This window comes from Arthrobacter sp. RT-1 (assembly GCF_003367205.1).
Lineage (GTDB): Bacteria > Actinomycetota > Actinomycetes > Actinomycetales > Micrococcaceae > Arthrobacter.
The window spans coordinates 1-57,671 of record NZ_QRGQ01000036.1 but is presented as its reverse complement, the minus strand read 5'-3'; the positions used below and the strand labels follow the sequence as shown (position 1 = coordinate 57,671).

At 66.6% G+C, this 57,671-nt stretch carries 47 protein-coding genes, 4 tRNA genes, 1 pseudogene and 1 riboswitch (1 of these 53 running past the window's edge); of the genes and pseudogenes, 28 read left to right on the top strand and 24 right to left on the bottom strand.

Going from position 1 to position 57,671, the window contains the following annotated elements; translation table 11 throughout:
• The 7 genes from DXK94_RS17745 to DXK94_RS17715 form a co-directional block, all read left to right on the top strand.
• Positions 1 to 766: the 3' portion of a DNA polymerase III subunit delta' gene (locus DXK94_RS17745; RefSeq protein ID WP_115525936.1), read on the top strand. Its footprint begins 377 nt before the window's first position; 766 of the gene's 1,143 nt are visible here — the last part of the coding sequence; the start codon falls outside the window, past its left edge; its stop codon occupies positions 764 to 766.
• Between the two features lie 20 nt (positions 767 to 786).
• Entirely contained in the window at positions 787 to 2,352 is a 1,566-nt protein-coding gene (locus DXK94_RS17740; protein ID WP_115525935.1) for an alpha/beta hydrolase, read from the top strand.
• Between the two features lie 105 nt (positions 2,353 to 2,457).
• Positions 2,458 to 2,530: transfer RNA gene (locus DXK94_RS17735), tRNA-Thr, on the top strand.
• A 220-nt stretch (positions 2,531 to 2,750) separates the two neighbouring features.
• Positions 2,751 to 4,364, top strand: a complete 1,614-nt coding sequence (locus DXK94_RS17730) for a phospholipase D-like domain-containing protein (protein WP_115525934.1) — start codon at positions 2,751 to 2,753, stop codon at positions 4,362 to 4,364.
• Between the two features lie 58 nt (positions 4,365 to 4,422).
• Positions 4,423 to 4,905: a hypothetical protein gene (locus tag DXK94_RS17725; protein WP_115525933.1), complete on the top strand. Its 483-nt coding sequence runs from the start codon at positions 4,423 to 4,425 to the stop codon at positions 4,903 to 4,905.
• 142 nt (positions 4,906 to 5,047) lie between these two features.
• Positions 5,048 to 6,043 carry a hypothetical protein gene (locus DXK94_RS17720; RefSeq protein ID WP_258868599.1) on the top strand — a complete coding sequence of 332 codons (996 nt, stop codon included), beginning with the start codon at positions 5,048 to 5,050 and terminating at the stop codon, positions 6,041 to 6,043.
• Positions 6,044 to 6,081: 38 nt separating this feature from the next.
• Positions 6,082 to 6,267, top strand: a complete 186-nt coding sequence (locus DXK94_RS17715) for a hypothetical protein (protein ID WP_079598291.1) — start codon at positions 6,082 to 6,084, stop codon at positions 6,265 to 6,267.
• A 106-nt stretch (positions 6,268 to 6,373) separates the two neighbouring features.
• On the opposite strand, the gene DXK94_RS17710 is transcribed toward DXK94_RS17715, so the two are convergent.
• The 9 genes from DXK94_RS17710 to DXK94_RS17670 all read right to left on the bottom strand — a co-directional run bounded on the left by DXK94_RS17710 (position 6,374) and on the right by DXK94_RS17670 (position 16,456).
• Entirely contained in the window at positions 6,374 to 7,219 is an 846-nt protein-coding gene (locus DXK94_RS17710) for an aldo/keto reductase (protein ID WP_079598292.1), read from the bottom strand.
• Positions 7,220 to 7,330: 111 nt separating this feature from the next.
• On the bottom strand, positions 7,331 to 7,780 hold the full coding sequence (locus DXK94_RS17705; protein WP_115525954.1) for a hypothetical protein: 450 nt from the start codon (positions 7,778 to 7,780) through the stop codon (positions 7,331 to 7,333).
• A gap of 7 nt (positions 7,781 to 7,787) precedes the next feature.
• Positions 7,788 to 8,414: a bacterial proteasome activator family protein gene (locus DXK94_RS17700; RefSeq protein WP_079598293.1), complete on the bottom strand. Its 627-nt coding sequence runs from the start codon at positions 8,412 to 8,414 to the stop codon at positions 7,788 to 7,790.
• 77 nt (positions 8,415 to 8,491) lie between these two features.
• A complete protein-coding gene (locus tag DXK94_RS17695) occupies positions 8,492 to 8,695 on the bottom strand; it encodes a YbdD/YjiX family protein (RefSeq protein WP_115525932.1) in 204 nt (67 codons plus the stop codon).
• Entirely contained in the window at positions 8,695 to 10,995 is a 2,301-nt protein-coding gene (locus DXK94_RS17690) for a carbon starvation CstA family protein (RefSeq protein ID WP_181884869.1), read from the bottom strand. The genes DXK94_RS17695 and DXK94_RS17690 overlap by 1 nt, the downstream gene beginning before the upstream one ends.
• A gap of 153 nt (positions 10,996 to 11,148) precedes the next feature.
• Positions 11,149 to 14,013, bottom strand: a complete 2,865-nt coding sequence (locus DXK94_RS17685; protein WP_115525931.1) for a hypothetical protein — start codon at positions 14,011 to 14,013, stop codon at positions 11,149 to 11,151.
• Positions 14,013 to 14,750, bottom strand: coding sequence for an ABC transporter ATP-binding protein (locus DXK94_RS17680; protein WP_079598295.1), 738 nt, complete (start codon positions 14,748 to 14,750; stop codon positions 14,013 to 14,015). The genes DXK94_RS17685 and DXK94_RS17680 overlap by 1 nt, the downstream gene beginning before the upstream one ends.
• The gene (locus DXK94_RS17675; RefSeq protein WP_115525930.1) at positions 14,747 to 15,355 is read right to left on the bottom strand and encodes a PadR family transcriptional regulator; all 609 of its coding nucleotides are present in this window, start codon (positions 15,353 to 15,355) and stop codon (positions 14,747 to 14,749) included. The genes DXK94_RS17680 and DXK94_RS17675 overlap by 4 nt, the downstream gene beginning before the upstream one ends.
• A 117-nt stretch (positions 15,356 to 15,472) precedes the next feature.
• Complete coding sequence (locus tag DXK94_RS17670) at positions 15,473 to 16,456, bottom strand: NAD(P)H-quinone oxidoreductase (protein ID WP_115525929.1); 984 nt, start codon at positions 16,454 to 16,456, stop codon at positions 15,473 to 15,475.
• Positions 16,457 to 16,563: 107 nt separating this feature from the next.
• Between DXK94_RS17670 and DXK94_RS17665 the strand changes: the two genes are divergently transcribed.
• A tRNA-Ser gene (locus DXK94_RS17665) sits at positions 16,564 to 16,651 on the top strand.
• Positions 16,652 to 17,129: 478 nt separating this feature from the next.
• Entirely contained in the window at positions 17,130 to 21,659 is a 4,530-nt protein-coding gene (locus tag DXK94_RS17660) for an ExeM/NucH family extracellular endonuclease (protein WP_115525928.1), read from the top strand.
• A gap of 252 nt (positions 21,660 to 21,911) precedes the next feature.
• On the opposite strand, the gene DXK94_RS17655 is transcribed toward DXK94_RS17660, so the two are convergent.
• Entirely contained in the window at positions 21,912 to 23,873 is a 1,962-nt protein-coding gene (locus DXK94_RS17655) for an FAD/NAD(P)-binding domain-containing protein (protein ID WP_115525927.1), read from the bottom strand.
• An 84-nt stretch (positions 23,874 to 23,957) separates the two neighbouring features.
• Here DXK94_RS17655 and DXK94_RS17650 point away from each other — a divergent pair, with 84 nt between their 5' ends.
• From DXK94_RS17650 to DXK94_RS17635, 4 genes are all read left to right on the top strand, one after another.
• The gene (locus DXK94_RS17650) at positions 23,958 to 26,234 is read left to right on the top strand and encodes a prolyl oligopeptidase family protein (protein WP_115525926.1); all 2,277 of its coding nucleotides are present in this window, start codon (positions 23,958 to 23,960) and stop codon (positions 26,232 to 26,234) included.
• Entirely contained in the window at positions 26,231 to 26,761 is a 531-nt protein-coding gene (locus tag DXK94_RS17645) for a GNAT family N-acetyltransferase (RefSeq protein WP_258868598.1), read from the top strand. The genes DXK94_RS17650 and DXK94_RS17645 overlap by 4 nt, the downstream gene beginning before the upstream one ends.
• A 100-nt stretch (positions 26,762 to 26,861) precedes the next feature.
• Positions 26,862 to 26,950 (top strand) — tRNA-Ser (locus DXK94_RS17640).
• 169 nt (positions 26,951 to 27,119) lie between these two features.
• The gene (locus tag DXK94_RS17635; protein WP_115525925.1) at positions 27,120 to 28,646 is read left to right on the top strand and encodes an MFS transporter; all 1,527 of its coding nucleotides are present in this window, start codon (positions 27,120 to 27,122) and stop codon (positions 28,644 to 28,646) included.
• Here the strand turns inward: DXK94_RS17635 and DXK94_RS17630 are convergent.
• Positions 28,570 to 30,792, bottom strand: coding sequence for an ATP-dependent DNA helicase RecQ (locus tag DXK94_RS17630; protein WP_115525951.1), 2,223 nt, complete (start codon positions 30,790 to 30,792; stop codon positions 28,570 to 28,572). The genes DXK94_RS17635 and DXK94_RS17630 overlap by 77 nt on opposite strands.
• A 142-nt stretch (positions 30,793 to 30,934) precedes the next feature.
• Here DXK94_RS17630 and DXK94_RS17625 point away from each other — a divergent pair, with 142 nt between their 5' ends.
• The 4 genes from DXK94_RS17625 to DXK94_RS17610 all read left to right on the top strand — a co-directional run bounded on the left by DXK94_RS17625 (position 30,935) and on the right by DXK94_RS17610 (position 34,635).
• Positions 30,935 to 32,353: a phosphomannomutase/phosphoglucomutase gene (locus tag DXK94_RS17625; protein WP_115525924.1), complete on the top strand. Its 1,419-nt coding sequence runs from the start codon at positions 30,935 to 30,937 to the stop codon at positions 32,351 to 32,353.
• A gap of 6 nt (positions 32,354 to 32,359) precedes the next feature.
• Complete coding sequence (locus DXK94_RS17620; protein WP_079598303.1) at positions 32,360 to 32,848, top strand: hypothetical protein; 489 nt, start codon at positions 32,360 to 32,362, stop codon at positions 32,846 to 32,848.
• A 14-nt stretch (positions 32,849 to 32,862) separates the two neighbouring features.
• On the top strand, positions 32,863 to 33,312 hold the full coding sequence (locus DXK94_RS17615; RefSeq protein WP_079598304.1) for an Rrf2 family transcriptional regulator: 450 nt from the start codon (positions 32,863 to 32,865) through the stop codon (positions 33,310 to 33,312).
• 162 nt (positions 33,313 to 33,474) lie between these two features.
• Entirely contained in the window at positions 33,475 to 34,635 is a 1,161-nt protein-coding gene (locus DXK94_RS17610; protein WP_115525923.1) for a globin domain-containing protein, read from the top strand.
• Positions 34,636 to 34,768: 133 nt separating this feature from the next.
• Here DXK94_RS17610 and DXK94_RS17605 read toward each other — a convergent pair whose 3' ends face one another.
• Positions 34,769 to 36,598 (bottom strand): phosphoenolpyruvate carboxykinase (GTP), encoded by a 1,830-nt coding sequence (locus tag DXK94_RS17605; RefSeq protein WP_115525922.1) that lies wholly within the window; start codon positions 36,596 to 36,598, stop codon positions 34,769 to 34,771.
• A gap of 277 nt (positions 36,599 to 36,875) precedes the next feature.
• Between DXK94_RS17605 and DXK94_RS17600 the strand changes: the two genes are divergently transcribed.
• The 5 genes from DXK94_RS17600 (at position 36,876) to DXK94_RS17580 (ending at position 42,044) form a co-directional block, all read left to right on the top strand.
• Positions 36,876 to 36,949, top strand: a tRNA-Arg gene (locus DXK94_RS17600).
• Positions 36,950 to 37,067: 118 nt separating this feature from the next.
• A complete protein-coding gene (locus DXK94_RS17595; protein ID WP_115525921.1) occupies positions 37,068 to 38,522 on the top strand; it encodes an NAD(P)/FAD-dependent oxidoreductase in 1,455 nt (484 codons plus the stop codon).
• Between the two features lie 65 nt (positions 38,523 to 38,587).
• Positions 38,588 to 39,304: an ABC transporter ATP-binding protein gene (locus DXK94_RS17590; protein ID WP_115525920.1), complete on the top strand. Its 717-nt coding sequence runs from the start codon at positions 38,588 to 38,590 to the stop codon at positions 39,302 to 39,304.
• Positions 39,301 to 41,337, top strand: coding sequence for a YhgE/Pip domain-containing protein (locus DXK94_RS17585; protein ID WP_115525919.1), 2,037 nt, complete (start codon positions 39,301 to 39,303; stop codon positions 41,335 to 41,337). Before DXK94_RS17590 ends, DXK94_RS17585 begins: the two co-directional genes overlap by 4 nt.
• A gap of 5 nt (positions 41,338 to 41,342) precedes the next feature.
• Entirely contained in the window at positions 41,343 to 42,044 is a 702-nt protein-coding gene (locus DXK94_RS17580) for a TetR/AcrR family transcriptional regulator (protein WP_115525918.1), read from the top strand.
• A 490-nt stretch (positions 42,045 to 42,534) separates the two neighbouring features.
• On the opposite strand, the gene DXK94_RS17570 is transcribed toward DXK94_RS17580, so the two are convergent.
• The 3 genes from DXK94_RS17570 to DXK94_RS17560 all read right to left on the bottom strand — a co-directional run bounded on the left by DXK94_RS17570 (position 42,535) and on the right by DXK94_RS17560 (position 45,231).
• Positions 42,535 to 43,533 (bottom strand): EamA family transporter, encoded by a 999-nt coding sequence (locus DXK94_RS17570; RefSeq protein ID WP_115525917.1) that lies wholly within the window; start codon positions 43,531 to 43,533, stop codon positions 42,535 to 42,537.
• Between the two features lie 122 nt (positions 43,534 to 43,655).
• Entirely contained in the window at positions 43,656 to 44,183 is a 528-nt protein-coding gene (locus DXK94_RS17565) for a histidine phosphatase family protein (RefSeq protein ID WP_079598312.1), read from the bottom strand.
• A gap of 184 nt (positions 44,184 to 44,367) precedes the next feature.
• Positions 44,368 to 45,231, bottom strand: a complete 864-nt coding sequence (locus DXK94_RS17560) for a winged helix-turn-helix domain-containing protein (protein ID WP_079598313.1) — start codon at positions 45,229 to 45,231, stop codon at positions 44,368 to 44,370.
• A gap of 692 nt (positions 45,232 to 45,923) precedes the next feature.
• Here DXK94_RS17560 and DXK94_RS17555 point away from each other — a divergent pair.
• The 4 genes from DXK94_RS17555 to DXK94_RS17540 all read left to right on the top strand — a co-directional run bounded on the left by DXK94_RS17555 (position 45,924) and on the right by DXK94_RS17540 (position 49,748).
• Positions 45,924 to 46,664, top strand: a complete 741-nt coding sequence (locus DXK94_RS17555) for a response regulator transcription factor (protein WP_115525916.1) — start codon at positions 45,924 to 45,926, stop codon at positions 46,662 to 46,664.
• A gap of 5 nt (positions 46,665 to 46,669) precedes the next feature.
• Positions 46,670 to 48,199, top strand: coding sequence for a HAMP domain-containing sensor histidine kinase (locus DXK94_RS17550; protein ID WP_115525915.1), 1,530 nt, complete (start codon positions 46,670 to 46,672; stop codon positions 48,197 to 48,199).
• A 94-nt stretch (positions 48,200 to 48,293) separates the two neighbouring features.
• Positions 48,294 to 48,456: riboswitch (cyclic di-AMP (ydaO/yuaA leader) on the top strand.
• 3 nt (positions 48,457 to 48,459) lie between these two features.
• Positions 48,460 to 49,182 carry a hypothetical protein gene (locus DXK94_RS21455; protein ID WP_181884868.1) on the top strand — a complete coding sequence of 241 codons (723 nt, stop codon included), beginning with the start codon at positions 48,460 to 48,462 and terminating at the stop codon, positions 49,180 to 49,182.
• Positions 49,183 to 49,304: 122 nt separating this feature from the next.
• The gene (locus tag DXK94_RS17540) at positions 49,305 to 49,748 is read left to right on the top strand and encodes a YdeI/OmpD-associated family protein (protein ID WP_079598317.1); all 444 of its coding nucleotides are present in this window, start codon (positions 49,305 to 49,307) and stop codon (positions 49,746 to 49,748) included.
• Here the strand turns inward: DXK94_RS17540 and DXK94_RS17535 are convergent.
• The 4 genes from DXK94_RS17535 to DXK94_RS17520 all read right to left on the bottom strand — a co-directional run bounded on the left by DXK94_RS17535 (position 49,729) and on the right by DXK94_RS17520 (position 52,337).
• Positions 49,729 to 50,409, bottom strand: a complete 681-nt coding sequence (locus DXK94_RS17535) for an HAD-IA family hydrolase (protein ID WP_395929817.1) — start codon at positions 50,407 to 50,409, stop codon at positions 49,729 to 49,731. The two genes, DXK94_RS17540 and DXK94_RS17535, sit on opposite strands and share 20 nt — an antisense overlap.
• A 15-nt stretch (positions 50,410 to 50,424) precedes the next feature.
• Positions 50,425 to 50,793, bottom strand: coding sequence for a glyoxalase superfamily protein (locus DXK94_RS17530; protein WP_079598343.1), 369 nt, complete (start codon positions 50,791 to 50,793; stop codon positions 50,425 to 50,427).
• A 92-nt stretch (positions 50,794 to 50,885) separates the two neighbouring features.
• Positions 50,886 to 51,521, bottom strand: a complete 636-nt coding sequence (gene upp, locus DXK94_RS17525) for a uracil phosphoribosyltransferase (protein WP_079598319.1) — start codon at positions 51,519 to 51,521, stop codon at positions 50,886 to 50,888.
• A gap of 12 nt (positions 51,522 to 51,533) precedes the next feature.
• The gene (locus DXK94_RS17520; RefSeq protein ID WP_115525950.1) at positions 51,534 to 52,337 is read right to left on the bottom strand and encodes a phosphatase PAP2 family protein; all 804 of its coding nucleotides are present in this window, start codon (positions 52,335 to 52,337) and stop codon (positions 51,534 to 51,536) included.
• A gap of 62 nt (positions 52,338 to 52,399) precedes the next feature.
• Between DXK94_RS17520 and tadA the strand changes: the two genes are divergently transcribed.
• Positions 52,400 to 52,903 carry a tRNA adenosine(34) deaminase TadA gene (gene tadA, locus DXK94_RS17515; protein WP_115525913.1) on the top strand — a complete coding sequence of 168 codons (504 nt, stop codon included), beginning with the start codon at positions 52,400 to 52,402 and terminating at the stop codon, positions 52,901 to 52,903.
• Positions 52,904 to 52,926: 23 nt separating this feature from the next.
• On the opposite strand, the gene DXK94_RS17510 is transcribed toward tadA, so the two are convergent.
• The 4 genes from DXK94_RS17510 to DXK94_RS17495 all read right to left on the bottom strand — a co-directional run bounded on the left by DXK94_RS17510 (position 52,927) and on the right by DXK94_RS17495 (position 55,951).
• Entirely contained in the window at positions 52,927 to 53,289 is a 363-nt protein-coding gene (locus tag DXK94_RS17510) for a hypothetical protein (RefSeq protein ID WP_258868596.1), read from the bottom strand.
• Between the two features lie 61 nt (positions 53,290 to 53,350).
• A complete protein-coding gene (locus DXK94_RS17505) occupies positions 53,351 to 54,457 on the bottom strand; it encodes a glycosyltransferase family 4 protein (RefSeq protein WP_115525912.1) in 1,107 nt (368 codons plus the stop codon).
• Between the two features lie 3 nt (positions 54,458 to 54,460).
• Positions 54,461 to 54,856, bottom strand: a complete 396-nt coding sequence (locus tag DXK94_RS17500; RefSeq protein WP_079598323.1) for a 6-carboxytetrahydropterin synthase — start codon at positions 54,854 to 54,856, stop codon at positions 54,461 to 54,463.
• Positions 54,857 to 54,916: 60 nt separating this feature from the next.
• Complete coding sequence (locus DXK94_RS17495; RefSeq protein ID WP_115525911.1) at positions 54,917 to 55,951, bottom strand: zinc-binding alcohol dehydrogenase; 1,035 nt, start codon at positions 55,949 to 55,951, stop codon at positions 54,917 to 54,919.
• Between the two features lie 456 nt (positions 55,952 to 56,407).
• Here DXK94_RS17495 and DXK94_RS17490 point away from each other — a divergent pair.
• Positions 56,408 to 57,508 (top strand): annotated as a pseudogene (locus tag DXK94_RS17490) (IS110 family transposase); the annotation flags it as partial.
• A 14-nt stretch (positions 57,509 to 57,522) separates the two neighbouring features.
• On the opposite strand, the gene DXK94_RS21975 reads toward DXK94_RS17490, so the two are convergent.
• Positions 57,523 to 57,624, bottom strand: coding sequence for a hypothetical protein (locus DXK94_RS21975; protein WP_115525498.1), 102 nt, complete (start codon positions 57,622 to 57,624; stop codon positions 57,523 to 57,525).
• Positions 57,625 to 57,671 lie beyond the last annotated feature (47 nt).

Sequence of the window (57,671 nt, the reverse complement as noted above, 5' to 3'; positions counted from 1 at the left end):
CACCAACGTTCTGCTCAAGGCAATCGAGGAGCCCACGCCGCGGACGGTATGGATGCTGTGCGCGCCCTCCCCCGCGGATGTGCTGGTCACCATCCGCTCACGCTGCCGCAGCGTGGCGTTGCGGCTGCCGCCGGCCGCTGATGTTGCCGCGCTCCTGGTGAAGCGCGACGGCGTGGACCCTGAGCTCGCGGAACGGGCCGCCCGCGCCGCGCAAAGCCACGTGGGAATCGCACGCCGGCTGGCCAGGGATGCGGCAGCGAGGGAACGCCGGCTGGAGACTGTGAGGTTTCCGCTCGGGCTCCGGGGCGTCACCGCTGCAGTCATGATGGCGGACAAGCTGGTGAAGATCGCCACCGCCGAGGCGAACAGCTCCAATGAAGAGCGCGACGCCGCCGAAAAAGCCGCGCTGCTGGCCACGCTCGGCGCACCCGAGTCCGGCACCCTCCCGCCGGCCATGCGAAGCCAGCTGAAGCAGCTGGAGGACGACCAGAAGCGCCGGGCGAAGCGTTCCATCACGGATTCCCTGGACCGCACACTGACGGACCTGCTGTCCTTTTACCGGGATGTGCTGATTATCCAGCTTGGGAATGCTGTGGAGCTGGTAAACGTTGAGCTGAGGAGTGAATTGGAGGAGTTTGCCAGCCGTTCCACTCCAGAAGCCACTCTTGCCCGGATGGACGCCATCAACAAAGCCCGCGAACGCATCACCACCACCAACGTTGCCCCGCTGTTGACCATTGAGTCCATGGCAGCCAGCCTGATTTAGCCCCCTTCCAAGGAGACCCGATGACTGCCCGCCCCCTGCCCGCACGCCACCGATCCCTGGTGGTCGGACTCCGTGCCGCCGGCGCCCTGGTTCTTGCCATGGTGCTGGCCTCGTGCAGCCTCCTCAACGGCGGCGACCGCAACCAGGAGACGGCCACCGCCAAGGCTGATCCTTCCATCGTGGCCTCTGCCCCGTCCGGGCTGGAGCAGTTTTACTCCCAGGAAGTGGTGTGGGAGCCCTGCGAGAATGAGTTCCAGTGCGCCAAGGTGACGGTGCCCATGGATTACGAGGATCCCAAGGGCGCGACGATCCAGATTGCCGCGCTGAGGGCTCCCAGCACCGGCCGGAAAACCGGGAGCCTGCTGGTGAATCCCGGCGGCCCCGGCGCCTCCGGTTACGACTTCGTCAAGGACGCGGCCGGCACCCACTTCTCGCAGACGGTCCGCGACGCCTACGACCTGGTGGGCTTCGACCCCCGCGGTGTTAAGCGCTCTTCTCCGGTGACCTGCTTGACCGATGCCGAGCGGGACGCGGCCCGGGCAAAGATCTACGATCTTGAAACGGATGTTGGCCTGGCGGTTGCCCGGGCGGACAACAAGGCGATCGCGGACCAGTGCGTCGAGCAGACCGGCGAGGTGCTGGCGCATATCGATACGCAGAACGCCGCAAAGGACCTGGATATCCTCCGGGCAGTGGTCAACGACAAGCAGCTGAACTACCTGGGCTACTCCTACGGGACGTTCCTGGGTTCCACGTATGCTTCCCTTTTCCCGGACAACGTGGGACGCATGGTGCTCGATGGTGCCCTGGATCCTTCCATCAGCAACGAGGAGCTGACCAGCGGCCAGGCCCGGGCCTTTGAGAAGGCCATCCGCGCGTATGTTGCGAGCTGCCAGCAGCAGGAGGGGTGCCCGTTGAGCGGGGACGTCGACTCCGGCGTGCAGCAGATCCGCGACCTTATCGCCGCTGTGCAGCAGACGCCGCGCACGGCCAAGGACGGCAGGACCGTCAACGCCACGATGTTCGTCAGCGGACTCATCACCCCGCTCTACAACGACCAGAGCTGGCCGGCCCTGACCCAGGCCCTGGACGCGGCAATGACCGGGGACGTCAGCCTGATGCTGCGCCTGGCCGACCTCGGTGCCGACCGGTCGTCCAACGGCACTTACTCGTCCAATTCGACCTTCGCCTTTAACGCGATCAACTGCCTGGACTACCCCATGGAGTCCGACCCCGCCGCGATGCGGGCGGAGCAGCAGCGCCTGATGCAGGAATCGCCCACACTGGGGTACTTTTTCGCGTACGGCGGCACCAGCTGCTCCGACTGGCCCTACAAGAACGTCCGGACCCCGGCACCGGTGGAGTACACCGGCGATTCCCCGATCGTGGTCATTGGCACCACCGGCGATCCCGCCACCCCCGTCGAATGGGCCGCGTCGCTGCGGAAGCAGCTCGGAAATGCCACGCTGATGACGTGGGAAGGTGAAGGCCATACCGCCTACGGACGGTCCAACAGCTGCATCGAGGATCCGGTGGACAGGTACCTAGTGAGCGGCGAAGTGCCGGCCGACAACACGGTGTGCTGAACGCCTCAGCTGCTGGAGGGTGTCCCATTTTGACCCGGGCGCGGGGATTCTATTACAGTTGACTCTTGCATGAAGCGCCCGGTTTTCCCGGGGATTTCATGCGGTGCTTCCTTAGCTCAGTCGGTAGAGCGTTTCACTCGTAATGAAAAGGTCATCAGTTCGATTCTGATAGGAAGCTCGGGATAAACCCCCTATTGCCCCTAGTTTTAGGGCTTTGGGGGGTTTTTCGCTGGTTAAGCGGCGTCATTGGCCGAGTGCAGGGCGTCAGGCGTGCCGCCGATTCCCAAAGCGATCAGAATCCCGACCGGTACCGTCCTCACCCTTCGCCCTCAGCAGTCGTAGGCTACTGGGTAGGCTGGCACTGAAAGGCCGGCCTCGGGTCCCGAAGGGAACGACGAGTGGACAGTACTGCTGGTATCTGGTTCTTGAGTGGCGCTGAGCGGGAACATGCAGCCACTAACGTGCACGCCGGCGGGTCCGGCTCACCGGCCTGGTCCGAGGGAAACCTCGTTCGGCCCCTGATTCACGGCGCCACCTACTTCGCCCGGCTGCATGAGGAGTTGTCGGCCCTTCAAGCGGGAGACCGTGTCTGGTTCACCGACTGGCGCGGCGATGGCGACGAGCGGCTGACGCCGGACGGGCCGGCGATCGGTGAGTTGCTGGCGGGATTAGCCCGGGCGGGGGTGGAAGTGCGGGGCCTGGTCTGGAGGTCCCACGGGGAGCGCGTGTCTGCCCCCATGAGCAACCTGTCCAACGAGCACCTCAGCCGCCAGATCAATGACGCCGGCGGCGAGGTGCTGCTGGATCAGCGGGTGCGCCTCTTCGGCTGCCACCACCAGAAACTCTTCGTCATCCGCAACCGTAATGACCCTTCGCGCGACGTCGCGTTCGTGGGCGGAATCGACCTTTCCCACAGCCGCCGGGACGACGCCGACCACGGCGGCGACCCCCAGGCGGTAGACATGGATCCCCGGTACGGGAAACAACCTCCGTGGCACGATGCCGCCCTCGAACTGCACGGCCCGGTTGTGGCAGATGTGCTACAGCTGTTCGCGGAACGGTGGGATGACCCGCATCCCCTGGACCGGCGCACACCCTACAGGATGCTGCTGCAGCGCCTGGCCGATATGCCCCGGCACCCCGAACCCCTGCCGGAGACTGCACCGCCGCCACCACCGGCAGGCCCCCACGCCGTGCAGCTGCTGCGCACCTACGGCGTGAAGCATCCGCCGTTCCCGTTCGCACCTGGCGGCGAGCGAAGCGTTGCCCTGGCCTACACAAAGGCTTTCTCCCTGGCCCGCTCCCTGATCTACATCGAGGACCAGTACCTCTGGTCGGCAGAGGTGGCAGCCGGCATCGCCTCGGCCCTGGAACGGAACCCCGGGTTAAAGGTGATCGCCGTCGTGCCCCGCTACCCGGACTCCGACGGTCCGCTGGGAGGGCCGCCCAAGCGGCTGGGGCAACTGCGTGCCATCGAAACGATAAGCCGGGCTGCGCCGGACCGATTCGGCGTGTTCAATCTGGAAAACAGAGCCGGAACCCCAATCTATATCCATGCCAAAATCTGCATCATCGACGACACCTGGTTCACCTGCGGATCGGACAACTTCAACCGCCGGTCCTGGACCACCGACAGTGAGCTCACCTGCGCCGTCATCGACACCTCTGCCCCTGGCCGGGATGCGCCCGCCACAGGCGCGGACCCCGGCGCTTCCCGGCCGCTGGCCTACGCGCTCCGGCGCCAGCTCTGGGCTGAACACCTTGGCCTGGACCAGAACGACCCGCAGCTCCATGCCCCGGAGGATGGGCTCAAACTGTGGAACGCCGCCGCGGACGCCCTTGACGGTTGGCACGAAGCCGGCCGCCGCCAGCCCCGTCCCAACGGGCATGTGCGGCACCACACCACCAAACCCGTGCCGCGACTTCAGCGTCTCTGGGCGGAGCCTGCAAACCGCTTCTTCGTGGACCCGGACGGGCGCCCCCGCCGGCTGCGCGGCACCACCCGGTTCTAGTGGCTGCTAGGCTACGCGGGCGGCCGCTGGGGCCGCACTGAAAAAACTGGGGGATCTCATGCCTGCAAAAACCATGCTCCGGCTCTCGGCCTGCGGGGCAGCAGCAGCTGCATTGATGGGCGCCGTGGCCGCGCCGGCCACGGCGGCCAGCACCGAGGGCACCACATTCACAATCCGTGATACGTGCACCGAGCTGGCACCTGAGGTAACAACATGCAGCGCCATGACCGAACGCCGTATCGAAGTCCATACACCGTCGGGGATCACGATATTCCAGGGCTACCGCGAGTATTCAGATGCCACCACGTACCCGGGCGGGTCGCACACGTCTGAGGAGACGCGCAGGTACCTTGTCGTTTACACGTCGTCGGTGGAGGTGCCGGATGGCATCTACTACCTCGACCCCCAGGTGACGCGGGTTGATGGTTCAGACGTTCTGTCCTACTCGGATGGGTTGACCTGCGTCCTGGATACCAACTTCGTGGAGGCGAACGTCTCCGGCGGCTACAACCACAGCACCGGCTCCTGCACCACCAGCTGATTGGCTGTGACCAGGCGAAGGCCCGTCCAACACCATTTGGATGGGCCTTCGGCGCAGCAAGGGGCAGAAGGCCGGGCCGGAGGACTGCCTGGCGGGCCGGCAGGGCCTGGCGAAACGGCAACTGATGAAGGTGCCGCCTAAGATGGCGAACATGGAAGAGCAGGCCCTGGCAGACATCGCGAACGGGCTGTACGCCGCGCCTTTGGAGGACTTTGTGGCGGCCCGGACGGCTGCAGCAAAGGAAGCCGCCGGGAAGGACAAAGAGCTGGGCGCCGCCGTCAAAGGGCTTCCCAAGCCGTCGGTTGCGGCCTGGGCCGTGAACATGCTCGCCCTGCACCAGCCCGAGGTCCTCGACGGACTGGCTGACCTCGGCTCCCGGATGCGCGCCGCGCAGGCCGCACTCGACGCACCGTCGCTCCGCGAACTGGGCCGGGAGCGCCGCACCATGCTGGCCGCCGCCGTCGACACCGCCAAATCGGTGGTCCAGCAGCAGGGACGCGCCATCAGCGAAACCATTGCCGGGGATGTCGAAGAAACCCTTCGGGCCCTGACGGCCGACGCAGGGGCCGCGGCTGCCGTCCGAAGCGGGCGCCTTGTGAAGACTCTGTCGGCGGATGGCGTGGGCGCCGCCGACCTCGAAGGGGCGGTGGCGGTTCCCGGGGCGCTTCCTGCTGCCCCGCCGGACGCTCCCCCGGCCGCGACCCCGGCCCGGAAACCGGCACCGACAGCCGACAAGAAGCAACGCACGACGGCGGAGCGCCCCTCCCAGCCCAAGGCAACCAAACCGCGGCTTGAGGCAGTCCGGCAGACGCCCCGGCCGGCGTCCCCGCCGGCGCTGGAAAAGGCCCAGGCAGCCCTGGCGGAAGCCCGGGAGGAGGAGGCCAGGACGAACGAACTGGCCCGGGAACTGCAGGAGCAGGCGGAACAAACCAGGACGGACATTGCCGCCCTGCAGCGGGAAACAGCCGAACTCCGTGACCGGTTGAAGGCCGCGGAGGAAGAGCTGGAGCGCTCCCGCAGGCGGCTCACCACCACGGCTGCCGAGGCAAAGCAGGCTGCACGGGCAGCGGACAAAGCCGGGCGGACGGCCATGCTGGCGCAGGAGCGGGTCCTCCGGCTGGGCAACACGCGGGGCTGATTCCGGGAATTGTCAGACCCCTCTTGCACACTGGATTTATGGAAAACCAACCCGTACAGGAATTTCACGTCACCTACTTCGATGCCGACTGCGGCCGGTCCAGGGCTGAAATTTTCGACACCCTGGCAGAGGCGCAGCGGTTCGCCAACAGGCACTGCTCCGGCGAGGACAGCTGGGCTGTCATCGATACTGTCAGCGTGGAGCACATCAAGATCGCTGCCTGACCGTCCCCGGGAGGTTACGGCTTAAAGCAGGAACCCGCACTGCCCGAATCAGGCAGTGCGGGTCCATACCGCTTATTGCAACGGTGCCCTATTGCAGGGACGTCGCCTACGCGAAGTCGGAAACCGCCGGGTCCGGGCCGATGCGGCCTTCACCGTTACCGGTGCGGTCCAGGGCGTTGATGGCCTCAACGTCCTCGGCGTCCAGGGAGACCTCCAGCGCCGCGAAGTTTTCACGGATCCGTGACTCGGTGACTGACTTGGGGATCACCACGTTGCCGATGGCGAGGTGCCAGGCGATGACCACCTGGGCGGGGGTGGCCTGGTGCTTGGCGGCGATTCGCGCCACCGTTGCGTCCTCGAGCAGCTCACCGCCCTGCCCCAGCGGCGACCACGCCTGCGTCAGGATGCCCTTCGAGGCCCCGAATTCGCGCAGCTCACGCTGGCTGAAGTACGGGTGCAGCTCGATCTGGTGAATGGCCGGGACTACACCTGTTTCATCGATCAAACGCTGCAGGCCTTCCGCGGTGAAGTTGGAAACGCCGATGGACTTGACCCGGCCGCGCTTCTGGAGTTCGATCAGCGCCTTCCAGGTGTCCACGTACTTGTCCTGCTTGGGCTGCATCCAGTGGATGAGGTACAGGTCCAGGGTCTCCAGGCCAAGCCTGTCCATCGATTCCTCGAAGGCAGCCAGGGTCGACTCGTAGCCCTGGTCCGAGTTCCACAGTTTGGTGGTGATGAAGATCTGCTCCGGGGACAGGCCGGAGCTGGCGATGGCACGTCCCACTCCCGCTTCGTTGCCGTAGATCTTTGCGGTGTCGATGTGGCGGAAGCCGGCTTCGAACGCCTGGCGGACTACCTTTTCAGCCACTCCGTCGTCAACCTGCCACACGCCGTAGCCGAGCTGGGGAATCGTGTTTCCGTCATTGAAAGTCAGTGTAGGTGAAGAAGTCATGGAATTATCCTGCCAAACAATCCGCCCTGCGCCGGGGCATTCGGGCCCCGCTAAGCCACACGCTTAACGGGGAATTTCCCGGCTTAACGGGGAATATTCCGGCCGGTGCAGCTAGGAGGCCTCCTCATGGAGGTGCCTCTCGGCGTCGGACACCTGCTGGTAAACGGCCTCCGCACGGCGGCGCACGGACGCGGCCCCTACCGGCACGGGCCCCACGGCGAGCCGCAGCATTGCGGCCGCTTCAGCGGTGGTGGCCAGCGAATTGCCCGCCTTGGACAACGCCCGGTGAACGCCGGAAAGGGCAGCCGGGATGTCCAGCCCCTCGCTGGGTGAGCGGCGCTGCGCTTCCACGCAGATAGCCCTCACCCGGTCCAGGAGCGCGGCCAGTTCGTTGGCGATCTCCACCAGCTCCTCGTACAGCTGGTCGTCCTCCACGCCTTCGAGCACCTGGTGGAAGCGGTCCAGTCCCCGATGGAAGCGGTCGTGCGCCCGGCGCCACAACCCCTTCCCCAGTTCCGCGTCGTCCTTGCGCCCCTGCCTGGCAGCGCTGAAAAAGCCCAAGCGCAACCTACAGATACTGTCCGGGACCGTGGTCCGGGTCGTTCTGCTGCCCCGGGCGTCCCGGAGCGCCTGGGCGGGGACCGGCGGGCGCGCGCTGGGGCTCGCCGTTCTCGCCGATCACCACGCCCGGGGCGATCATTGTGCCAGGCGGAAGCTGGCGCAACTGCATCTGCGCGGCTGCGTGCTCGCGGGCTGCGTGCTGGGCTGCGATGGCCGTCTGGATGCCGTGGAACAGGCCTTCCAGCCAGCCAACCAGCTGCGCCTGGGCAATGCGGAGCTCTGCGTCGGAGGGTGTGGCCTCGTCCGAGAAGGGAAGGCTGATCCGGTCCAGTTCCTCCACCAGCTCGGGCGCCAGCCCGTCTTCCAGCTCCTTGATGGAGCGCTCATGGATTTCGGCGAGCCTGCCCCGGGCGGCGTCATCCAGCGGAGCGGACTTCACCTCCTCCAGGAGCTGCCGGATCATGGTGCCGATCCGCATTACCTTGGCTGGTTCGTCCACCAGGTCCTGCAGGCTGCTGCCCTTGGGCTTGGTGCCGTCCGGCTGGGCCGCCGGTACCGGCGGCTGGCTGTCGTCGATGGTGGTGCCTTCTACCGGGAGGTCCTCAGGTGCCTGAGTGTCTTTCGGATCGCTCATGCGTTCATACTCTCACGAGGAATCCGTCCGAACGCCACTCGATGAAGCCGCCGGACGGTTGTCCGCTGCGGGCTCAATCAGCAGCACCTGCCCTGCGGGTTGGCGTCCTGGCGGTCTGTCCGGTCGCGCCAGAACTCCCGCTCATTGAGTGGCGGTTCCTTGTGGCCGGCCTCCGTGTGGTGTTCGAGGTATTTGCTGTAGGCGTCAGCACCCATGACTCCGCCCATATACCGCGCGAACCCCTTGAACCCGTTGGAGAGCGCTGCAAGTCCGGTGCTCATCAGTGGTGTCCTGCCCGTTCGAAGCGCAGGTTGGCCGGAACCTTTTCCCATTCGGCCAGCAGCTCACGCTCGGCACGGGTGGGAATGAGCCCGGCGGGAGCGAAGACGCGCGACGGGAGGGCCGGGTCTTCGTTGTCCTTGGTGGGAACGCCGGCCGCCCTGTTCCGGAACGCCCGGACGGTGGCGAGCAACGCCGTCGCAATGACAATGATGCTCAGGACCACGAAGATCACCGAGAGCCAGCCCTGGATGGCGGTATTGCGAACCACGGCCTCCATGGCCACTACGGTCTTGGCGCTGCCGAACTCGGTCTTCCCCTCGGCAAGGGCCTTGCTGAAGGCGGCGTTGTTGGCGAAGTAGCCTACGGCGGGGGTCGGGGAGAAGATCTTCTGGTAGCTCGCGGTGATGGTGACCACCGCGGCGAAGGCCAGCGGCAGCGCGACGATCCACAGGTACTTGAAGGTTCCGCGCTTGGCTGCGATGGCCAGGCACACGGACAGGGCGATGGCCGCCAGCAGCTGGTTGGCGATGCCGAACAGCGGGAACAGTGTATTGATGCCGCCCAGCGGATCGGTCACGCCCATCAGCAGCACCGCGCCCCAGGCACCCACCATGATCGCCGTGCAGAGCCAGGCCCCGGGCCGCCAGGAGGCTTCCTTGAACTTGGGGACGAAGTTGCCGATGGAGTCCTGCAGCATGAACCGCGCCACGCGCGTGCCGGCGTCCACTGCCGTCAGGATGAACAGGGCTTCGAACATGATGGCGAAGTGGTACCAGAACGCCATCATGGCGGTGCCGCCAATGAACTGCTGCATGATGTGTGCGAGGCCCACGGCGAGGGTGGGAGCGCCGCCGGTGCGCGAGACGATGCTTTCCTCGCCCACGTTGGCTGCCGTCTGGGACAGGAATTCCGGAGTGAGGTTCACGCCGCTCAGGCCCAGGCTGTTGACCCACGTGGCGGCCGTTTCCACTGTTCCGCCCGTCAGTGCGGTGGGCGAGTTCATGGCGAAGTACAGGCCACGGTCAATCGAGATGGCGGCAACCAGGGCCATGATGGCCACGAACGATTCCATCAGCATTCCGCCGTAGCCGATGAAGCGCGTCTGGCGTTCCTTCTCCACAAGTTTTGGCGTGGTGCCGGAGGAGATGAGGGCGTGGAAGCCGGAAAGCGCGCCACAGGCGATGGTGACGAAGAGGAAGGGGAAGAGCGATCCGGGGAACACCGGCCCGTTGTCCCTGCTGGCGAATTCGCTGAAGGCCGGCACGGTGATCTCCGGGCGGACAACGATGATGGCCAGCGCGAGCATCACGATCACGCCGATTTTCATGAACGTGGAGAGGTAGTCCCGGGGAGCCAGGAGCAGCCACACGGGCAGGATCGCGGCGATGAAGCCGTACACGATCAGGCCCCAGGCGATGGTCACCTTGTCCAGGCTGAAGATGTCCGCGCCCCACGGGGTTTCTGCCACGATGCCGCCGCCGATGATTGCCGCCATCAGCAGCACGAAACCGATCAGTGAAACCTCCATCACCTTGCCGGGCCGGAGGTAGCGAAGGTAGATGCCCATGAACAGGGCGATGGGGATGGTCAGGCTGACGGAGAACACGCCCCACGGGCTTTCACCCAGGGCATTCACGACGACGAGCGCGAGGATGGCGACGATGATCACCATGATGAGCAGGGTGGCGATGAGGGCCGCAGTGCCGCCGATGACGCCGAGTTCCTCACGGGCCATCTGGCCCAGGGAACGTCCGCCCCGACGCATCGAGAAGAACATCACCAGGTAGTCCTGCACGGCGCCGGCGAGAACGACGCCGATGATGATCCAGATGGTGCCGGGAAGGTAGCCCATCTGGGCTGCAAGCACGGGGCCAACCAGGGGCCCGGCCCCGGCTATGGCGGCAAAGTGGTGGCCGAACAGGACGTTGCGGTCCGTCCGGACATAATCCTTGCCGTCGGCCTTGTACTCGGCGGGGGTGGCCCGGCGGTCATCCGGCCGGGTGATGTACCGCTCGATCACCTTGGAATAGAAACGGTAGCCAATCAGGTAGGTGCACACCGATGCGAATACGAACCAGATCGCATTGACGGTCTCCCCGCGGATGATGGCGAGCATGAACCAGGCCACGCCGCCGAGCAGGGCGATGGCGGCCCACAAGGCGATTTTGCCGGGCGTCCACTTCCTCTCCTCTGCCTCCCGGGCATTCTCATCCACGGCGGCAGGGGGAAGGGCCTGATCTGTGGCCACAGCACCCTCCCTCCGGAATGAACCGTTCCGATCATCAGGCGTTCCGGCCATGTCTCCTCCTTGAGTGGATGCAGGTCTCCCCTTACTAAGGCACCTTACCAACGCCGGTTGCAGATGGGGATGGGTTGCGCCGCCCGCCGCCGGCCGGTGCGGCGAACGGCAGCCACGGGGCGCCGAACGACCCCGCCGGTGTGTGGTTCTGCCCTAGCCAACCAGCCCTCGGCGGGACATCGGGAGCACAGCCCGCGTACAGATCCACGCGAGCGCCGATCCCGTGAGCGGGACGGCCAGCACGAGCGCCAGCAGGTGCAGCCAGGGGATCTCCACGGCTGTCCGCATATCCGTCGAGGCCACAATAAGCACCGCGGGCACCGCCCCGGCGATGGTACCGAGAGCGGCCCCAAGACCGGAGGTGAGCAGTGCCTGCGCCGCAGCGAGCCCCTTCCGAAGACGGGGTGAGGCCCCCACTCCGGCAAGGGTCATATGGTCGTTCCGGGCGTCAGCCAGTGCCAGGCCGGTGGTGATGCCGGCGGCGCTGAGAGTTATCACTGCGCTGGCAGCCACGATCAACCAGAACATCCACTGGTTGTCCTGTGAGACTCCCGGCTCCGCCCAGAACCCGGCACCTGGCTGCTTGTAAACAGCTGCCACCGCCGCGGCCGCCGCGTCAGCTTCGGCGGCTGAGGGCTGCCGGTCCAGCTGGACCAGCAGCTCGGCCGGTTCAGCCCGCAAGTCCAACCGTTCCGCCGTCTCCGGCGAAATGACCCCGTAGTAGGGAACGGCTTCAGCAGGTTCCACAACCACTGCAGGCAACGCGGAGCTACTGACGGTGTCGTGGGTGAGGGAAGGGTCCGACGCCGATTCATTCCAGGTGCGCACGTCCTGGCCCAGCAGGACGGTTGTGCCGTCCCGGACAAAAACGGGATTGGTGACCACCATGCCCCCTGCGTCCAGAACCGCCAAAGCCTCAGGACCGGCTTCCCTGCCCAGGACTGCCCTGATCTCATCCGCTCCACCCACGACTACCGCCCGGTGGGAGCCTGACCACTGGGCGAGCGCTCCCTGGCAGCGCCAGTCGGCCGGATCCTTGATGCGGCGCTGCGGGGTCATGGCGCACTCGTTGCCCTCAGGCCTGGCCAGTGAATACTGCAGGCAGTTGGAGGTTGCCGTCCGCGCCGGCGTTTCGGGGCTGGGAAGCGGCCCGTCGCCGCAATTCCGGGGGTAGGCGGGCGCAGTGATGACCTGGGTCCAGGCGACGGTGCCGATGGCGCGCTCCACGGCGGCAGAAAGCTCGGCTGGATCCACTTCCACAGGCGGTTGCGTGCTCCCATCGGCTGATAAGGGCTGGTCCAGGGACAGCGGCAGGAAGGTCTGGTTTTCCAGCGCGCTCCACGAGTGGTTGTCCCGCATCCAGGTTTGTTGGGTGGCCGACAGCACCAGGCCGGCGCTGGCCAGCGTGGCCGCGGCCAGCACCGCGGCCACTGCCGGGACGGTCCGTCCGCGGTTTCGGGCCGAGTCCCGGGCCGCCATCCTGAGGGGCAGGGACAACCATTGCGTCCGGGATGTCAGGCGGACGATCAGCCAACCCGTCAGCAGCACCAGCGCAGCCACGGCCAGCACTGCCCCGCCGATCAGCAGCGTGGCCACCAGTGGAAGCTGTTCTGCCTGCCGGTCCGGGTCCTTCGCTGACTGGCCCAGCAGCCAGCCGGCTGCCAGCAGCCCAACGGCCGCCACCAGCAGCACCGCCCCCGTGATACTCGTCCGCTTTCCGTTCCCGGCGGGAGCGCGCCCGGACTTGAGGGCACCGAGCACTGCCTGACGGGCTACCTGGCCGGCAGGAGCCACCGCGGCGAGGATGCAGGCGGCCAGCCCCATGAGCATTGCAACCGACGTCAGCAGTATGTCCGGGTGCAGTCCTGCCAGCCGGGCCGAGCCGGTGGACCGGACCCAGAGTACGACGACGGCTGCCGCCCCGAGTCCCAGGCCTGCGCCTGCCATGACGGCAATGGCACCGAGCCACAAGCCGGCCGCCGTTACGACGGCACGGACAGTGGGCGTCTCAGCCCCCGATGCAGCCAACAGCGCGAGTTCCCGCACTTGCCTCTTGGCGCCCACCGCGAAGGCCGCACCGGCAAGCAGGCCAACCTCCAGGAGGGCAAGGGCTCCGAGCAGGCCGAAGGAGGCGTAGAGGGTCAGCGCTTCCGTCGACTCGTACCTGGGCTGTGCACCACTGACCACCCGCTGGTCCAGGGGCGGTGGATCAAGCACTACGCTGCGGGACAGCACCGCGACCCCCTGGCGGTTGGCCGCCCGGACCTGCTGCCAGCTGACGGGCTCCGGTCCCACCAGGTAGTAGGACACCGACTGGGGCAGCTCACGCTCCCGGCCCAGGACAGCAGGCGCCACTTGCCCGGGCTGAACGTACAGGAAGCTGTTGTTGTCGGAGGCGTCCGCGTCACGAAGGGTGCCCACCGGCACAAAAATTCCTGCCGACGTCGTAAATTCCTCCCCGAGCTGCAAGTGGAAGCGTTCCAGCAGCCCACGCGATACCAGGACTTCCTGGCTGGATTCGGGAGCGCGGCCATCGAGGAGGGTGAACTTGCCTGTGAACGCGGGATTCAGCGCGTCCACCTGCACGCCGTTCAGCGACACCAACGCTTCCCCAACGGTGGTGGTGAGCTGCAGTTGGCGCATCGGCAGCACATCGTAGCCTTCGGGAAGCAATTCTTCAGGCGGCGTGGCGATGAAGTCGGGGTCCACGTTCCCTGTGCTGGATGCCACCACGACGTCGTTCAGCGGGTCCTGGATTGATTCGGCGTTGACTGACGCCAAGGCACTGAACCGGGCCTGCGCGTTGCCCAGTTCGTATCGGACGATCTCCCCGGGAGTGCGCTGCGAGCTCTGGTACAACGTGGCAGCCCCGGTCATCCCGGCCACCGGCAGCATGATCAGCAGCACGATCAGGAACGACCGTCCCCGGTGCCGCCGGATGTCCCGCCGGGCCATCCGAAGGGCAACCCGGAAACTGCTCCGGCGCCCTCCCGGCGCCGGAGTGAGGTCCAGGGGCATCAGTGGCCGGCCTGCGAGAGCAGCAGTGCAGGATCGTGCATGGCGGTCGCCTGGTCCACGATCCGCCCGTCGCGGAGGAACACCACCCGGTCGGCCCAGGCCGCGTGCCTCGCCTCGTGGGTGACCAGCATAACGGCGGCCCCTGCGTCAGCCCGCGAGCGCAGCACCTCCATGACGCCTTGGCCCGTGGTCGAATCCAGCGCGCCCGTTGGCTCGTCGGCAAGGATCAGGCGCCGCTTCCCCACCACGGCTCGCGCGATGGCCACCCGCTGCTGCTGGCCACCGGACATCTGGTCCATGAAGCGGTCCGCGAGTTCCGGAATTCCCACCTGGCGGAGGGCATCCGCCGCCTGCCTCTGGGCCTTCTTCGAAGCGGTGCCGTCCAGTTCCAGGGGCAGCGCCACGTTTTCGGCGGCGGTCAGCGTGGGAACCAGGTTGAAGTCCTGGAAAACGTATCCCACCGCACGCCGGCGCAGCCGGGCCAGCTCATTGAGACCCAACGCGGCCAGGGGGGTTGACTCCACAAAGACCGCGCCCGACGTCGGCCGGTCCAGTCCCCCGGCCAGGGCAAGGAGCGAGGACTTTCCCGAGCCCGACGGTCCCATAACCGCAACAAACTCGCCAGCGCTGATGGCAAGGTCCACGTCCCGAAGCGCGGCCACCGCCGTCGCGCCTTCCCCGAACGTCCTGCTGACCTTGGCGAGTTCCAGGACCTGCTGCGGCCCCCGGACGCTCACCGGCGGCTGTCCGCGTTGAGCGGGGTGGCGTCTTCCGTGACCCCGTTGGACGTTTTGCGTGCCGCACCCGTGCCGGCTGACTGCGCCTGCTGGACCATCCGGGCCTCGCAGAGGTCCAGCCAGCGGACCTCCGCTTCCGTTTGGAAGATCAGGGAGTCAAGGACCAGCAGCCAAGCCGTATCACCGCTGCGCTGGCTGGCCGCCGTGTCCCTGCGGGCTTTGGTGTAGTCCTGCAGCGACCTGATTGACGCCACCCGCTGTGCCTGGATGATCGACTGGACGTCCACCCCCGGGAGGGTGACGGCGAGCGCCAGCTTGATGGCGAGCTCGTTCCGCGGCGGGTTGGCGCGCTCCACCGGCGCCGCGAACCAGCTCTGCACCTCCGCCTTGCCCGCGGCCGTGATGCTGTACACCACGTGGCCCTCGCCGTCGTCGCCCTCCTTGGCAACGAGGCCGTCCCGCTCGAGCCGGTCCAACGTGGTGTACACCTGACCGATGTTAAGCGGCCAGGTGGCCCCGGTCCGGTTTTCGAACTCGACCCGCAGCTGGTAGCCGTAACGCGGCTGGTCCTGCAACAGGGCGAGGAGGCTGTGACGGATGGACATGCTGCTCCTTCGGCTGGTTACCGCCGGTATGCACGGACCCCCAAGACCCGTGCATACCGCGTATGCCTCGAAGCCTAGCCGAGCCCGCGCCGCAGCACAATACTGAGTATCTACTGGCTACATCAGGAGGAGGATCTTGCCTACGTGGTCCCCGCTGTCAAAGTAACGGTGCGCGGCCTGCACCTGGTCCAGCGGGAACGTCTTCGCCACCAGCGGGCGGATCCGCCCGTCCGTGACCAGCGGCCATACGGCGTCCCTGACCGCGTTCATGATGGCGCCCTTTTCCTCAACGGGCCGGGGCCGGAGCGCCGTGGCCACCAGTGCGGCGCGCTTCTTCAGGAGTTGCCCCAGGTCCAGTTCCCCCTTGGTGCCGCCCTGCAGGCCGATGACCACCAGGCGGCCGTAGTCTGCCAGGGCATCCACATTCTGCTGGAGGTACTTGGCTCCGACGACGTCGAGGATCACGTCCGCGCCTTTTCCGCCGTTCTGCCGGCGGAGGCTTTCCGGAAAATCCTCCTCGGCGTAGTTGATGGCAATGTCCGCGCCCAGGAAGGCTTTCGCGGTGCTGACTTTTTCATCAGTTCCTGCCGTGGTGGCCACCTTGGCGCCGAAAGCCTTGGCGAGCTGGATGGCCATGGTGCCGATTCCGCCGGTTGCACCGTGGATAAGGACCGTCTCACCCGGCTGCAGCTGGGCCGTCATGATCAGGTTGGAATAAACCGTGGCGGAAACCTCCGGCAGGGAAGCGGCCGTCACCAGGTCAACGCCGTCGGGCACGCGCAGCACCTGCTCTGCCGGGACCGCCACCTGCTGCGCATAGCCGCCGCCGGCCAGCAGCGCCACCACCTTGTCGCCCAGCGAGAAGGCCTTGGTAACCCCCGTGCCAAAGCCGGCGATCCGGCCGGAAACCTCCAGGCCCGGTATGTCCGACGCGCCGGGAGGCGGCGGGTAAAAGCCCCGCCGCTGCTGCACATCCGCGCGGTTCAGGCCGGCGGCAACCACATCGATCAGCACCTCGCCGGGACCCGGCACCGGCGCCTCCACCTCGCGGACCTCGAGGGCTTCCGGGCCGCCCGGTTCCGATATGTAGACGGCTTTCATAGACCACTTCCGTTCCTGACTGAATACTGGCTGCAACCAGTGTGCACCGGAAGCCTTCCGGGCTCTGTTTTGTTGCAGGCAAGTGCCTATGAAACACTACTAGTTGAGGAAGGTTGTCCGAGCGGCCGAAGGAGCTAGTCTTGAAAACTAGTGTGCGGTAACCCCGTACCAAGAGTTCGAATCTCTTACCTTCCGCAAAGAAGACCCCTGTCCGCCAGCATGCTGGCCGGCAGGGGTCCTTTGTTTTAAGCCTGGCCTTGTCCCTCGGGTGAGGCGCATCGATTCCGCCGGGCCGGCCGCACCTTTTCCGACCGCTTGTTGCCGCCCCGTAAATTCTTTGGACTTATCCGCGGCGCACCGCTTTTCTGGAAGCTACCGGCCGGTATTCTTTGTGATGACCGGCACATTTGGGGGAAGGCGCCGGCCATAAAACCAAAACCAGCAGCATCACCGGAACCGGGCTACGGGGGCTCCAGGCCGGTGGGCGGCACGTTCCGCTGGGGAACGTCCCACCGAATGCACGCTCTATCCACCCTGCGTTCATTCAGCGCTGTTGTGATGTGCCGGAAACCACTTGACCAGGAGCAGGGTCCGGGGCCACTTGTCCGTCGGTACAACCCGGACACACTCCATCGGGTCCCCCACCGGGACACCCTTATGAAAGTAAGAGCGGATGCATCAAACACCTTGGAAACTAGCGCTGGGAACAGCCCTGTCCGCGGGGCTCATCGCAGCTCCCCTGGCAGTTGTCCCGGCGGCCGCGGAGGTCTCAGCCGCGGCAGGCAGCTCGCCCGTTGTGATCAACGAGGCCTACCTCAGCGGCGGCAGCAGCGGCGCCGCGTACAGGAACAAATTCGTGGAGCTCTACAACACCTCTGACGTTGCGGTACCCCTGGACGGCTGGTCGTTGCAGTACCGCTCCGCCACCGGCACTGCCGCACCAACCAGTGTGGCCCCGCTTTCCGGGTCCATCCCGGCCAAGGGCCACTACCTGGTGCAGGGCGGAAGCAACGGGACCAACGGCGCCGACTTGCCGGGCCCCGACCTCGTGGCGGGCGCCCTCAACGTCAGCGGCAGCGGAGGTACCCTCGTCCTCGCAAGGCAGCCAACCGCCGTCCGACTTTCCACCGGTTCGCAGGTGGAGCCCGCCGGCGTGGCCGACCTCCTCGGCTATGGCACGTCCAACACCTACGAGACCGTGGCAGCCGCCGCCCCCGCGGGCAACAGTGACGTCAAGAGCCTCAACAGGACCGGCGGAGCGGACACCAACAGCAACACTGCAGACTTCACACTCAGCGCCGCCATCACCCCCACTCCCTCCGGCGGAACTGCCCCCGACCCCGGTCCCACGCCCCAACCGACCCCCGATCCGGTCCTCAAGGCCATCGCCGACATCCAAGGAACCGGTGCCGGAAGCCCGCTGGTGGGCGCCACTGTCACCACCACCGGCAAAGTTACTGCGGCGTTCCCCACCGGCGGGCTGAACGGCTACTACATCCAGACGGCCGGCACCGGCGGAGACCTTCCGGCCACCACCCATGCCGCATCGGACGGCATCTTCGTCTACTCCCCCGCCACGGTAGCCTCCGTCCGGATTGGTGACTACGTGCAGGTGACCGGCACGGTGGCCGAGTACTACGGGATGACGCAGCTGAATGTCACCGCCGCCGCAGGGCTGGCCAAGCTGACCGAAGCTGCCCCTGAGGTGAAGCCGACCATTTTCACGTTGCCGGCCAACGAGACGTTCCGGGAATCCCTCGAAGGAATGCTCCTGGCACCCCAGGGGCCATTGACCGTCACTGACAACTACAGCCTCAACCAGTACGGCGAGATCGGCCTGGCAGGAGGCACCACTCCCCTGGTCCAGCCCACCGCGGTGGCGCCGTTCGGCACGCCGGAGCATGCCGCCGTCGTGGCCGAAAACGCCGCCCGCGGCATCAAGCTCGATGACGGCTCCAGCACCAACTTCCTGCGGGACGCAGCCACCAAAGCAACGGTCCTGCCGTATCTGACCACGGAAGACCCCGTCCGCGTGGGTTCCCCCGCGACGTTCACCACCAACGTGGTCCTGGGCTACGCCAACAACGCCTGGAAGCTCCAGCCGCTGACGCACCTGACCGGCACCAACAAGGCCACCGTCCAGCCGGCGGGCTTCGGTGCCACCCGGACGGACGCCCCGGCTGCGGTGGGCGGCAATGTGAAGATTGCTTCCTTCAACGTGCTCAACTATTTCCCCACCACGGGCGACGTCCTGGCCGGATGCACGTTCTACGAGGACCGTGACGGCAACCCGATCACGGTCAGTGGCGGCTGCGACGCCCGCGGGGCAGCCAACGCCGAGAACTTCCAGCGGCAGCAGGACAAGATTGTGTCCGCCATTACCAAGGCGGGCGCAGATGTTGTCACCCTGATGGAAATCGAAAACTCAGCACAGTTCGGCAAGAACCGCGACGATGCCCTGTCCAAGCTCGTGGACGCCCTGAACACCGCCACCCCCGGCATCTGGGACTACGTTCGCTCGCCCGCCAACGCACCCCCGCTCAGCGACGAGGACATGATCCGTACCGCCTTCATCTACAAGAAGGCCGTGGCCGAACCGGTGGGCGAATCGATCATCCACAATGACACGGTTGCCTTCGCAAGTGCCCGCAAACCGTTGGCCCAGGTGTTCAAGCCCGTGGGCGGCGGCGCCGGCACCGAATTCATCGCCATCGCCAACCACTTCAAGTCCAAAGGATCGGCTGCAACCCCGGACGACACGGACAAGGGGCAGGGCGCCTCAAACCTGGCCCGTACCGCCCAGGCCAGGTCACTGCTGGATTTCGCCACCTCCCTGCAGTCCGCCAAGGGCACGGACAAGGTGTTCCTGATCGGCGACTTCAACGCGTATGGCAAGGAAGACCCCATCAACGTCTTCACATCCGCGGGATACGTCAACCAGGACGACAAGGCGCGCAACGCCGACGGTTCTGCCAAGCATTCCTACCTTTTCGGCGGGATGGTTGGCTCCCTCGACCACATCCTGGCCTCCCCTGCCGCCAATGCCGTGGTCACGGGTGCGGACATCTGGAACATCAACTCCGTGGAGTCCGTGGCGCTGGAGTACAGCCGCTACAACAACAACGTCACCAACTACTACGCGCCGGACCAGTTCCGGGCCAGCGACCATGATCCGGTGGTGGTGGGCCTGAACCTGACTTCTGCGCCTGCCACGGTGGACCTGAACTTCCTGGGCATCAACGACTTCCACGGCCGGATCGATACCAATACGGTCCAGTTCGCAGGAACCATCGAAAAGCTCCGCGCGTCCGCAGCCCCGGGTGCCACAGCGTTCCTTGCGGCCGGTGACAACATCGGTGCCTCGCTGTTTGCCTCCGCTGTCGCCAAGGACCAGCCCACCATCGACGTGCTCAACGCCCTGGAGCTGCGGGCATCCGCCGTGGGCAACCACGAGTTCGACGGCGGCTGGGCGGATCTGCGGGACCGCATCATCGCGGGTGGCAGCAACGCGAAGTTCCCCTATCTGGGAGCCAACGTGTACCGGAAGGGCACCACGGAGCCCGTGCTGCCGGAGTTCACGGTGCTGGAACTGAACGGCATCAAAGTGGCGGTAATCGGCACCGTCACCCAGGAGGTCCCCACGCTGGTGACCCCCGCCGGCGTCGCCGACCTCGAGTTCGGTGACCCCGTGGACGCCATCAACCGCGCGGCCGCCAGGATCACGGCGGAAAACCTTGCCGACGTGATCATTGTGGAAAACCACGACGGCGCCGGCTCGGGAGTTGTGGAAGGTGCCACACTGGAGGAGGAAGTCGCTGCCGGCGGCCCCTTCGCCAAACTGGTCACCGAAACATCCGCCGACGTGGACGCCATCTTCACCGGCCACACGCACAAGGAATACGCGTGGGATGCCCCTGTTCCGGGCACTGAAGGCAAGACACGCCCCATCGTGCAGACCGGCAACTACGGCGAGAACGTGGGGCAGATCCAGCTCACCGTCGACACCGCCACCAAGCAGGTCACCGCGTACAAGGCCGGCAACGTCAAGCGCACCAGCGACGCCGCTGCCGACCTCATTGCCGCCTACCCGCGGGTTGCCGCCGTGGACACGATCGTCCAAAAGGCCCTGGCTGACGCCGCGGTCATCGGCAACCAGCCCGTAGGCACCGTCACTGCGGACATCACCACCGCTTTCACCACGGACGCCACCGGCGCAGCCAAGCGCGACGACCGCGCCAGCGAATCCACGCTGGGCAACCTGGTGGCCGACTCCCTGCTGGATTCGCTGAAGCCAACCGAGCTGGGTGGTGCGGAAATCGGCGTGGTCAACCCGGGCGGGCTGCGAAACGAGCTCTATTACGCACCTGACGGCACCATCACCTACGCCGAAGCCAACGCGGTGCTTCCGTTCGTCAATAACCTGTGGACCACGTCGTTGACGGGAGCCCAGCTCAAGACGTTGCTGGAGCAGCAATGGCAGACCAACGCGGACGGCACGGTTCCCAGCCGCGCCTACCTCCAGTTGGGCTTGTCCAAGAACGTGAACTACACCTACGACGCGGCCCGCGCGGCGGGTGACCGCATCACGTCGGTTCGTGTCAACGGAGAGCTGCTGGATCCGGCGAAGTCCTACCGGGTGGGCACGTTCAGCTTCCTTGCAACCGGCGGTGACAACTTCCGGATCTTTACGGAGGGCACCAACACCCGTGACTCAGGACTGGTGGACCGGGACGCCTGGATCGGCTACCTGCAAAAGACCAGTCCCGTTTCACCGGACTTCGCCCGGCGTTCAGTGGCGGTCACCAACACGACGCCCACCGAGGTCAAGCCCGGTGAAGCCGTGGCGCTCACGGTCTCCAAGCTGGACCTGACGTCGCTCGGCAGCCCGGTCAACACCGCGTTGTCGGCCGTGTTCACCGACTCGGCAGGTACTGTCACGCAGCTGGGCACGGTGCCCGTCACTGCGGGTACTGCCGACGTCAGCCTCGCGGTTCCCGCAGGCGCGGCCGCCGGCCCGGCCACGCTGGTGCTTACGGCAGCCGAATCCGGCACGGCAGTTACCGTGGACGTGCAGGTGGCTGCAGGCGGCAGCGTCCCGCCAGTCTGCACGGCGCCCGAAAAGCCCACCAGGTGGTACGACGTCCTGGGCTGGATCCGCTACGGAATCGCCTGGCTGCAGTACCAGGCCTGCCTCCGCGGCTAATGGCTGACGGCTGATGCCGGACTTCCGCCCGGCATCAGCCAGCCCATAAACCAACGCTCTCTCACATATTGCAGGTTTTCGCCCAACGCTCTTTCGCCCCGGTGAGAGAGCGTTGGCCGTTAAGGCGCCAAAGGTGATGAGCGTTGGGCATTCGAGCGCCAAAGCTGATAGAGCGTTGGGGGTTTAGGCGCCAGAGGTGATAGAGCGTTGGGCGTTTGGCTGCAGGACGTGAGAGAGCGTCCGGGTGGGGGGTCAGGAACCCAGGATGGCGGCGGCGATCTCGTCGGCGTCCCGGAGTGTCCGCTGGCCGCTGCGGTACACCGGCCCGCCGGGCTGGACCGCTTCGGCGGCAATGGCGGTCCCCCACTGGGTGGAGGACAGCTGCAGGCCCAGCACGTACAGGCCCTCGGTGACGGACCCGTTCGCCGCGACCGGGCGGTACGGGTGCGGCACCACGTCCAGGCCCGTGGACTGCACCGGCGCGCCTTCCGCCGTCATCATGAGCCGGGGCCGGACCGCGCCGTCGGCCAGGAGCTGCTCCAGCAGAGGCGAGTCGTTGGCCGAGACCCTGTTGCCTGGCGCGAGCGCCTCCACCATGGTGGGGGCCGACACCGGGGCTCCACCCACCCACGGCGAAGACGCCGTGAACATGCGGTTCCGGCGGTCAACACTGAACTTGGGGTCCGGGCCCACAAAGCTGACAACTCCGGCACGGGCAAGGGCCGCCAACTGCTCTGAGCGCAACGCCGGCGGCCCGCTGGCCAGGCCTTCCACGAAGGACTCGAACCAGCCACGCAGCCCGGCCACCCACGATTCATCGGTGATGCCGCCGTCGGCCACCGCCGTCTTGAGGACCGCCCGTCCGTGATGGAGAGCGCCGATGGCCATCTTGACGGGATCGTCCTCCCCCAGGGCGGAACGGCGGGCATCGTCCAGCAGGTACTCCACCACCGCGGCATCAAGTTCTGTACGCGAGCCAAAAGTACGCCCGGCCAGCGGCGCCGCGAGTCCGGGGAGGTCCAGCCGGTGCCGGGGCCCCACGTGGATGGCGAGCACGCTCTCCACGCTGTCCTCCCAGTTGGCCGCACTGTGGGCGTGGGGATGCAGCGCCTCGTCCAGGGCGGCAAGGAAGGCGGCGGTATCCGGGACGGCGCCGGGCTGCGAGCGCACCAGGGTGGAGTAGTAGGCCCAGAGGGTGTCACGGTGCAGCAGGGGCCACAGATCGTGGTCGAACCCGGGCCGGATGCCGGCCTTGCGGAAGCGCTCCAGCGCTGCTTCGGTGAAGTACCGGAGGGTCACTGAGCGCGGGTAGTAGCCTTCCAGCGCTGCCTTGGCACGGTACGGGGTTCCGCGCCGGGACGCGGCGATGATGAGCGGCTCCTGGCCGGACGGTTCATACTCCAGCCGTCCGCCGCTGGTGACGAACTTTCCGCCGCGGCCCTCGGTGAGCTGCACCATGGTGTCGAAGAAGTTCAGGCCCATGCCGCGGACCAGGACCGGTTCGCCCGCCGGGATCTGTGACCAGTCCACGTCGGCCGGCACAGCCGGCGGCAGATACCGCAAGCCCAGCTGTCCGGCGGAGGCCTGGAGTTCCCGCTGTTCCGGGTTCAGCCGGGACGGGATGTGGCCAAGCGCCAGGACCACTGAATGGGCGCGGAGGGTAGCGCCGGTGGCCAGGCCGACGTCGAACGTGCCGTCCCCTGAGGGGCGCACCGACAAGGCGGTCGCTTCGTGGAAGTCGATAGTGACGCCGTCGGGCGCTTTGTCCAGCAGATCCGCCAGGGTGCAGCGAAGGTACCTGCCATACAGGGCGCGGCTGGGAAAATCGTTGGCACCCAGCACGGCAAGTTCGGCCCGCTCGTCCGCTGTCAGGAGCGGGAGCGGGTGGTGCTGCTGCCGGGCACGCCACTGCTCAAAGGTGGTGCCGGCCACCGGCGCCGGAAGTGACGGGTCCTCCGGAATCAGCGTGGGGTAAAAAGACTGGGTGTTCATCAGGAACAGCCGCGACTGCTCCGGCTGCCAGACATGCCCGGAGCCGGCCGGGTAGGGGTCGATCACGTCGATGTGGAGCCTGATGGCGCCGCCCGTCGTCCCGGCTGCGTTCAACGCGGCGGCGTTGTGTGCGGCGGCGTGGGCGAGCAGGCGTTCCAGCACGCTGGTGCCGCGCGGTCCGGCACCAATGATGGCTGTCCGGATGCTCTGCGTTATTTCCACGGCATCCAGAGTACGGGCTGAGAACCAAGTCTGCGCTGCACGCTTGACTTGCCAGCCCCCAGGGATGTTGTTTGGATGGGGCGCATGACCACCACTGCAGCTGATTCAGCGTCCGTCCCAGGTTCCGGCCAGGCCACCCCCGGCAGCTCGCCTGCGGGCATCGTACCCGAGCCTACGGATGAGAATGTCTGGCTCGAAGACATCTACGGCGAAGAGCAGCTTGCCTGGGTCAAGGAGCAAAACTCCCGCACCGAGGACCTGCTCGAGGACGCCGACTACGTGGAACTGGAGGGCAGGATCCTCGAGGTCCTGGACTCCACGGACCGCATCGCCATGGTGGGTAAGCGCGGGGACTGGTACTACAACTTCTGGAAGGACCAGCAGAACCCCAAGGGCTTGTGGCGCCGCACCACCTGGGAGAGCTACTGCACTGATTCGCCCGAGTGGGACATCCTGCTGGACGTGGACGCGCTGGCCGCCGCCGAGGACGAGGAGTGGGTGTTCCACGGCGCAACGTTCCTACGGCCCGCTCCCGGCGAGCCATACCGGCTGGCCCTGCTGGCGCTCTCCCCCGACGGCGGCGACGCCAACCGCTACCGCGAATACGACGTCGAGGCACGCGGCTTCGTGGACCCGGCCCGCGGCGGCTTTGACCTGCCGACGGCGAAGGGCAACGTGTCCTGGCTCGACGCGGATACGCTGCTGGTCGCCTCCACCGCCGACGGGCTCCCCAAGACTGCCTCTTCCTACGCACGGACCGCGGTGACCCTCAAGCGCGGCGCAGGACTGCCCGGCGCACCCCGGCTCTTCGAGGTCCCCGAGGACCACATGATGGCGGTGGTGGCGCACGACTCCACCCCCGGCTTCGAACGCACCTTTGCCGTGGACTACATCGACTTCTTCAACCGCACCAACCTGGTGCTGCGGGACGGGGAGTGGGTGGCGATCGATGTCCCCACCGATGTCAATGTCAGCGCCCACCGGGAATGGCTGCTGTTCCGCCCGCAGCAGGACTGGGTCCTGAACGGAACCACCTACCCCGCCGGATCGCTGCTGGCCGCCAACTTCGAGGACTACCTGGCCGGCGCCCGGAAGGTCCTGGTCCTGTTCACCCCGGATGCCAGCACCTCGCTGCAGTCCTGGAGCTGGACCCGGAACTTCCTGCTGCTCAACCTCCTCCAGGACGTCTCGTCCCAGATCCGGGTCCTTGACCCGTCCCGACCGGCTGAGGGAACCGACAGCCAGAACGGACCTGAAGGCGCGTGGGCGTCCGCTCCCCTGGATGCCTGCCCGCCCCTGCACGACGTCAACGCCTACGCCGTGGACGACGAGGACGAGGTTGCGGCCGACGGCGGTGCAGGCGACGACTTCTGGCTCGTCGCCACCGGGTTCACCACCCCCAGCACGCTGATGCGGGGCACGCTGGAACGCAACCACGGCGACGCCGGGACACCCGGCGTGGTGAGCCGGCATGCGGTGGTGAAGACGTCGCCGTCGTTCTTCGCCGACGGTGACTACGAAGTACAGCAGCACTTCGCCGTCTCCGACGACGGCACACGCGTCCCGTACTTCCAGGTGGCCGCGCGGAATCTGCCGCTTGACGGCCAGAACCCCACCCAGCTTTCCGGATACGGCGGGTTTGAGATTTCCCGTACGCCCTCCTACAGCGGCACCGTGGGCAGGGCCTGGCTGGAGCGCAGGACCACCGGCCTGCCGGGCGACGACGGCCAGACCCCGCACTCCCGCGGCGGCGTTTACGTGGTGGCCAACATCCGCGGCGGCGGTGAATACGGCCCGGCCTGGCACCGGGCAGCCCTCCAGGAGAACAGGCACAAGGCGTTCCAGGACTTTGCCGCCGTGGCCCGCGACCTCATCTCGCGCGGCGTCACGTCACGGGAACGGCTCGGCTGCGTGGGCGGCTCCAACGGCGGACTGCTGGTGGGAAACATGCTCACCCAGTACCCGGAACTCTTCGGCGCCGTTTCGTGCGGCGTTCCCCTGCTGGATATGCGCCGCTACACCAAGCTATCTGCCGGCCACTCCTGGATCGCGGAATACGGTGACCCCGACGTGCCGGAGCAGTGGGAGTACATCAGGACGTTCTCTCCCTACCACCTGCTCAAGGACGGGGTGGAGTATCCGGAAACGTTCATCTGGACGGCGACGTCGGATGACAGGGTGGGCCCCGTCCAGGCCCGCAAGATGGCTGCCCGAATGTTGGCCATGGGCATTCCCAACGTGTGGTTCCACGAAGCCCTGGAGGGTGGCCACGCCGGTGCATCGGACAACCGGCAGGCCGCCGCGCTGCAGGCCCGCAGCCAGCATTTCCTGTGGAAGGCGCTGGCTGGCGGGACCTCGTGACCCCGGAGTTGTCGGTACGGCAGGCTGTGGCAGGTGACGTGGAACGGCTGGCGGAGGTGCACCTCCGCTGCTGGCAGGAAACCTACCGGGGCATGCTGTCCGACGCGCACCTCGCAGCAGCGGACCCTGCCGACAGAGCGGCCATGTGGCGGGCGTTGCTGGACCGGCCGGAACCGGCCGAGGCATGGGTGGCGTGCGACGGCGGCACGATCGTTGGGTTCTCCGGCGTCCGGCATGTGCCGGCTGACGATCCCTGGCACGAGTCGCCGCCCCCGTCTTCCGGGGACCTTGAGTTGTGGGGGCTGTACCTGTTGGCCTCGCACCAGGGCCTCGGCCTGGGGCGGCGGCTGCTGGAGGCCGCCTTGGGCACCGCGGCCGCGTCACTCTGGGTGGCCGCGGACAACGGCAACGCCATCGCTTTCTACCGCAGGTTCGGCTTTGCACCGGACGGGGCGGAGGACGTGATTCCCAGTTGGGAGAACCTCCGGGAGATCCGGATGGTCCGCCCGGTGCAGCCCGCCTCCTGATGTTGCCCGCGTCCTGCCGCCATCTCCTGCGGCCGGCGGACAGCCGTTTTGCACTGCATGCCCCGATCTGCGTATCCTTGGTGGGCTAGGAATAGCAATTGGAGACGTGCCAGAGCGGCCGAATGGACTTCACTGCTAATGAAGGGTCGGGGTTAAACTCGACCGGGGGTTCAAATCCCCCCGTCTCCGCGTTTGGCCCCGGTTCCCGGACCGGGGCCTTTTGCGTTCCCGGTGGACTTGCGCGGCCTCATTTCCTGGGCTTGTTCGCAGATCAGAGCCGTCTGAGTTCGGATCCGCGAACACGCTTCTGATCCAGCAGTGTTTCTGATAGATGCGCCTCGGGTGGCACGATGATCGGATGGCAGCAAGCGCATCGGACAATGGACCCGACGGTATCCGCCACGCGTGGAGCCCCCGCCTGGCCCTCCTGGTGGCGGCAACGTTCTTTATGGAGTTCCTGGACGGCACGGTCCTCACCACCGCCATCCCCAACATTTCCGCCGATTTCCGGGTCCCCGCGGCCGACGTGAACATCACCATGACGGCCTACCTGCTGACCGTGGCCGTGGGCATTCCGATCAGCGGCTGGTTGGCGGAACGGTTCGGAGCCCGGCGGATCTTCTGCCTGGCCATCGCCGTCTTTACCGTGGCCTCGCTGGCCTGCTCGCTGAGCCAGGACCTGGCCACGTTGACCCTGAGCCGCATCGCCCAGGGGGCAGGTGGCGCAATGATGGTTCCAGTGGGAACGCTGCTGGTTCTCCGCGGCACACCCAAATCCGAGCTGCTCCGCGCCACTGCCTTCCTGGTGTGGCCGGGGCTCCTGGCACCGGTCCTGGCACCCTTGGTGGGCGGCGCACTGACCACCTACCTGTCCTGGCACTGGATCTTCCTGATCAACCTTCCCCTTGGCCTTGCGGCCTTCCTTGCCGCGTTGAGGCTGGTGCCCAGGTCAGCAGGGGACCCGGGCCGCCGGCTCGACTGGCCCGGCCTGTTCCTCACCACGGTGGGCGTCGGCGCCCTGGTGGTAGGCCTGGAACTGGCGAGCGCGATCCCGGACACGCCCTGGGCCGGGATCAGCGCAGCATCCGGTGCCGCGTCGCTTGCCGCCGCCGTGCTGTGGATGCGCCGTACCCGGAATCCGCTGTTCAACCTGGACGTGTTCCGCACCCGGACCTTCCGTGCCATGGCGACGGGCGGGTTCGTCTACCGGCTCACCATCAGTTCCGTCCCATTCCTGCTGCCGCTGATGTTCCAGGCAGGATTCGGCTGGTCGCCCATCCACGCCGGCATCATGGTGGCGGCAGTCTTCATTGGCAACATCGGCATCAAGCCGGCCACCACGCCGCTGATCCGGCGCTTCGGCTTCAAGGCCATGTTGGTGTTCGCGTCGCTGGCGTCGGCCGCAACCTTCGCCGCCTGTGCCCTGCTGACGCCCGAGACTCCCCAGGCCGTGATGTTCGCCCTGCTCGTCTGCAGCGGAGCCTTCCGGTCCATCGGCTTCTCGGCTTACGCCTCAGTGCAGTACGCGGACATCGTGCCGGCCCAGCTGACGTCCGCGAACACCGTCTCGGCCACGCTCGTTCAACTGGCCACGGGGGCGGGCATAGCGGTGGGGGCCCTGCTGATCCGGATCTTCGACGGGCTGGCCGCATTTCCCCAGGACCCTGCGGGGCCATTCCGCGGGGCGTTCCTGGTCATGGCCGCCCTGATGCTCGCCAGCACCCTCGACAGCCTGTTCCTGCCGCGGCATGCGGGCGCTGAAGTCAGCCGGCCTGGAGTGAACAATCCTGTGCCCAGCGGTCCAGAGGTCAGCCGGCCTGGGCCAGGACCAGCGGAAGAACAGCTCCAGCCCCGGCCTGCCGAAGAGCGCGGCCCGCGACCGTAAGTGTCCACCGGCTGTCCGCCAGGTCATCAATGAGCATCACACTTTGCCCCTGGATACCGCCCATCGCCGCTGCAAGCTCCGGCCCAACCACCAGGCGGTCCCAGACCCCGGCCAGCCGGTAGGCGCTGTTGCCGCCCCGGCCTCCGGTGGGGCCGCCGTGTGCAAGCTGCAGCTCGCCAAGGTAGGGAATACGGCCAATCTCCGAGATCCCCCTGGCAAGGGATCCGACCAGCTGCGGCTTGCTCCGGGACGGGACGCTGATAATGGCAGCGGGCCTCCCGGCCCCGCTCCAGCCCGGCGTGCGTGAATCACCGGCACCCCATTCCCGCAGGACCTGAACACATGCCTGCAGCATGCCCGGGTCCACGGGCCGGTCCTCGGCGCCGGCAGCAAAAAGCTCACGCAAGGCACCGCCCCACCCCAGATCGGTGAGCCTGGCGAGGACACGCCCTTCTGCAAGGCCTTCACCGGGCTTAAGCTTGCCCTTCACTGGGACGCCCAGGCGGTCCATCCCGCTGGGCCACTGCAGCCGTACTTCCAGCACACCGCCGGCCCTGCTGAGGGTCTGGTTCGCCGCGGCCGTGGCATCGGCCGCCACCTCCGCCTGGAACCACTGCCCGGCGCAGTTGTCGCACCGCCCGCAGGGGTGTGCCGTTTCGTCGTCGAGGACCGACGTGATGTACTCCATCCGGCAGCCAGCCGTGTCCTGGTAGATGATCATGGAGTCCTGCTCGTCCACGCGGGCCTCGGCGATCCTCTGGTACCGCTCCGCGTCGTAGACCCACGGCTGCCCGGTGGACCGCCAGCCGCCGCCGACGCGTTCCACGGCACCGTCCACCGACAGGACCTTCAGCAGCAGCTCGAGGGGGGTTCGGCGGAGGTCCACCCGCGCCTCCAGCGCCACCGTGGAGAGCGCCGTACCGGCCTCGGCCAGTGCAGTCAGGACAGCCGCCGCCTTGTCCTCCGAGGGCATGGAGGCGGTGGCGAAGTACTGCCAGATTTCGCGGTCCTCGGAGCCGGGCAGCAGCAGGACGTCGGCGTTGGCGGCGCCACGTCCGGCGCGGCCCACCTGCTGGTAGTAGGCCACCGGCGAGGACGGTGCGCCGAGGTGCACCACGAAACCAAGGTCCGGTTTATCGAATCCCATCCCGAGGGCAGAGGTGGCAACCAGTGCTTTGACCTGGTTGTCCTTCAGCAGCTGTTCGGCGCGTTCCCTGTCGGCGGGGTCGGTGCGGCCGGTGTAGGCAAGGACTTCGTGGCCCGCTTCGGCCAGGAGCCTGGCAGTGTCCTCCGCCGCGGAAACCGTCAGGGTGTAGATGATGCCGCTGCCGGGGAGGTCGGACAGGTGCGTCAGGAGCCAGCCCAGGCGCTGCTTGGAGTCGGGCAGCGTCAGGACGCCCAGCCGCAGCGAATCGCGGCCCAGGGCGCCGCGGATGGTGAGGACCCCCGCTCCGAGCTGTTCCTCGATATCGTGCACCACGCGCGAATTCGCGGTGGCCGTGGTGGCCAGCACCGGGACCGACTCCGGCAGCCGGGTGATGAGATCAGCGATCCTGCGGTAGTCCGGGCGGAAATCGTGCCCCCAGTCGGAGATGCAGTGGGCTTCGTCGATCACCAGCAGGCCGGTCCGCCGGATCAGTTCGGGCAGCTGGTTTTCACGGAAGGAGGGATTGGTGAGCCGCTCAGGGGAGACCAGCAGGACGTCCACCTCGTCTGCGGCCAGCTGCTCCCGGACGGTGTCCCATTCGAGCTGGTTGGCGGAGTTGATGGCCACCGCGCGGACCCCGGCCCTGGCTGCGGCGGCCACCTGGTCACGCATCAGGGCAAGCAGGGGCGAGACGATCAGGGTGGGACCGGCACCCCGGCGCCGCAAAAGCAGGGACGCGACAAAGTACACGGCCGACTTTCCCCAGCCGGTGCGCTGGACCACCAAAGCCCGCCGGCCGCCGTCCACCAGCGCCTCAATGGCTTCATACTGTCCCTCGTGGAAACCGGCTTCGGGGTGTCCCACCAGCTCCCGGAGGACCTCCAGCGCCTGGTGGTGCGTTCCGGAAGCTGAAGAAGCGGAGCCGGAAAGGGCGGCATCGGCAACGGCAACTGTTGAGGGGGGCGTGTCAGAGAGCGTGGCGTGCTGGTTATCGACCATTGATTCAGTATCCCAGCCCCCTCCGACACCCGGCACCTCGGCAGCACGCATGTGGAAAGCCGGGAACAGTCGCGACCGTCATATTCTGCAGCCCCCACCCCTCCTCCACAGGCACCTTCCGCGTCCACGTAAGATAAAGCCCGTGACTAGCGAACAGACAACGACTTTTGATCTCTCGGCATCCTTCAAGGCCTACGACGTCCGTGGCATTGTGGGCGAGTCCATCACCGCCGAAATCGTCGAAGCCGTGGGGGCCGCTTTCGTGGACGTCCTGCAGCTCGAAGGCCAGACCATCCTGGTGGGCGGGGACATGCGTCCGTCCTCCCCCGAATTCAGCAAGGCCTTCGCCAAGGGGGCAGCCACGCGCGGCGCCAACGTCGAGCTGCTGGACCTGATTTCCACCGATGAGCTGTATTTCGCCTGCGGTTTCCTCAACCGCGCCGGTGCCACCTTCACCGCCAGTCACAACCCGGCCGGCTACAACGGCATCAAGATGTCCAAGGCCGGCGCCGTCCCCATCTCCTCCGAAACCGGCCTCAAGGACATCCAGACCCTCGCCGAGCACTACCTCAACACCGGCTCCATCCCCGCCGCCGGCGCCCGCGGCCTGATCGGCGTCCGCGACGTCCTCAAGGACTACTCCGAGTACCTCCGCAAGCTGGTGGACCTTTCCGGCTCCCGGCCCCTGAAGGTTGTGGTGGATGCCGGAAACGGCATGGCCGGCCTCACCACCCCCGCGGTCCTGGGTGACGCCCTGCTCCCCAAGCTGCCCTTTGACATCATTCCCCTGTACTTCGAGCTGGACGGCTCCTTCCCCAACCACCCCGCCAACCCGCTGGAGCCGGAGAACCTTCGCGACCTGCAGGCCGCCGTGGTCGAGCACGGTGCGGACATCGGCCTGGCGTTCGACGGCGATGCCGACCGCTGCTTCGTGGTGGACGAGAAGGGCGAGCCCGTCTCGCCCTCGGCCATCACCGGCATGGTGGCCCGCCGGGAAATCGCCCGGGCCAAGGCCCTGGGCGAGACCACTCCCACGATCATCCACAACCTCCTCACCTCCCGCGCCGTATCCGAATTGGTGGAGCGCGACGGCGGCCGCGCCGTCCGCACCCGTGTGGGCCACTCGTTCATCAAGGCGGTCATGGCAGAGGAAGGCGCAGTGTTCGGCGGCGAGCACTCAGCGCACTTCTACTTCCGCGACTTCTGGAACGCTGATACCGGCATGCTGGCTGCTATGCATGTCCTCGCCGCCCTGGGTGAGCAGGACGGCCCCCTGTCAGAGCTCGGCCGTGAATACGAGCCCTACGTCAGCTCCGGGGAAATCAACTCGGAGGTGGACGACAAGCCCGCCGCCGTCGAGCGTGTGCGTGCAGCCTTTGCCGGCGAAGACATCACCATCGACACCATGGACGGCAGCACGTTCACGGCGAACGACGGCAGCTACTGGTTCAACCTGCGCCCGTCCAACACGGAACCGTTCCTGCGGCTCAATGCCGAAGCAACGGACCGCGGCACCATGGAACGGATCCGCGACCGCGTCCTGTCGATCGTCCGGGCCTAATCCGGGATGGCGGACCATACGGGGCCAGCAGCAGAAGAACAGGCCGGCTGGCGTGATTCTGTTCCGGAAGGCACGGCCACTGACCTGGAGAACCTCCTGGGAACGGGCGTCAGCGCCGCCCAGGAGCAACTCCAGCGCAACGGCGGGTTCATGCCTTTCGCCCTGACGGTGCAGAACGACGGCGAGGTGCGGCTCGTGGCTGTCTCCCCGGCCGACGCGGCGGAGGGAACGGACGCGGACTTCGACGCCGACGCCATGATCAGTGACCTGCAGGCCCTGCTGCGGCAGAACCGGGACGACTTCCGGGCGGCCGCCGTGGTCTGCGACATCCTGCTGGTGGAAGAGGATTCGGACGCCATCCACGTGGCCGCGGAACACCGGGACGGATCGGTTTTTGCTGCCGTGCTGCCATATGCAGCCAACCCGGCCACCAGGACCTGGGAGTTCGGCGAATTGGGTGCGGACACCAACGAACCCTCAATCTGGGTGGACTAGACCGCGGTCCGGCCATGAAGATCAACGCCTTCGCCGACGTCAGCCTGCGGGCATTGATGGTGCTTGCTGCCGTTCCCGGCGGTGAGCTGCTCACCACCCAGAACATCGCCGATGCGGTGGGAACGCCCTACAACCACGTCAGCAAGGCCATGGCCAAGCTCCGGATCATGGGCCTGATCGAGGTAGTCCGGGGCAGGGCGGGCGGATCCCGCCTGAGCCACGCGGGACGCACGGCAACCGTGGGGCAAATCCTGCGCGAACTCGACACCCGCAGCGACCCGGCGGAGTGCGTCGCACCCAGCGGCAACTGCCCGCTCATCAACGAGTGCCATCTGCGCGGCGCCCTGGCACGGGCCCGGGAGGCGTTCTACCGGGAGCTCGATTCCGTGGTGATCGCAGACCTGCCGGGCTCCCGCCAGATGGCTCCCGTCTTCACCATGATCGGCCTCCGGCCAGGCCTTTAGCCTCCCCGCGCCATGGCCCGGAACACCGCGGCAACGTCCGTCCGCGTAAGTTGATTTCATCTTCTACAAGCTGTAGAACTTGAGGTGTGAATACACGCATTTCAAATGCTTGTATTCGTGACTGGCCGGACGAAGGCCCCGGCCGCTATCTCAGGAGTCCGTATGCTCTCGGAAAAGTCCCGCCCCGCCATTGAAGCCACCCTTCCGCTGGTCGGGTCGCGGATCGGCGCGATCACGCCCAAGTTCTACTCCCGCCTTTTTGCGGCCCACCCCGAATTGCTGGACGGACTTTTCAGCCGCTCCAACCAGCGGTCAGGCAACCAGCAGCAGGCACTGGCAGGCAGCATTGCGGCGTTCGCGGGCCACCTGCTCAGCAACCCGGGCACGCTCCCCGAGGCCGTCCTGTCCCGCATCGCGCACAAGCACGCTTCCCTGGGCATCACCGAGCCGCAGTACCAGGTGGTCTACGAGCACCTGTTCGCCGCCATCGCCGAGGACCTCGCCGAGGTCATCACCCCGGAGATCGCCGAAGCCTGGACCGAGGTTTACTGGCTGATGGCCGATGCCCTGGTCAAGATCGAAAAGGGGCTGTACGCCAGCCAGGCCAATGACCGGATGTGGACGCCCTGGCGGGTTGCGGCCAAGACGCCGGCCGGCACGGGTGCCATGACCTTCACGCTGGAGCCGGCGGACGATACGCCGGTCACCGCGGCGCTCCCGGGCCAGTACGTCAGCGTCAAGGTAGTCCTGCCCGAAGGCCTGCGGCAGGTCCGCCAGTATTCCCTGTCCGCGGACGCCGGCAGCAGCCGCACCTTCACCACCAAGCTGGACGACGGCGGCGAGGTCTCCCCCGTGCTTCACAACAATGTGCAGGCGGGCGACATCCTGGAGATCTCGAACCCGTACGGGGAGATCACCCTCAAGGACGGCGACGGCCCGGTGGTCCTGGCCTCCGCAGGAATCGGCTGCACCCCGACGGCTTCGATCCTGCGTTCGCTGGCGGATACCGGAACGGACCGGCAGGTCCTGGTGCTCCATGCGGAAAGCACCCTGGACAGCTGGGCCCTGCGCGGCCAGATGACGGCTGACGTGCAGCGCCTGGACAGTGCCCAACTCCAGCTGTGGCTGGAAAAGCCTGAGGCGGGCGCCCGGGAGGGCTTCATGTCACTGCGGGAAGTGGACCTGCCGGCCGACGCATCCCTCTATCTCTGCGGGCCGCTGCCCTTCATGAAGAGCATCCGCAACGAGGCCATCAACGCCGGCATCCCGGCCACCCGGATCCACTACGAAGTCTTCGGACCGGACATCTGGCTGGCCAGCTGACGTCCGCATCGATTGCTCCAGAATCGCCGTTTTGACAAGCGAAAAGGGCAATTACGGAGCAATCGATTGAGGAACGACGACGGCCCCGCACCTTTCGCTGGAAAGGTGCGGGACCGTCGTCGTACTTTTTGGGCTACTGGCCCAGGCGCTTCTTCAGCCCGGCGAGCTCGGACTGGAGCGCCTCCGGGAGGGAGTCGCCGAAGTTGGCGAACCATTCCTCGATGGAGGCAAGCTCTGCGGCCCACTCGGTGGGGTCAACCTTGACGGCTTCCTCCACCTGAGCCGGGGTCATGTCCAGGCCTTCGAGGTCGATGGCGTCGCCGGTGGGGACGAACCCGATGGGGGTCTCCACGGCGTCGGCCTTGCCTTCGAGGCGCTCGATGGCCCACTTCAGGACGCGGGCGTTGTCGCCGAAGCCGGGCCAGGCGAAGCCGCCCTCGGAGTTCCGGCGGAACCAGTTGACCAGGAAGATCTTGGGCAGGCGCTCCGGGTTGGCCTTGGCCGACAGGTTGACCCAGTGGTTCAGGTAGTCGCCTGCGTCGTAGCCGATGAAGGGGAGCATGGCCATCGGGTCGCGGCGGACCACGCCCACGGCACCGGCTGCCGCGGCAGTGGTTTCGGAGGACAGGGTGGATCCCATGAAGATGCCGTTGGTCCAGCTGCGGGCCTCGGTGACCAGCGGGATGGTGGTCTTGCGGCGGCCGCCGAACAGGATGGCGGACAGCTCCACGCCGTTGGGGCTGTGGTATTCCTCGGCCAGCATGTCGATCTGGTCGATCGGGGTGCAGAATCGCGAGTTGGGGTGGGCGGCCGGCTTGTCCGAGTCCGGAGTCCAGGAGTTGCCCTGCCAGTCGGTCAGGTGTGCGGGGACTTCCTCGGTCATGCCCTCCCACCAGACGCCGCCGTCGTCGGTCAGCGCCACGTTGGTGAAGATGCTGTTGCCCTTGGCGATGGCGCGCATGGCGTTGGGGTTGGTGCCCCAGCCGGTGCCCGGGGCAACGCCAAAGAGGCCGGCCTCGGGATTGACGGCGCGCAGCTCGCCTTCCTTGCCGAACCGCATCCAGGTGATGTCGTCGCCGAGGGTCTCCACCTTCCAGCCCTTGATGGTGGGATCGAGCAGGGCGAGGTTGGTCTTGCCGCAGGCGGAGGGGAACGCCGCGGACAGGTAGTACGTCTTCTGCTCCGGGGAGGTGAGCTTGAGGATGAGCATGTGCTCAGCCAGCCAGCCTTCATCGTGTGCCATGACGGAGGCGATGCGCAGGGCGTAGCACTTCTTGCCCAGCAGCGCGTTTCCGCCGTAGCCGGAGCCGAAGGACCAAATGGAGCGCTCCTCCGGGAAGTGGACAATCCACTTGTCCGGGTTGCACGGCCACGGCACGTCCGCCTGGCCTGCTTCCAGCGGAGCACCCAGGGAGTGCAGCGCGGGCACGTAGAAGGCGTTGGTTTCGGTGATCCGGTTCAGGACATCGGTGCCGATGCGGGCCATGATGCGCATGGAGGCAACAACGTAGGCGCTGTCCGTGATTTCGACGCCGAACTTCGGGTCTTCTGCGTCGAGGTGGCCCATGACGAACGGGATGACGTACATGGTGCGGCCGCGCATGCAGCCGGCGAACAGCCCGCGAAGCTTGTCCTTCATCTCGGCCGGGGGCATCCAGTTGTTGGTGAAGCCGGCGTCGTGCCTGTTTTCGGAGCAGATGAAGGTCTGCTCCTCAACCCGGGCCACGTCAGCGGGGTCCGAGAAGGCGGCGAAGGAGTTCGGGAACAACTCCTGGTTCAGCCGGGTCAGGGTGCCGGCTGCAACAAGCTCATCGGTGAGACGGGTGTTTTCCTCTTCGGACCCGTCAACCCAGTAGATGCGGTCCGGCTGCGTAAGCTCAGCAACCTCTTCGACCCATGCCAGCAGACCGGCATGTGTGGTGGGTGCATTCTCAAGCAGCGGCTTCTGCGCCAGATCGCCCATTGCGGTTCCCTTCCTCGGGTTCATCGGTGTGTCCTAAATGCTATGGTCCGGACCACTGCCGTTTTTTGGGAGCATGCTTAGGGAATCTGCAGCTTCAGACGGGAATCCGCGTAAATCCAAGGAATAGTTGCTAGAAATAGGCCGATTAAGTGACGAAGGTCACCTATACCGGTCTAGTCGTGCAGGTTACATGCCTTTCGATTTGGCACTACGGCCAACCCTCGCGTAAAGTAATTCGAGGTTCAGGGAGAGCGGTTCTTCTCCAGGAACACGAGATGCGCCCATAGCTCAGCTGGATAGAGCGTCTGTCTACGGAACAGAAGGTCAGGGGTTCGAATCCCTTTGGGCGCACAGACAAGGTCCGCACCGGTTCGCCGGTGCGGACCTTTTGTTTTAAGTTTTGTTACCGCCTCCCGGGCTGGCCGCCAACCCGCGCTTCCCGCCCCACCTCCGGGCGTAGGCTTTCCCCATGAGGCCCCAGCCTGTTGAACGCGAATTTGATGTTGTGGTGATCGGCGCAGGCGCCGTAGGGGAAAACGTCGCCGACCGGGTTGTGCAGGGCGGACTGACCGCTGTGCTGGTGGAGGCGGAGCTGGTGGGCGGCGAATGCTCCTACTGGGCATGCATGCCGTCGAAGGCAATGCTCCGGCCCGGCACCGCCCTGCACGGAGCACAGACCACGCCCGGAGCCAAGGAAGCGGTCACCCGTACACTCGACGCCGCCGCCGTCCTGAAGCGCAGGGATTACTTCACCGCCAACTGGCAGGACGACAGCCAGGTTTCGTGGGTCAAGGAGACCGGGATCGAACTGGTGCGCGGCCACGGCTGGCTGACGGCGCCGAAAATGGTGGAGGTGGCGGGGCTGGACGGCACGTCGCACCAACTGCAGGCACGCCATGCAGTAGTCCTGGCCACCGGCGCCATGCCCACCATGCCTCCCATCGAGGGACTGCAGGACGTGCAGGTGTGGGGCACCCGCGAAGCCACGTCGGCCAGCGAGGTTCCGGAACGGCTTGCCGTACTGGGCGGCGGCGTGGCAGGCACCGAGCTGGCCCAGGCCTTCGCCCGGCTGGGATCAGCCGTGACCCTCGTCGCGCGCAGCGGACTGCTCGGAAACTTCCCCCGGGAGGCTGCCGGCCTGGTGGCGGCCGGCCTGCGTGCGGACGGCGTGGAGCTGCGCCTCGATACAGCCACGGAGCGCATCAGCGGGAACGACGACGGCACGTTCAGCCTCGAGCTGGGTGACGGAACCACCCTCACCGTGGACAAGGTCCTGGTATCCACCGGCCGGCATCCTGCCCTGGAAGGCCTTGGCCTGGAGAGCGTCGGCTTCGAACCGGACGGGCACGGCCGCCTCGTCCTGGCAACGGACGAGTCCGGCCTGGTGGGCGGAACTCCCGGTGACGAGCCCTGGCTCTACGCGGTGGGGGACGCCGCCGGGAAGAACCTCTTCACCCACCAGGGGAAGTACGAGGCCCGCGCCACCGGCGATGCCATCGCCGCCCGTGCAAAGGGGGAGCTTAACGGCACGCCGGGCGCCTGGAGCCGGTACGCGCAGACAGCCAACCAGCACGCCGTGCCGAGCGTCGTTTTCACCGACCCCGAACTGGCCTCCGTGGGCCGGACCTTGGAGAAGGCGCGGAACGACGGGTACAACGCCTCCTCCGTGGAGCTTCCCATCCAGGTTGCCGGATCCTCGCTGCACTCCGAGAACTACGAAGGCTGGGGCCAGCTGGTGGTGGACGAGGACCGGAGGGTGCTCCTCGGTGCAACCTTCGCCGGACCCGACGTGGCCGAACTGCTGCACGCCGCCACGATCGCCGTGGTGGGCGAGGTTCCGCTCGACCGGCTGTGGCACGCCGTTCCCTCCTACCCCACCATCAGCGAGGTATGGCTGCGTCTTTTGGAGAAGTACGGCCTCTAAGCCTATTTGTACTGACTGGTCAGTTTAGCTAGGCTGGAAGCAGATGCATTCTGTGAAAGGCAACCTTGCTCTCAGCACACCAGCTTCACGTCAAAGGCCGCCGCGATCCCCTGCTTCCCCCTACTTCACTCCAGGTCAGCCGTGGCGAGCTGCTGCTTGTGACCGGGGGCCGGCAGGACCAGCGGACATCCCTCTCCCTCGTTCTCAGCGGCAGGATGAAGGCCAGCAGCGGCCTCATCAGCTGGGACAACCAGCAGCGCGTCAGGCCCCTTCGGCTGGCCAGTGCGCTGGTGGACTCCCCCAAGGTCAATGAACCCGAGCAGCACCTGAGTGTCCGTGACCTGGTGACGGAGGACCTTGCCCTGGTGCCGCGCCGCTACCGGGGAGCCCTCCTCAGCAAGCCGTGGCTCAAAGTGAACAGCTTCGAGGACATCGCGGACCTTTGGACGGAGCAGCTGGCGCCCGGCAGGCGCCTGGAACTTTTGACGGCGCTGGCGCTGGCCAACCCCCGCACGGACCTGCTGGTTGTCGACTCCCCAGACCGGCACAGCGCGGACGACGGCGACTGGCTGCCGCGGCTGCAGCGTTTGGCGTCCGACGGCGGCAGGCAACTTGCCGTCGTCGCTGCGGTCAGTGCCCTCCCGCCGTCGTGGACGGGGCCCACCGCCGCGATCGGCAATGCCATCCAGCACCAGCCCGCACGGCAGGCAGAACAGCAGCAGGACGCCACCGCCCAGCCGGACAACCAGGACACCGAACTCGAAACAGAGGTTGCCAAGTGACCGTACTGCGGCTGGCCCGCTCAGAACTCAAGCGCATGACCGGCGGCCTGCTGCCCAAGCTGACAATCCTTGCCCTGACCATGGTGCCGCTCTTGTACGGCGCCGTGTACCTGTACGCCAACTGGGATCCGTACGGCAACCTGGACCACCTGGATGCCGCCCTGGTGGTGGAGGATTCGGGCGCCACAGCCAGCGACGGCAGCCACCTTTCGGCCGGCACCAAGGTGGCGGACAGCCTGGTGGAAGGGAACGTCTTCCACTGGGTGCCCGTGGACAGCACGGCCGAAGCCGACCAGGGCGTCAGCGACGGCAAGTACGCCTTTGCCCTGAAGATTCCGAAGGACTTCTCGGCCAACCTGGTATCGCCGGGCAGCTTTGATTCGGCCAGCAAAGCAATGCTCAACGTCACCACCAACGACGCCAACAACTACCTCCTGAGCACCATCGTGGACAAACTGACAACATCGGTCCACTCCACGGTGGCCACCGAGGTGGGCGAGGAAACGGCCAACCAGCTGCTCACCGGCTTTGGCACAATCCACACCCGGATGGTCAAGGCAGCCGAAGGCGCCGGACAGCTGGCAAGCGGCGTAGCAGGCCTTCGCGACGGCACCGTCACCCTTCATGAGGGGACCGCCGGGCTCAGCAGCGGAGCCTCCGAGCTGTATGCCGGACAGCTGAAGCTGCGGGACGGCGCCAACCAGCTGACCGACGGCGCCGGGCAGCTGAGCAGCGGACTGTCCACCCTCAAGGACAAGACCGCCTCGTTGCCCACCGATTCGCAGACCCTCGCCAACGGCGCCGCACGGGTGGCCGCGGGGAACGCCCAGCTGAATACCAAGGTCCAGGACGTGGCAGCCCAGCTGGACGCCGCCGACCAGGGCCTCCGTACACGGGTCATCGAATCCAATACCCGGCTAATCGCCTCGGGCGTCCTGACCCAGGAACAGGCTGACAGCATCCTGGCCGATTTCGATGCGGTGGCAGCATCCAGCCCTGTTGCAGCGGCAAAAACGAAAATCGAGACCGACGCGGCCCAGATTCAGCAGCTGGCCGACGGCGCCGAAGCCGTCAGCGTGGGTGCCGCCCAGCTGGCCGCCAGTACGCCGGCGCTCCGGGACGCGATTCAGCAGGCGTCCGGTGGAGCCGACCAGCTGCACACCGGCGCTGCCACGCTTGCCACCGGTGGGCAGGCAGCCCTGGACGGCACCGCCGCCCTGGTGGACGGTGCGCGGAAGCTGGACGCGGGTGCAGCGCAGCTGGAGGAAGGCGCCGGCACGGCCGCGGACGGCTCACGGACCCTCGCCGACGAGATCGGCAAGGGAGCGGGGCAGGTGCCCAACCCGGATGACGCGCAAAAGAGCAACCTGTCCCGCGTCATGGCGGATCCGGTTGCCGTCAGCAACGTCTCGCAGGCAAAAGCCGATTCGTATGGGGCGGGGCTGGCGCCGTTCTTCCTCACCCTCGCCTTGTGGATCGGCATCTTTATGCTGGTGCAGGCAATGCGCCCCATCACCCGGCGGGCGCTCGCCTCCAACGCGCCGTCCTGGAAGATCGCACTGGGCGGCTGGCTCCCCTTCCTTGCCGTTTCCGTGGTGCAGGCCACCCTCCTGACCCTGGTGGTGAACCTGGCCCTCGGCCTGAACCCGGCCCACCCGGTCCTGACGTGGCTCTTTATGCTGGCTGCAGCCATGGCCTTCAGCGCCATCATCCAGGGCGTGGTGGCGCTGCTGGGCTCACCCGGCAAACTGGTGGTGCTGATCCTGCTGGTGCTCCAACTGGTGTCCTCCGGCGGAACATTCCCCTGGCAGACCACTCCGCAGCCCCTCCACGTGATCCACGAAATCCTGCCCATGGGCTACGTGGTCACGGGCATGAGGCACCTGATTTACGGCGCCGACCTTTCCATGATTGTTCCCACGGTGGCCGGGCTCCTGGGCTACACCCTGCTGGGCACGGTCCTGTCCACGCTGGCCGTCCGCAAGAACAAGTACTGGACCCTGAAGACGCCTAAACCGGAGATCGCGGTATGACCTCTATGACCCCCGGGGCACCGGCACCAAAGGGGTCGGCGCCAAAGGGGTCGGCACCGAAGGGACAGCGCCCGGCACGGACCACCGCCACCCGGCAGAAGCTTTTCGACGCCTCCATGGCACTCATCGGTGAACGCGGTGCCGCCAACGTCACCGTGGACGAGATCGCCGCCGCCGCCGGAGTGTCCAAGGGCACCGTCTATTACAACTTCGGCAGCAAGTCAGAGCTCATTGCCCAGTTGCTGCGACACGGCGTTGACATCCTCAAGGCCCGCCTGCTGGGGGCGGCAGAGGACGGGACAGTGGGCCCAGGGACAGCCGGTCCGGGGACAACCAGAGACCCGTTGCTGGCCATGGAGGCAATGATCGGGCAGGCCATGGATTTTATGGCCGAATATCCGTCCTTCGCACGCCTCTGGGTCAGCGAAAACTGGCGGACGCCCAGTGAATGGCAGGGTACGTTCACGGTACTGCGCGGTGAGCTGCTGGCCGTGATCGGGCAAGCGGTGGAGAGCGTGGCGAAGGCCTACCCCGTGGACGAATCGGTGTCCCGGGGCAGCCTGGAGACGGCCATTTTTGGTGCCTGCTTCGTGGTGGGCCTGGACCGCCAGACCTACAATCCCGAGCGCACCCGTGACCAAAGCGTTGCAGCAATCATGGCCATCATGCGCGGCTACGTGCTGAAGCCGCCCGCTCCTCAGGAATGATGGTTGACATGCGGCATATTGGGAACAGCGGAAAGTTTGCGGTCATCTGCGGCATCGTCGCTGCCGGGTTGCTTGTACTCACGGGAATCACGCTCGCGGAACCGGTGTTCGTCGCGTTCCTGGGCGTCCTGGGCCTGGCCTACGTTGCCGCTGTGGCCGAGATCCTTGCCCGGGGGCGGCGGTTCATGCTGCTGGCCGCCGGCGCCGGCACCAGCCTCACGGTCGGCTTCGCCCTGGCGTTCATGGGCACGTGGGAACTGGCATACGACGGACAGTCCTCATTCCTGGGTACTCCCCTGCCCACCAGCGACCCCGACAACTACTTCATTGGTGCCGCTGCCTCGTCCCTCGCCACCCTGCTGGTCCTGTTCCTCGGCGCCGCCTGGCCCGCCGGACGGCGGCCCGGCACCCCGAGCGGCAGGCAGTCCCCGGCACAGCGGCGTCCGGCCGCCACAACGGGGCGCCCTGCCGCAAGGAACACAGCAACAGCTCAGCGGGCCTCCGGTTCACGCGTTCCGGGGAGGGTGCCCGCGGCAGCCAAGCGGCCGTCGTCCGTCCCGCCGGTCCGCACGCCGGCACCCAAGCCGGGTGCCGGTTCGGCACCCCGGCGCTGACGCCGCCGGCCGCCAACGGTGAGCACCGCCGTCGCCACCCCGCCCAGGAGCAGCAGCCCGCCGGCCAGTTCGGTGGGCGTCGGAACCTCCCCCAGTGCCAGCCAGGCAGCCGTCATCCCCACCACGGGGACCAGCAAAGTAAATGGGACAACGGCCGACGACGGGTGGCTGGCCAGGAGCCGGTTCCAGATTCCGTAGCCCACGAGCGAGGCAAACACCGCGGTGTAGAGGGCGCTGAGGATTGTGGGCGGCTGCAGGGTGGTGAGCGTGGCGATGACCTCGTCCGGGCCGTCGACGAGCAGGGAAAGCGCGGCCAGGGGCAACGGCACCACCGCGCCGGACCAGACCACCAGGCCAAGTCCGGAGGCAGCCTTGGCCTTGCGGGCAATAACATTTCCGGCAGCCCAGGAGAGGGCCGCGGCCAGCACAATGAGCAGGGGCAACAGCGGTGCCACGGCGCTGCGCCCCACTGCAACCACCGCCAGGCCCGCCACGCCCAGGACAACACCTGCCAGCTGCCTGCGGTTCGGCCGCTCCCCCAGGAAGGCGGCGGCGAGGAGGACCGTCAGCAGCACCTGGGCCTGCAGCACCAGCGACGCGAGGCCCGCCGGCATGCCCATGGCCATGGACAGGTAGAGGAGGCCGAACTGGCCCGCGCTCATGAACAGCCCGACGCCGACGATCGCCTTCCAGCTGACGTCCGGTTTCCTGATGAAGAAGATCCACGGGAAGACGACGAGCACAAAGCGCATTGCCACAAACAGGAGCGGGGGCACTTCGTGGCCTTCGGGGTGGAGCCCGACGTCGATGGCAACGAAGTTCAGGCCCCACAGGACGGCAACCAGGGCGGCGAGGAGGGAATCTCGGAGGTTCACGCTCCCACTGTGTCAGAGCACGGGCACATTGCGGGCCTGCTGCGGGAAAACGCGGCCCCAACTGGGTAGCGCTATCTGCCGTTTAGAGTGCCCATAACGACACTTGGCGCGACCTACATGGGTCAATGGGCGCGGGGAACCTTGAATTTCGTGATGCGGGCGTCCTGTCCGTCCAGCTCCGCCCACGATTTTTCGGTCTCCAGAACGGTCAGTGCGCTGGTGGGAAAGCGGGTGGCGGCATCCATGTAGGCGTCGTGGTCGGAGTCCCGTGAGGCCAGGTGCATGGCCAGGTCCTGGACGCCCGGCAGGTGGGAGATCAGCATGAGCGTGGTGACGGTGTCCGGCACATGGTTGATGACGCTGAGCATCCGCAGGGCCGAGGCAGCATAGAGCCCGTCCTCCAGCTTGGGGGTGGGGGCCTTGTCACCGAGTTCCGAGCACACCCAGGTGCAGGTCTGCCGGGTCCGCAGCGCGCTGGAGCACAGGATGAAATCCGGAACGATGTTGTGCTTGAGCAGCCAGCGCCCGGCCAGCGGGGCTTCCCGGTGCCCGCGCTCCTCAAGCGGCCGCTCATGATCAGCCACGCCCCCGGGCCAGTCGGCCTTGGCATGCCGCATGATCACAAGCCGTCGAAGATGGTGCTCACTCATGCCCCAAGCCTAGTCGGCCCGGAAAATCCTGCCGCGCCGGCGAAACCAACCAGCCGCGGAGGCACATGCCCGGAGAGACTGGGTAAACGCCAAAGGCGGCACATCCCGAAAGCGCCGTTGTTGCGTGAGGTACGAGCGCAGGCGCAGAGGGATCGTGCCGCCTTAAGGCGTGCGAACAGGAGTACTAGATCGAGTATTCCGGAGCGGCCCAGACCACAACTTCGGGGTGCTCGTAGAACCGGTAGCCCTGGCCGCGGACGGTGCGGACGGTGTTGGCGAGGCGGCCCAGCTTGGAGCGGAGCCGGCGGATGTGGACGTCGATGGTGCGCTCGTTGGGCACTTCCTCGGCGTTGCGCCACAGGCCTTCGAGGAGTTCGTCGCGGCCCACGGTGCGGGTGCCGTTCTCCACGAGGTAGTTCAGGAGCTCGAACTCCTTGAACGTGAGGTTGAGTGACTCGCCGTCGAGGTGCACTTCGCGGCGGGCGAGGTCGATGAGGACACCGGACGGGCGCGGCTCCTGCGGCTGCTGCGGACGGGGCGTCTCCGTGCGCTGGCGGGAGTTGACGGTGGGGTCACCGAAGGTGGAACGGACGACGTCGAGCGCGGAACCGGGGGTGCCGGCGGGGGCAACGGCCACGGCCGCGTAGCTCTCGGCCCCGGTCACCAGGGACTGGGCGTAGGCGCGGATTTCCTGGGCGAGCTTGGCAATGGAGGTGCCTGCAGCGGCCGCGGTTTCCTCGTCGATACCCATGTAGAGGACGAATCCGCGGGCCACGGTGTCGTTTGCGACGGGACGTACGGCGTTGGGTCCTGCTACTACAGGGGTGGGTGCGGTCACGGGCGCAGACTCGGCCGGCGGAACAGCGCGCAGCTGGCCGTAGGAGTTGGGGTTGTATCCCTGCGGGGCGTAGCCCTGGGCCGGGAAGCTGCTTCCGGATGACGGCGAGAGCGACGGGCGGGGCCCGAAGCCGGGGCGCAGACCTGAGGGCTGGCCGGCCTTGGCGGCGTTACGGACGGAAATGTGGACGTATCCGGATGCAACTGACATGGAATGCTTACCTCAATGTGAATGGCCGCAGTAGCGGCTCGAATGCTGGGTTTCCCCGCAATGCGAATTGGAGAGGGGCGCCCGACGCTGGGCTGGGGGGCGAATGCCTAGGAACTTCGGCGGGTGGGAAGGTCAGGCGTGCATTCGACAACAGCGCATGTCGGCAGCAGCTGGTGTGCTGGGCCAATATTCTGCGGCTGCAGGTGCTGTTGAGTTCTTGTTCACATTGGAAGTGTGCAGCGTAACAATGGCAACTTGCAAGTAACAATGGACGCGATCGTCCGCATAGTGAGACAAAATGCTCCATTGTGGCGCAGATCACGATTCTGGAAGTGGCTAAAGAATAACGTTCGTTATCCGACAAAAGGCCATAAAAGGCGCGAAATCGGAACATTCTTCGCCCAAACACTGCTTTCCTACTTTCTTATTCAACTGAGGGACGAATCCCAAAATCAGTCTCCTTACCTTCCCGACGTGTCCAGCGGCGCGCGGACGGGACAAGAAAATCTTTCAGGTGTTGGGCACCGAAAGGGCTCCAAGGCTCCAGCAGCAGGACCGTAAGGAGTCCCGCACGAGCTGGTGAAAGTCCTGCAGCAGAAGTGGGGCAGTATTCAGCTGGCTAGGCTGGCATTCACAGCTTGGGCACAGGAAGCGCATAGCCCGGCTTAAACGAATGATCGGAGAGTTGTCCCATGGCCACTTCGCACTCCATGACCAACAACCTCCCCACGCTCTCGCACCCGGACGGCTCCCCCATCCGTGCCCTGGTGGTGGACGATGAGCCCAGCCTCTCCGAACTGATGAGCATGGGCCTGCGAATGGCCGGGTGGTCCGTCGCCGTCGCCGCCGACGGCCCGCAAGCGGTGAAACTCGCCAAGGACTTTCGCCCCGACGTGCTGGTGCTGGACGTGATGCTTCCCGGCTTCGACGGCGTCGAACTGCTGGGCAGGATCCGCGCCTTTGCGCCGGAGGTGCCTGCGCTCTTCCTCACGGCCAAGGACGCTATCCAGGACCGGATCGTGGGCCTGGCCGCAGGCGGCGACGACTACGTCACTAAGCCGTTCAGCATGGAGGAAGTCCTGCTCAGGCTCCACCGCCTGGTGCAGCGTGCGGGGGTTGCCGCCATGGACACCGCCGAGCTGGTGGTGGGCGACCTTGTCCTCAACGTCGATACCCGGGAGGTCACCAGGGCGGGCGATGATGTCCAGCTCACGGCCACCCAGTTCGAGCTCCTCCGCTACCTGATGGAGAACCCCAAGAGGGTGATCAGCAAGGCGCAAATTCTGGACAGGGTGTGGGACTACGACTTCGGCGGCCAGGCCAACATCGTGGAGCTCTACATCTCCTATCTGCGCAAGAAGATCGATGCCGTGCACCCGCCCATGATCCACACCGTGCGCGGGGCCGGCTACGTGATCAAGCCGGCGGAGTAGGCGCCATGGCTTCCCCCGAAGCTCCGCAGTCCCATCGGCGGAGCTGGCTCAGACCCGCCACCTGGCACCTTCGCACCCGGCTGATCCTCCTGGCCATGGCCTTGCTGATCGCGATCTGCGGCGCTGTGGGAGTGGTCAGCTACGCGTCCATGGACGCCTTCCTGACACGGCAGCTTGATGAGCAGCTGAGCCAGGCTGCAGAAAGAGCCAATGATCCCGGCCGTCCCCCGATGGGCGGCTTCAACGGACGCGACCCGCTGGACGCGCGCGGGCAGAGCGTCGGCACGGTCAACGCCAGGATCCTCAACGGCCAGGTTAACAGTGGCGGTTTCCTGGCGTCAGACACCACCCGTTCCGCGCTGTCCACCGAAGACAAGGAAACCCTGCTGGCGTTGGCCGCCAACGCCCAGCCGGTGGACCGCGCCCTCTCCAACGGCAGCTACCGGCTCGTTGCGGTGAGAACAAATTTCGGAGATGTCCTGGTGACCGGGCTCCCCCTCGCCGGCAAGGAAAGTACCCTCACGTCGCTGGTGTGGACCTTCGTATTCGTCTCGCTGGGGGGCCTGCTGCTGGTGGGGCTGGCCGGAACCATCCTGATCCGGCGCACCATGAAGCCGCTGGAACAGCTCTCCGAGGTGGCCACCCGGGTGTCACAGCTGCCGCTCGACGCCGGTGAGGTGGCGCTGGCGGTGCGGGTGCCGCCGTCGAACTCCAACCCCGGAACGGAAGTGGGCAGCGTTGGCCATGCGCTGAACCTCATGCTGGACAACGTGGCCAGTGCGCTGCAGGCACGGCAGAAGAGCGAGACCAAGGTGCGGCAGTTCGTGGCGGACGCGTCCCACGAGCTGCGGACCCCGCTGACCGCCATCCGCGGCTACACCGAGCTGATGCGGATGACGGAGGACTTCACGCCGGACGGCCAGAAGTCGCTGGCCAGGGTGCAGAGCCAGTCCGAACGGATGACGGCGCTGGTGGAGGACCTGCTGCTGCTCGCCCGCCTGGACGAGGGGCAACCGCTGAAACTCACCGAGGTGGACCTCACGCAGCTCGTGGTGGAGAGCGTCAGTGACGAAAAGGTGATGGCCCCCGGACACACCTGGCGCCTTGAGCTGCCCGATGAGCCGGTGGTGGTCAACGGCGATGCCTCCCAGCTGCGCCAGGTGCTGGTGAACCTGCTCTCCAACGCCCGCAAGCACACACCGTCCGGCACCACAGTGGTGACCGGCGTCGGCACCTCGCCCGAGGGTGCGGCGATCGTAACGGTAAGGGACGACGGCGGGGGTATCCCTGCCGCATTCGTGGACCATGTCTTTTCACGCTTCACCCGCGCAGACGCGGCCCGGAAAGGCTCGGGAGACCAGGCGGGAGGCTCCGCGGCCGAAGGCACCAGCGGCCTGGGCCTGTCCATCGTGCAGTCAATCGTGGAAGCCCACGGCGGCCGGGTAACGGTGACGTCACGGCCAGGCCATACGGAGTTCGCCCTGCAACTTCCACGCCTGCAGCAACAGGGGCAAGACGACGCGCCGTCGTCGTGATCTCCGTTACCTAAATGTGACTTAAGCGCTGCACTCCTGTACCGTCGATTGGGTGCGGTTCCCGTTCGGACCGCATATCCGGATGACGCCAAGCTCTGCCACTTCCCGGATCTCCCCGATTGACCAAGGCAGAGGCGGGGGACCCACCGTCCCGGGCATGTACCGCCCTGGGGTTAAGCCAGCACGTGATCTTTCCGTGTGGCCGGATGCCCTCATCCGAACCCGACAGCTAACTCCGCAGGTGTGAGAGGCGATCAATCATGTTCAAATTCCCGGTAAAACCGCGCCCGAAAAACGGCTCTGACAGCAATGCGGAGCGCCCTGAAGGCAAGAACTTCACCTTTGGCCAGCGTGCCGCAGTCCTGGCAGCGTCCTGTGCGCTGCTGGTCGGAGTAGGCGCCGCAGGCCAGGCCACCGATGCCATGACCACGGTCTCATCAAGCGCCCAGTCCACAGCGGATTCGGACGCGCAGATGAGCATCGAGAAGAGCGAGATCCGGTCCAACCCGGCCGAGTCACCCGCGCCCCCCGCGATCAACGTTGTGCCCCAGGCCGCGGAGCCGGCACCGGCCCCCGCACCCGAGCCTGCTCCGGCTGAACCTGCTCCGGCACCCGCCCCTGAACCCGCGCCCGCACCGGCACCGGCACCCGAGCCGGCTCCCGTCGTCGCGGTTAATGACCCCGCAGGTGCCCAGGCCTACGCAGCCAGCCAGCTGGCATCCTACGGCTGGGCCGCGGACCAGATGCAGTGCCTGGTGACGCTGTGGGACAAGGAATCGGACTGGACCACCACGGCCACCAACCCCAGCAGCGGCGCCTACGGCATCGTGCAGTCCCTGCCCGCCGAGAAGATGGCGAGCGCCGGGGCCGACTACCTCACCAACTACCGCACGCAGATCAACTGGGGCCTGAACTACATCCAGGAGCGTTACCAGTCCCCGTGCGGCGCGCTGAACTTCCACTACGCCAACAACTGGTACTAAGCCTGCGCTGCCGCCGTTGAAGCGGCACCAGTCTGTTGAAGCGGCCCTCTTCCGTTGAAGGGGGCCGCTTCTGTTGAAGCCCTTGTGTTGAAGCCGGTCCGGGGCCTGGTTTATTTTGAACCATGAAGTTCACCACCACCATCCAGGGCAGCGGCAATAAGACCGGCATTGAGGTTCCCGAGCATGTTGTGGAGGGGCTTGGGGCCGGCAGGCGGCCTCCGGTGGTGGTGACCATCAACGGCAAGAGCTACCGCAGCAGCATTGCGGCGATGGGCGGGCGGAACATGATCTCCCTCAGCGCCCATAACCGGGAGTTCACCGGGGTCTCCGCTGGAGAAACGGTGGATGTGGAGCTGGAACTGGACACGCAGCCGCGGATCGTGGAGGTTCCCGGGGACCTTGCGGCAGCGATGGCTGCGGAGCCGGCCGCACAGGAGTTCTACGCCACCCTCAGCTACAGTGCCCAGCGGCGGTATGTAGAGCCGCTGGATGACGCCAAGACACCGGAAACCCGGGCGCGGCGGATCGCCAAGGTTGTGGCGGACCTCAAAGCCGGAAAGAAATGACCGGCTGGCCGTTGCCTTCCGCATCCACGACGGCGGTGACACTGCTGTAGTCCGCGATGTGCAGCACGCCGTCCGGCAGCGGTCCGGTGTTTGGGCCCACAGCCACGGTGCGGATGCCCGCAGCAACGCCCGCGGCAATGCCGGCGGGGGCGTCCTCGAACACCAGCGCCTCCGCCGGCTCCGCTCCCAGGAGGGCTGCGGCCTTGAGGTAGCCTTCCGGGTCCGGCTTGCCGCGGCTTACCTGTTCGGCCGTGACTGCAATGGCCGGCATGGGCAGCCCCGCAGCGGCCATGCGGATGTCGGCCAGCACACGGTCGGCGGAGGTGACCAGCGCGACGGCGTCGGCGGGCAAGGCTGCCAGCAGCCGCGCCGCTCCGGCCAACGCCAGGATGCCGACCGTCCGGACCCGCTCCATGGCCCCGAGCTCCGCAGTCAGGGCGTGAACATCAGCACCGGCGGGGGCAAAGCGCCGGACCGTATCGATGGCCTGCACACCATGGGACGTCCGCAGGATCTCCTCGAAGTCCAGGCCGTAGCGCACGGCGAATTCACCCCAGACCTCTTCCACCACAGCGGTGGAGTCCACCAGCGTGCCGTCCATGTCGAACAGGACGGCACGGCAGGTCAGGGTTCGTTGGCTGGCGGAAGCGGAATGGCTCATGCTTCCCATCGTGCCCTAACGGCCGGGGATGTACTGCACCGCCCACCTGTTGCCGTCGGGGTCTGCGAAGTAGACAAAGTGGCCCCAGTCCTGCACATCAACGTCGCTGACATCCACCCCGTTGTCTTTCAGGTGACGGTGCGCTGCCTCGATGTCGCTGACCACCAGCTGCAGGTTGGAGCCCGTGCCGGGAGCGGCGTCCGTGAGCCCGTCGCCGATGCAGATCGAACAGGCGGAGCCGGGCGGCGTCAGCTGGACAAAGCGGATGGAGTCCGTGGGCCGCTCGTCGAAATCGGCGTTGAACCCCACCTTGTTGACGTAAAAATCCTTGGCGCGGTCCACATCGGACACAGGGACATATACAAGTTCAAGTTTCCAGTCCATGGGCACAGGCTACGGCCGGGCCCGGGAATGCGGAAGGCTTCGCCCTTGCCGGCCTGGCGGGAAGCCTCTACCGGAGCCTTAGCGGGGCGAAGCTAGCCTGCGATGCCGTACAGGCGGTCGCCCGCGTCCCCAAGCCCGGGGACGATGTAGGACTTCTCGTTCAGCTTCTCGTCGATGGAGGCCAGGACGATGGTGACGTTGGCGCCGGACAGCTCCTCCTCCAGCTTGGCCAGGCCCTCGGGCGCCGCCAGCAGGCAGATACACGTTACGTCGGATGCGCCGCGCTTGAACAGGAACTTGATGGCCTCGCGCAGTGTCCCCCCGGTGGCCAGCATGGGATCCAGCACGAAGATCTGGCGGTCCGTGAGGTTCTCCGGGAGCCGCTCTGCATAGGTGATGATGTCCAGGGTCTCCTCGTCCCGGGCCATTCCCAGGAATCCCACCTCGGCGGTGGGCACCAGCTTGGTCATGCCCTCGAGCATGCCCAGGCCTGCGCGCAGGATGGGGACCACCAGCGGGGTGGGCTTGGTGAACGCGGTACCCACGGTGGTGCTGACGGGCGTCTCGATGGTGACCGGTTCCGTGCGGACCTCTCGGGTGGCCTCGTACGCCAGGAGCGTCACCAGTTCTTCCGTCAGCTGCCGGAAAACCGGGGACGGAGTGTTTTTGTCCCGGAGAACGGTGAGCTTATGGGCGACCAGCGGGTGGTCCACAACGAGAGTGCGCATGCGTCAAAACTATCATCCGGCGTTATCCTTGCCGCGTCCGCCGTGGCCCTCATGGTGCATGGCATCCGCCACGACATCGCGCACCACGGGGTGCTCGAAGGTGGGTGCCGGGCCTGCGTGCTCCCGGCGCCGGATCAGGTGGAACAGCCGGTGGGCCAGAATCACCATTCCCACCCAGGCGAGGCCCAGCAGCCAGCCGGCCATAACGTCCGTCAGCCAGTGGTGGCCCAGGAACACCCTGCTCAGGCCCATGGCGATGATGAAGATGACCCCTGCCGTGATGGCGGTGATCCGCGCCCAGAGCATCTGGAACTGCAGGCACATGATGTAGAGCAGCACACCGATCACCACCGTGGTGTTCAGGGTATGGCCGCTGGGGAACGACGGAGAGGACTCGTACGGCGGTACCGCTTCTGTGTGGTCCGGGCGGGTCCTGCCCACGAGCCGCTTGCCCACTGTGGTGGCCGTGGTGGACACCAGTGCCGCACCCCCGACCAAAATGATGGGCCGCCACGTCCGGCTCAGGAAGGTCAGCCAGGCCGTGAGGACGCTTGCCAGGATGGGCATGCCGACCCCGCCGCCCACATTCGTGAAGGCGGTGACAAAAGCGTCCGTTGCCGGGTTCCGCAGCGTCTGGAAGTATTCGAGGGCGGGAATATCCAGCCCCGCCAGCCCTTCCTCGTCCACCACGTCGGAATACACCTCGGTGCCCAGCGCGGCAAGGCTGACCACCAGGGCTCCGCCAATGATCAGCGTCAGCCACAGGGCCGCATACGGCTTGATCCACTGGTCCACGCGGTCTCGGACGGTGCTCATGTGTGCCTCCCGGCGGATGTTCGTCACGGGCTCTGGGTATCCTTCGAAACTATCATTGAGCCATGGTCTCCGCTGAAAAACACGACACGTGGATGGGGCTTGCCCTCACGGAAGCCCGCCGTGCCCTTGCTACCGAGGATGTGCCGATCGGTGCCGTGGTGTTGGGGCCCGACGGCGCCGTGCTGGGTTCCGGACGGAACCAGCGGGAGGAGCTCGGCGACCCCACCGCCCATGCCGAGGTGGTTGCCATCCGCCAGGCTGCGGAGCGGCTGCGGGAGCGTGCGCTGATCGACGGCGGCCAGGCGGACGGCTGGCGGTTGTCCGACTGCACGCTGGTGGTCACCCTCGAGCCGTGCGCCATGTGTGCCGGCGCCATTGTCCTGGCCCGGATTCCCCGGGTGGTTTTCGGGGCGTGGGATGAGAAGGCGGGAGCGGCGGGCTCCGTGTTCGACGTCCTGCGCGAGCGCCGCCTTAACCATTGGGTGGAGGTCTATCCAGGCGTACGGGAAGCGGAGTGTGCGGTGCTGCTGCGGGATTTCTTTGCCGGGCACCGGAGCCGGCTTTAGCATCTGTCAGACGGCCGGTAAGGTCAGGCGGCCATGCCAGATCCGCCAAAGAGTTGTTCCGCCCGGCGGATGAGGTGTTCCGGGACGTCTGCGGCAGAGCCCCAGTTCCTGCCCCGGCCCAGGAAGACGGCGGTACCGCGCGGTACCACCACGTCATCCACGCCGCACTCCTGCATCAGTCGGGCGGCCCGGGCATTGACGGGATGGTTCGCGTAGTGGCCTTCGGCGTTCAGGTAGACGCACCAGTCGCCGCGGATGACGTCCTCCAGGACCCCGCACACCAGGCCTTCAAGGACCTCCGGGTTGTATTCCAGGCGCTCAACGCGGACAGCCTCGGCGTCGTCGTCCGGGATGATCAGTGCTGTGTACTTCGTGGTGTCCACCATTCTTGTCTCCACCAGGGTTAACACCAAAAAGCGCCGTTGTGTTCCCCGATTAAGCGGGCGCCTAAGGGGCGGAGGTGCCTTGTGGGCCGGGTGTGGCCAGGGCCTCCAGGACCGTCTCCGCTGTCCGGTTCCAGTCCGGCAGGCGGGTCCGGGCTTCCATGACGGCCCGCCGCCATGCCTGACGGATGTCCGGGTCCCCGAGCCAGCCGCGCAGCACCTCAGCCAGCCTGGCCGGGCCCTCCCGGTCGCCCGGCACAAGGGGCACTGCCACTCCGGGAAGCCGGGGGCCGCCGTCGTGATCTGTCAGCCCGGCAAGCCCCAACGCTTCCACCGCTCCCGTCCCCTGGCGCACTACCACCGGAAGGCCCCGGGCAAGCGATTCGGTAACCACCATTCCGAACGCCTCAGCCCGGGACGGCAGGAGGCTCAGGTTGGCAGCGTCCCACTCCCGGTCCAAATCTTCGCCCACCAGCTCGCCGGTCAGCCGCACCCGCTCCTCCAGTCCGCTGGCGGCGATCGCGGCCCGCACCTTCCCCGCGTATGCGGGGTCGGCCTGGTCGGATCCAACCAGCGCCGCCGTCCACTCAAGGTCCTGGATCCGGGATAACGCATCAACCGTCAGCAGCTGGTCCTTGTTGGGCAGGAGGGCGGCCACGGCAATCATGTGGGGTGGCCGGGAACCGGAAGCAACAGGTGCGGGATCCACGCCGGGCAGTGCGACCCTGATGCCGTGAAGCCCGTGCCGCTGCGTCAACGTGGCCGCTGTGCTGCTGCTGGTGCTGATGAGGCCGGAGGCGGCGCGAAGAGCGCGCGCCTCCCGCTTCCATGCGGGCCCGCCAGGGCCATCGGGCACTGTCATGTGGAGCAGCACCCAAGTCTCGTGCCCTGCCTTGGCTGCAAACTCCATCTCGTCCGGGGCACCCACGGCCACCAATCCGTCCACGATGACCACCGCCGGCCCCCGTCCCGCCTCCGGTTCCCACGCCCCGAGAAGCGTGCCCAGCCGGCGTCGATCCTTCGCCGAGGCCTCGGGCCAGGATCCTTCCACCGCCAGCACCTCCACGTCGGCTCCCAATCCCTGCAGCCCTTGCACCATCCGGGCGTTGTAGGCGTTCCCGCCGGAATGATGGTGGATGTTGCCGGGAACCAGCAGGCGGATGGGTGGCATGGATCAGGCGGAAAGGTCCAGCGAGAAGGTGGCCCACGCGTCCGGGTTCTCGCGGAGGGTGACGTCGATGCCTTCAAGGTGGCGGCCGTCGTCGTGATCCTTGATCTTTTCGGCGACCGACTGAGCGATGTACCGGGCGAGCGCTTCCGTGGTGCTGAGCTTGCCGGCGAAGTCGGGATGTTCGTCCAGGTTGCGGTAGTTCAGCCCTGCCAGCACCTCCTCGATGACCGTGCCTGCGGCGCCGATGTCCAGGACGATGGCGTCATCATTGAGGGCACGACGGCGGAACGCCACTTCCGCGACGAAGGTTGCGCCGTGCAGGGCCTGGGCTGGACCGAAGGCCTCCCGGGGCAGGCTGTGGGCGATCATGAAGTGGCGGCGGACGGTCAGGCTGAACATGGATTACCTCGTGGGTTGGGAGTCGGTGGGCGGGGTGGGCTTATTGGTGTCCTGGCTGTTTCAGGCGTCCTGGCTGGTGCCCTCGCTGGCGGCCTGGCTGCTGTCCTGCGGGTACTCGATGACGTGGCAGAGCGCCTCCAGGGTTCCGTCGGCCAGGCCCTGCACCACCTCGGGCAGCTCGTCGAACGGCGACAAACCGGTGAGGAAGGCGTCGAACACCGGGTCGGCCAGCAGGGAGACGGCCAGGTCCAGGCGGTCCGCATTGGTCCGGCGGTGGCGGCGGGCGCGTGCCACCACCCCTACCTGGCTGGCCCTGATGGACAGGCGGCGGGCGTGGAAGTCCTCCCCCAGCGGCAGGGTGACCTCACGGTTCGCGTACCAGGACATCTCGATAACGTCCCCTTCGTCGCCCGCCAGCTGCAGGCTGCGTTCCAGGCCCTCCTGTGAGGCGGAGCAGTGGAACACAATGTCACAGTCGGCCAAGGCGTCATCGGGGTGGGCGAAATCAACCTCCAACGCATCCGCCAACTGTTTCCTGCCGGGGTCCAGGTCCACGAGTTGCAGGCGGTCCAGGGGGAAGGTGCGCAGGAGCGTGGCCACCATGCCGCCCACAAGGCCTGCCCCTACCACTGCAACCCGATCCCCCAGCCGAGGTCCGGCTTCCCAGAGCGCGTTGACTGCGGTTTCCACCGTTCCCGTGAGGACGGCGCGCCGGGCGGGGACGCTCTCAGGAATCCTTGTCAGGTCGCCAACCGGAACGATGTAGCGGTCCTGGTGCGGGTTCAGGCAGAACACGCGCTGGCCCTTCCAGTCCTCCGGCCCCTCCTCAACCACACCTACCGACAGGTATCCGAATTTCACCGGCCCGGGGAACTGCCCCTCCTGGTGCGGAGCCCGCATTTCCTTGGCGACCCGTGGCGGGACAGCACCGTGGTGGACCACCATTTCGGTGCCCTTGCTGATGCCGGAGTAGAGGGCGCGGACGAGGGCCTCGCCGGGGCCGGGGGCCGGCAGTTCCTCGGACCGGAGCTCGCCGTGTTCACGTTCGGTGGTCCAGTAAGCGGTGGCGTGGACGGGATTCTGCGCGTTAGTCATTGTGCTGATGAATCTAGCTGGACCGATGGGCGCGGGGAAAGTCTGACACCCAGGGCGTGCCTCTTCTCAGACGTTGTGTCCGGTGCAGCTTAGAAACGTCCGCCCGCGGCAGAACCGTTAGCCCCCCGCATAACCGCTAGGCAGAGCCGCCAGGCAGAACCGGCCGCTAGCGATGCCGCGTCGCTGTCGCTCCGTGATGGGAGAAAGTATGCCCTCGCCTCACCGGAGCTCTGGCTTGGGCTATGGGTTTGGGTTGATCATGGTGGTGTCTGCCACGGTGGACGCCGGTTTGCCTATGGTGCTGTAGTTGAGCCTGCCCGCTAGCGTGGCGCGGAGGACTTCCACGGGAACCGTGGATTGTTGCGTTTGAAGCACGAGTGTTAGATTCCTGAATTTCCCTGTCCTCCCCGCGGCAGACGCCAACAAAGCCGAATCGGGGTGTCAGGAGGAACAGCGATGGATATCGTGCATGAACGGGCTGCCGGTTTGGACATTTCCAAACGCGACGCGAAGGTCTGTCTCCGGCTGCCAGGCCACCGGGCCGGGACCTTTACCTCCACGGTCACCACCTGGGGTGCGACCACTGGGCAGATCCTTGCGCTGCGGGACGTTCTGGAACGCGAGCACGTGACTACGGTGGTGATGGAAGCAACGAGCGATTACTGGAAGCCCTTCTTCTACCTGATGGAGGACACCTTGCCGGTGATCCTGGTCAACGCCAAGGCCGCGCGGAACATCCCGGGCCGTAAAACCGACGTTTCCGACGCCGCCTGGCTCGCCCAACTCGGCGCACACGGGCTGCTCCGGCCCTCGTTCGTCCCGCCCGAACCAATCCGTGAACTGCGGGACCTGACCAGGGCACGCTCCATCGCCACCCGGGACCGGACCCGGGAGATCCAGCGGCTGGAGAAGTTCCTCGAAGGCTCGGGCATCAAACTCTCCTCAGTAGTCTCGGACCTGACCGGGGTCTCCTCCCGGGCGATGCTCGAAGCCCTCATCAACGGTGAACGGGACCCGGAGGTCCTCGCAGGCCTCGCCAAAGGGACTCTCCGCTCCAAAATTCCCGAGCTCGTGAACGCGCTGACCGGCCGGTTCAAGGCCCACCATGCCTTTATGGCCCGGCTTCACCTGGACCAGATCGACGCCCAGTCCCGCATCATCGACGCGCTCACTGGGCGGATCGAGGAAGCGATGGAACCCTTTCGTGCCGCCAGGGAATTCCTGGCCACCATCCCCGGAGTCTCCCTCAAAGTCGCCGACGTGATCATCGCCGAAACCGGGGCGGACATGTCACGCTTCGAAACCCCGGGCCGGCTCGCGTCCTGGACCGGCGTCTGTCCCGGATCCAACGAATCCGCCGGTCGGATTAAATCCGCGCATATCCTGCCCGGCAACAAATATCTCAAGGCAGCCCTGGGCACCGCAGCGTTGTCTGCTTCCCGGAGCAAGGACACCTACCTGGCCGCTAAATTCCGACGCATCTCAGCACGGCGCGGACCCATGAAAGCCATCGTCGCGATCGAACACTCCATCCTCACCGCAGCCTGGCACCTGCTCGCCGACGGCGAATGCTATGCCGACCCCGGCACGGACCACTTCACCCGGCTGGACCCGATCAAAGCCAAAAACAACGCCATCAAAAAACTCAACAGCCTCGGCTTCGACGTCACCATCACACCAGCCACCGCAGCCTAACCCACCCTACTTTCGTATTAGGCAG

Coding starts and splice junctions, on each gene's coding strand:
- DXK94_RS17740 (WP_115525935.1), top strand. CDS start 787: ATGACTGCCCGCCCCCTGCCCGCACGCCACCGATCCCTGGTGGTCGGA.
- DXK94_RS17725 (WP_115525933.1), top strand. CDS start 4,423: ATGCCTGCAAAAACCATGCTCCGGCTCTCGGCCTGCGGGGCAGCAGCA.
- DXK94_RS17720 (WP_258868599.1), top strand. CDS start 5,048: ATGGCGAACATGGAAGAGCAGGCCCTGGCAGACATCGCGAACGGGCTG.
- DXK94_RS17715 (WP_079598291.1), top strand. CDS start 6,082: ATGGAAAACCAACCCGTACAGGAATTTCACGTCACCTACTTCGATGCC.
- DXK94_RS17710 (WP_079598292.1), bottom strand. CDS start 7,219: ATGACTTCTTCACCTACACTGACTTTCAATGACGGAAACACGATTCCC.
- DXK94_RS17700 (WP_079598293.1), bottom strand. CDS start 8,414: ATGAGCGATCCGAAAGACACTCAGGCACCTGAGGACCTCCCGGTAGAA.
- DXK94_RS17695 (WP_115525932.1), bottom strand. CDS start 8,695: ATGAGCACCGGACTTGCAGCGCTCTCCAACGGGTTCAAGGGGTTCGCG.
- DXK94_RS17690 (WP_181884869.1), bottom strand. CDS start 10,995: ATGGCCGGAACGCCTGATGATCGGAACGGTTCATTCCGGAGGGAGGGT.
- DXK94_RS17685 (WP_115525931.1), bottom strand. CDS start 14,013: ATGCCCCTGGACCTCACTCCGGCGCCGGGAGGGCGCCGGAGCAGTTTC.
- DXK94_RS17675 (WP_115525930.1), bottom strand. CDS start 15,355: ATGTCCATCCGTCACAGCCTCCTCGCCCTGTTGCAGGACCAGCCGCGT.
- DXK94_RS17670 (WP_115525929.1), bottom strand. CDS start 16,456: ATGAAAGCCGTCTACATATCGGAACCGGGCGGCCCGGAAGCCCTCGAG.
- DXK94_RS17660 (WP_115525928.1), top strand. CDS start 17,130: ATGCATCAAACACCTTGGAAACTAGCGCTGGGAACAGCCCTGTCCGCG.
- DXK94_RS17650 (WP_115525926.1), top strand. CDS start 23,958: ATGACCACCACTGCAGCTGATTCAGCGTCCGTCCCAGGTTCCGGCCAG.
- DXK94_RS17635 (WP_115525925.1), top strand. CDS start 27,120: ATGGCAGCAAGCGCATCGGACAATGGACCCGACGGTATCCGCCACGCG.
- DXK94_RS17630 (WP_115525951.1), bottom strand. CDS start 30,792: ATGGTCGATAACCAGCACGCCACGCTCTCTGACACGCCCCCCTCAACA.
- DXK94_RS17620 (WP_079598303.1), top strand. CDS start 32,360: ATGGCGGACCATACGGGGCCAGCAGCAGAAGAACAGGCCGGCTGGCGT.
- DXK94_RS17615 (WP_079598304.1), top strand. CDS start 32,863: ATGAAGATCAACGCCTTCGCCGACGTCAGCCTGCGGGCATTGATGGTG.
- DXK94_RS17610 (WP_115525923.1), top strand. CDS start 33,475: ATGCTCTCGGAAAAGTCCCGCCCCGCCATTGAAGCCACCCTTCCGCTG.
- DXK94_RS17605 (WP_115525922.1), bottom strand. CDS start 36,598: ATGGGCGATCTGGCGCAGAAGCCGCTGCTTGAGAATGCACCCACCACA.
- DXK94_RS17595 (WP_115525921.1), top strand. CDS start 37,068: ATGAGGCCCCAGCCTGTTGAACGCGAATTTGATGTTGTGGTGATCGGC.
- DXK94_RS17580 (WP_115525918.1), top strand. CDS start 41,343: ATGACCCCCGGGGCACCGGCACCAAAGGGGTCGGCGCCAAAGGGGTCG.
- DXK94_RS17565 (WP_079598312.1), bottom strand. CDS start 44,183: ATGAGTGAGCACCATCTTCGACGGCTTGTGATCATGCGGCATGCCAAG.
- DXK94_RS17560 (WP_079598313.1), bottom strand. CDS start 45,231: ATGTCAGTTGCATCCGGATACGTCCACATTTCCGTCCGTAACGCCGCC.
- DXK94_RS17555 (WP_115525916.1), top strand. CDS start 45,924: ATGGCCACTTCGCACTCCATGACCAACAACCTCCCCACGCTCTCGCAC.
- DXK94_RS17550 (WP_115525915.1), top strand. CDS start 46,670: ATGGCTTCCCCCGAAGCTCCGCAGTCCCATCGGCGGAGCTGGCTCAGA.
- DXK94_RS21455 (WP_181884868.1), top strand. CDS start 48,460: ATGTTCAAATTCCCGGTAAAACCGCGCCCGAAAAACGGCTCTGACAGC.
- DXK94_RS17540 (WP_079598317.1), top strand. CDS start 49,305: ATGAAGTTCACCACCACCATCCAGGGCAGCGGCAATAAGACCGGCATT.
- DXK94_RS17535 (WP_395929817.1), bottom strand. CDS start 50,409: ATGAGCCATTCCGCTTCCGCCAGCCAACGAACCCTGACCTGCCGTGCC.
- DXK94_RS17530 (WP_079598343.1), bottom strand. CDS start 50,793: ATGGACTGGAAACTTGAACTTGTATATGTCCCTGTGTCCGATGTGGAC.
- upp (WP_079598319.1), bottom strand. CDS start 51,521: ATGCGCACTCTCGTTGTGGACCACCCGCTGGTCGCCCATAAGCTCACC.
- DXK94_RS17520 (WP_115525950.1), bottom strand. CDS start 52,337: ATGAGCACCGTCCGAGACCGCGTGGACCAGTGGATCAAGCCGTATGCG.
- tadA (WP_115525913.1), top strand. CDS start 52,400: ATGGTCTCCGCTGAAAAACACGACACGTGGATGGGGCTTGCCCTCACG.
- DXK94_RS17510 (WP_258868596.1), bottom strand. CDS start 53,289: ATGGTGGACACCACGAAGTACACAGCACTGATCATCCCGGACGACGAC.
- DXK94_RS17505 (WP_115525912.1), bottom strand. CDS start 54,457: ATGCCACCCATCCGCCTGCTGGTTCCCGGCAACATCCACCATCATTCC.
- DXK94_RS17500 (WP_079598323.1), bottom strand. CDS start 54,856: ATGTTCAGCCTGACCGTCCGCCGCCACTTCATGATCGCCCACAGCCTG.
- DXK94_RS17495 (WP_115525911.1), bottom strand. CDS start 55,951: ATGACTAACGCGCAGAATCCCGTCCACGCCACCGCTTACTGGACCACC.
- DXK94_RS21975 (WP_115525498.1), bottom strand. CDS start 57,624: ATGGTGACGTCGAAGCCGAGGCTGTTGAGTTTTTTGATGGCGTTGTTT.